Source organism: Sporosarcina sp. FA15 (assembly GCF_051550195.1).
Lineage (GTDB): Bacteria > Bacillota > Bacilli > Bacillales_A > Planococcaceae > Sporosarcina > Sporosarcina psychrophila.
Window position 1 is genome coordinate 60,172 of sequence record NZ_CP188818.1, and the last position, 57,671, is coordinate 117,842.

General features: G+C 39.0%; 56 protein-coding genes and 2 pseudogenes (2 of these 58 only partly in view). 32 read left to right on the forward strand and 26 right to left on the reverse strand.

The genetic code is table 11. The features are described 5' to 3' along the window. The 4 genes in view from ACP8HG_RS00380 to ACP8HG_RS00395 are tightly spaced (at most 15 nt apart) and all read right to left on the reverse strand, a layout consistent with a single transcriptional unit that may run on beyond the window. Nucleotides 1–868 carry the 5' portion of a hypothetical protein gene (locus ACP8HG_RS00380; RefSeq protein ID WP_187046964.1) on the reverse strand. 320 nt of this gene lie to the left of the window's left edge, so 868 of the gene's 1,188 nt are visible here — the first part of the coding sequence; its start codon is at nucleotides 866–868; its stop codon lies off the left edge, out of view. 15 nt (nucleotides 869–883) lie between these two features. Beyond that, nucleotides 884–1,714, reverse strand: coding sequence for a hypothetical protein (locus tag ACP8HG_RS00385; RefSeq protein ID WP_338653284.1), 831 nt, complete (start codon nucleotides 1,712–1,714; stop codon nucleotides 884–886). Beyond that, nucleotides 1,711–2,400, reverse strand: coding sequence for an ABC transporter ATP-binding protein (locus tag ACP8HG_RS00390; protein WP_187046966.1), 690 nt, complete (start codon nucleotides 2,398–2,400; stop codon nucleotides 1,711–1,713). Before ACP8HG_RS00390 ends, ACP8HG_RS00385 begins: the two co-directional genes overlap by 4 nt. A 14-nt stretch (nucleotides 2,401–2,414) precedes the next feature. Continuing rightward, the gene (locus tag ACP8HG_RS00395; protein ID WP_067206645.1) at nucleotides 2,415–2,786 is read right to left on the reverse strand and encodes a GntR family transcriptional regulator; all 372 of its coding nucleotides are present in this window, start codon (nucleotides 2,784–2,786) and stop codon (nucleotides 2,415–2,417) included. Nucleotides 2,787–3,531: 745 nt separating this feature from the next. On the opposite strand from ACP8HG_RS00395, the gene nhaC reads away from it, so the two are divergent. The 4 genes from nhaC to ACP8HG_RS00415 all read left to right on the forward strand — a co-directional run bounded on the left by nhaC (nucleotide 3,532) and on the right by ACP8HG_RS00415 (nucleotide 6,765). Further along, nucleotides 3,532–4,929 (forward strand): Na+/H+ antiporter NhaC, encoded by a 1,398-nt coding sequence (gene nhaC, locus ACP8HG_RS00400; protein ID WP_067206648.1) that lies wholly within the window; start codon nucleotides 3,532–3,534, stop codon nucleotides 4,927–4,929. A 426-nt stretch (nucleotides 4,930–5,355) separates the two neighbouring features. Further along, on the forward strand, nucleotides 5,356–5,721 hold the full coding sequence (locus ACP8HG_RS00405) for a hypothetical protein (protein WP_438298021.1): 366 nt from the start codon (nucleotides 5,356–5,358) through the stop codon (nucleotides 5,719–5,721). A 47-nt stretch (nucleotides 5,722–5,768) separates the two neighbouring features. Continuing rightward, nucleotides 5,769–6,179: an NUDIX hydrolase gene (locus ACP8HG_RS00410; protein WP_067206654.1), complete on the forward strand. Its 411-nt coding sequence runs from the start codon at nucleotides 5,769–5,771 to the stop codon at nucleotides 6,177–6,179. 331 nt (nucleotides 6,180–6,510) lie between these two features. After that, on the forward strand, nucleotides 6,511–6,765 hold the full coding sequence (locus tag ACP8HG_RS00415) for a GlsB/YeaQ/YmgE family stress response membrane protein (protein WP_067206657.1): 255 nt from the start codon (nucleotides 6,511–6,513) through the stop codon (nucleotides 6,763–6,765). A 537-nt stretch (nucleotides 6,766–7,302) separates the two neighbouring features. Here the strand turns inward: ACP8HG_RS00415 and ACP8HG_RS00420 are convergent. Together ACP8HG_RS00420 and ACP8HG_RS00425 are read right to left on the reverse strand one after the other, a co-directional pair. Beyond that, the gene (locus ACP8HG_RS00420; protein ID WP_187046968.1) at nucleotides 7,303–7,833 is read right to left on the reverse strand and encodes an isoprenylcysteine carboxyl methyltransferase family protein; all 531 of its coding nucleotides are present in this window, start codon (nucleotides 7,831–7,833) and stop codon (nucleotides 7,303–7,305) included. 12 nt (nucleotides 7,834–7,845) lie between these two features. After that, a complete protein-coding gene (locus tag ACP8HG_RS00425; RefSeq protein WP_438298022.1) occupies nucleotides 7,846–8,925 on the reverse strand; it encodes a type III polyketide synthase in 1,080 nt (359 codons plus the stop codon). A 132-nt stretch (nucleotides 8,926–9,057) separates the two neighbouring features. Here ACP8HG_RS00425 and ACP8HG_RS00430 point away from each other — a divergent pair, with 132 nt between their 5' ends. Then, a complete protein-coding gene (locus tag ACP8HG_RS00430; protein WP_338653269.1) occupies nucleotides 9,058–10,062 on the forward strand; it encodes an LLM class flavin-dependent oxidoreductase in 1,005 nt (334 codons plus the stop codon). A 367-nt stretch (nucleotides 10,063–10,429) separates the two neighbouring features. Here the strand turns inward: ACP8HG_RS00430 and ACP8HG_RS00435 are convergent, their stop codons facing one another. Further along, entirely contained in the window at nucleotides 10,430–10,885 is a 456-nt protein-coding gene (locus ACP8HG_RS00435; protein ID WP_438298023.1) for a GNAT family N-acetyltransferase, read from the reverse strand. Between the two features lie 570 nt (nucleotides 10,886–11,455). On the opposite strand from ACP8HG_RS00435, the gene ACP8HG_RS00440 reads away from it, so the two are divergent. The 5 genes from ACP8HG_RS00440 to ACP8HG_RS00460 all read left to right on the forward strand — a co-directional run bounded on the left by ACP8HG_RS00440 (nucleotide 11,456) and on the right by ACP8HG_RS00460 (nucleotide 14,518). Continuing rightward, nucleotides 11,456–11,983 carry an RNA polymerase sigma factor gene (locus tag ACP8HG_RS00440; protein WP_342537720.1) on the forward strand — a complete coding sequence of 176 codons (528 nt, stop codon included), beginning with the start codon at nucleotides 11,456–11,458 and terminating at the stop codon, nucleotides 11,981–11,983. Then, nucleotides 11,973–13,562 carry a DUF4179 domain-containing protein gene (locus tag ACP8HG_RS00445; RefSeq protein ID WP_438298024.1) on the forward strand — a complete coding sequence of 530 codons (1,590 nt, stop codon included), beginning with the start codon at nucleotides 11,973–11,975 and terminating at the stop codon, nucleotides 13,560–13,562. Before ACP8HG_RS00440 ends, ACP8HG_RS00445 begins: the two co-directional genes overlap by 11 nt. Before the next feature lie 9 nt (nucleotides 13,563–13,571). Then, entirely contained in the window at nucleotides 13,572–13,751 is a 180-nt protein-coding gene (locus tag ACP8HG_RS00450) for a hypothetical protein (protein WP_438298025.1), read from the forward strand. Nucleotides 13,752–14,151: 400 nt separating this feature from the next. Beyond that, nucleotides 14,152–14,307, forward strand: coding sequence for a hypothetical protein (locus ACP8HG_RS00455; protein ID WP_438298026.1), 156 nt, complete (start codon nucleotides 14,152–14,154; stop codon nucleotides 14,305–14,307). Nucleotides 14,308–14,380: 73 nt separating this feature from the next. Continuing rightward, nucleotides 14,381–14,518 (forward strand): hypothetical protein, encoded by a 138-nt coding sequence (locus tag ACP8HG_RS00460; protein ID WP_187046973.1) that lies wholly within the window; start codon nucleotides 14,381–14,383, stop codon nucleotides 14,516–14,518. 80 nt (nucleotides 14,519–14,598) lie between these two features. On the opposite strand, the gene ACP8HG_RS00465 is transcribed toward ACP8HG_RS00460, so the two are convergent. Both ACP8HG_RS00465 and ACP8HG_RS00470 read right to left on the reverse strand, forming a co-directional pair. Further along, nucleotides 14,599–15,045 (reverse strand): YaiI/YqxD family protein, encoded by a 447-nt coding sequence (locus ACP8HG_RS00465; protein ID WP_067206672.1) that lies wholly within the window; start codon nucleotides 15,043–15,045, stop codon nucleotides 14,599–14,601. Nucleotides 15,046–15,105: 60 nt separating this feature from the next. Beyond that, entirely contained in the window at nucleotides 15,106–16,431 is a 1,326-nt protein-coding gene (locus ACP8HG_RS00470) for a M20/M25/M40 family metallo-hydrolase (protein WP_438298027.1), read from the reverse strand. A 234-nt stretch (nucleotides 16,432–16,665) separates the two neighbouring features. Between ACP8HG_RS00470 and ACP8HG_RS00475 the strand changes: the two genes are divergently transcribed. Further along, nucleotides 16,666–17,169: a DinB family protein gene (locus ACP8HG_RS00475; RefSeq protein ID WP_438298028.1), complete on the forward strand. Its 504-nt coding sequence runs from the start codon at nucleotides 16,666–16,668 to the stop codon at nucleotides 17,167–17,169. A 125-nt stretch (nucleotides 17,170–17,294) separates the two neighbouring features. Here the strand turns inward: ACP8HG_RS00475 and ACP8HG_RS00480 are convergent, their stop codons facing one another. The 3 genes from ACP8HG_RS00480 to ACP8HG_RS00490 form a co-directional block, all read right to left on the reverse strand. Continuing rightward, nucleotides 17,295–17,429, reverse strand: coding sequence for a hypothetical protein (locus tag ACP8HG_RS00480; protein ID WP_438298029.1), 135 nt, complete (start codon nucleotides 17,427–17,429; stop codon nucleotides 17,295–17,297). A gap of 371 nt (nucleotides 17,430–17,800) precedes the next feature. After that, nucleotides 17,801–18,829 (reverse strand): DUF4097 family beta strand repeat-containing protein, encoded by a 1,029-nt coding sequence (locus ACP8HG_RS00485; RefSeq protein ID WP_342537726.1) that lies wholly within the window; start codon nucleotides 18,827–18,829, stop codon nucleotides 17,801–17,803. Then, a complete protein-coding gene (locus ACP8HG_RS00490) occupies nucleotides 18,822–19,145 on the reverse strand; it encodes a PadR family transcriptional regulator (RefSeq protein ID WP_340765795.1) in 324 nt (107 codons plus the stop codon). The genes ACP8HG_RS00485 and ACP8HG_RS00490 overlap by 8 nt, the downstream gene beginning before the upstream one ends. A 348-nt stretch (nucleotides 19,146–19,493) precedes the next feature. Here ACP8HG_RS00490 and ACP8HG_RS00495 point away from each other — a divergent pair, with 348 nt between their 5' ends. Further along, nucleotides 19,494–19,679 carry a gamma-type small acid-soluble spore protein gene (locus tag ACP8HG_RS00495; protein ID WP_438298030.1) on the forward strand — a complete coding sequence of 62 codons (186 nt, stop codon included), beginning with the start codon at nucleotides 19,494–19,496 and terminating at the stop codon, nucleotides 19,677–19,679. Nucleotides 19,680–19,806: 127 nt separating this feature from the next. On the opposite strand, the gene ACP8HG_RS00500 is transcribed toward ACP8HG_RS00495, so the two are convergent. Further along, on the reverse strand, nucleotides 19,807–20,481 hold the full coding sequence (locus tag ACP8HG_RS00500; RefSeq protein ID WP_340741633.1) for a DNA alkylation repair protein: 675 nt from the start codon (nucleotides 20,479–20,481) through the stop codon (nucleotides 19,807–19,809). A 463-nt stretch (nucleotides 20,482–20,944) separates the two neighbouring features. Here ACP8HG_RS00500 and ACP8HG_RS00505 point away from each other — a divergent pair. Next, nucleotides 20,945–21,477, forward strand: a pseudogene (locus ACP8HG_RS00505) (amino acid permease); the annotation flags it as partial. A 90-nt stretch (nucleotides 21,478–21,567) separates the two neighbouring features. Here the strand turns inward: ACP8HG_RS00505 and ACP8HG_RS00510 are convergent. From ACP8HG_RS00510 to ACP8HG_RS00520, 3 genes and pseudogenes are all read right to left on the reverse strand, one after another. Next, nucleotides 21,568–21,846 (reverse strand): annotated as a pseudogene (locus tag ACP8HG_RS00510) (LysE family transporter); the annotation flags it as partial. Nucleotides 21,847–21,970: 124 nt separating this feature from the next. Continuing rightward, nucleotides 21,971–23,158, reverse strand: a complete 1,188-nt coding sequence (locus ACP8HG_RS00515) for an MFS transporter (RefSeq protein ID WP_438298031.1) — start codon at nucleotides 23,156–23,158, stop codon at nucleotides 21,971–21,973. Nucleotides 23,159–23,355: 197 nt separating this feature from the next. Next, complete coding sequence (locus ACP8HG_RS00520) at nucleotides 23,356–23,982, reverse strand: LysE family transporter (RefSeq protein WP_067206695.1); 627 nt, start codon at nucleotides 23,980–23,982, stop codon at nucleotides 23,356–23,358. A 332-nt stretch (nucleotides 23,983–24,314) separates the two neighbouring features. Here ACP8HG_RS00520 and ACP8HG_RS00525 point away from each other — a divergent pair, with 332 nt between their 5' ends. Continuing rightward, nucleotides 24,315–25,700, forward strand: a complete 1,386-nt coding sequence (locus ACP8HG_RS00525) for a leucyl aminopeptidase family protein (RefSeq protein WP_438298032.1) — start codon at nucleotides 24,315–24,317, stop codon at nucleotides 25,698–25,700. Nucleotides 25,701–26,020: 320 nt separating this feature from the next. Here ACP8HG_RS00525 and ACP8HG_RS00530 read toward each other — a convergent pair whose 3' ends face one another. Beyond that, nucleotides 26,021–27,208, reverse strand: coding sequence for an ABC transporter permease (locus ACP8HG_RS00530; RefSeq protein WP_338653243.1), 1,188 nt, complete (start codon nucleotides 27,206–27,208; stop codon nucleotides 26,021–26,023). A 245-nt stretch (nucleotides 27,209–27,453) separates the two neighbouring features. On the opposite strand from ACP8HG_RS00530, the gene ACP8HG_RS00535 reads away from it, so the two are divergent. After that, nucleotides 27,454–29,001 carry a sensor domain-containing diguanylate cyclase gene (locus ACP8HG_RS00535; protein ID WP_438298033.1) on the forward strand — a complete coding sequence of 516 codons (1,548 nt, stop codon included), beginning with the start codon at nucleotides 27,454–27,456 and terminating at the stop codon, nucleotides 28,999–29,001. Nucleotides 29,002–29,069: 68 nt separating this feature from the next. On the opposite strand, the gene ACP8HG_RS00540 is transcribed toward ACP8HG_RS00535, so the two are convergent. Together ACP8HG_RS00540 and ACP8HG_RS00545 are read right to left on the reverse strand one after the other, a co-directional pair. Beyond that, the gene (locus ACP8HG_RS00540; RefSeq protein ID WP_338656919.1) at nucleotides 29,070–29,954 is read right to left on the reverse strand and encodes a TRM11 family SAM-dependent methyltransferase; all 885 of its coding nucleotides are present in this window, start codon (nucleotides 29,952–29,954) and stop codon (nucleotides 29,070–29,072) included. A gap of 74 nt (nucleotides 29,955–30,028) precedes the next feature. Continuing rightward, nucleotides 30,029–30,610 (reverse strand): branched-chain amino acid aminotransferase, encoded by a 582-nt coding sequence (locus ACP8HG_RS00545; RefSeq protein WP_338653241.1) that lies wholly within the window; start codon nucleotides 30,608–30,610, stop codon nucleotides 30,029–30,031. Between the two features lie 237 nt (nucleotides 30,611–30,847). Between ACP8HG_RS00545 and ACP8HG_RS00550 the strand changes: the two genes are divergently transcribed. Both ACP8HG_RS00550 and ACP8HG_RS00555 read left to right on the forward strand, forming a co-directional pair. Then, on the forward strand, nucleotides 30,848–31,501 hold the full coding sequence (locus ACP8HG_RS00550; RefSeq protein ID WP_067206706.1) for a DUF1232 domain-containing protein: 654 nt from the start codon (nucleotides 30,848–30,850) through the stop codon (nucleotides 31,499–31,501). A 20-nt stretch (nucleotides 31,502–31,521) separates the two neighbouring features. Then, nucleotides 31,522–32,502 (forward strand): LCP family protein, encoded by a 981-nt coding sequence (locus ACP8HG_RS00555; protein WP_438298034.1) that lies wholly within the window; start codon nucleotides 31,522–31,524, stop codon nucleotides 32,500–32,502. Nucleotides 32,503–32,552: 50 nt separating this feature from the next. Here the strand turns inward: ACP8HG_RS00555 and ACP8HG_RS00560 are convergent, their stop codons facing one another. After that, complete coding sequence (locus tag ACP8HG_RS00560; RefSeq protein ID WP_067206712.1) at nucleotides 32,553–33,455, reverse strand: cation diffusion facilitator family transporter; 903 nt, start codon at nucleotides 33,453–33,455, stop codon at nucleotides 32,553–32,555. A 728-nt stretch (nucleotides 33,456–34,183) separates the two neighbouring features. Between ACP8HG_RS00560 and ACP8HG_RS00565 the strand changes: the two genes are divergently transcribed. The 4 genes from ACP8HG_RS00565 (at nucleotide 34,184) to argH (ending at nucleotide 39,491) form a co-directional block, all read left to right on the forward strand. Beyond that, nucleotides 34,184–35,668: a spore germination protein gene (locus ACP8HG_RS00565; RefSeq protein ID WP_438298035.1), complete on the forward strand. Its 1,485-nt coding sequence runs from the start codon at nucleotides 34,184–34,186 to the stop codon at nucleotides 35,666–35,668. Nucleotides 35,669–35,671: 3 nt separating this feature from the next. Next, nucleotides 35,672–36,751 carry a GerAB/ArcD/ProY family transporter gene (locus tag ACP8HG_RS00570; RefSeq protein ID WP_187046986.1) on the forward strand — a complete coding sequence of 360 codons (1,080 nt, stop codon included), beginning with the start codon at nucleotides 35,672–35,674 and terminating at the stop codon, nucleotides 36,749–36,751. Nucleotides 36,752–36,753: 2 nt separating this feature from the next. Further along, nucleotides 36,754–37,857: a Ger(x)C family spore germination protein gene (locus tag ACP8HG_RS00575; protein WP_438298036.1), complete on the forward strand. Its 1,104-nt coding sequence runs from the start codon at nucleotides 36,754–36,756 to the stop codon at nucleotides 37,855–37,857. A 305-nt stretch (nucleotides 37,858–38,162) separates the two neighbouring features. Beyond that, nucleotides 38,163–39,491 carry an argininosuccinate lyase gene (gene argH, locus ACP8HG_RS00580; RefSeq protein ID WP_438298037.1) on the forward strand — a complete coding sequence of 443 codons (1,329 nt, stop codon included), beginning with the start codon at nucleotides 38,163–38,165 and terminating at the stop codon, nucleotides 39,489–39,491. A gap of 637 nt (nucleotides 39,492–40,128) precedes the next feature. On the opposite strand, the gene ACP8HG_RS00585 is transcribed toward argH, so the two are convergent. Then, a complete protein-coding gene (locus ACP8HG_RS00585; protein WP_187046989.1) occupies nucleotides 40,129–40,908 on the reverse strand; it encodes an enoyl-ACP reductase FabI in 780 nt (259 codons plus the stop codon). 217 nt (nucleotides 40,909–41,125) lie between these two features. Here ACP8HG_RS00585 and argC point away from each other — a divergent pair, with 217 nt between their 5' ends. The 9 genes from argC to ACP8HG_RS00630 all read left to right on the forward strand — a co-directional run bounded on the left by argC (nucleotide 41,126) and on the right by ACP8HG_RS00630 (nucleotide 50,787). Next, nucleotides 41,126–42,160: an N-acetyl-gamma-glutamyl-phosphate reductase gene (argC, locus tag ACP8HG_RS00590; RefSeq protein WP_338653233.1), complete on the forward strand. Its 1,035-nt coding sequence runs from the start codon at nucleotides 41,126–41,128 to the stop codon at nucleotides 42,158–42,160. Between the two features lie 15 nt (nucleotides 42,161–42,175). Then, nucleotides 42,176–43,402 (forward strand): bifunctional glutamate N-acetyltransferase/amino-acid acetyltransferase ArgJ, encoded by a 1,227-nt coding sequence (gene argJ, locus ACP8HG_RS00595; RefSeq protein ID WP_438298038.1) that lies wholly within the window; start codon nucleotides 42,176–42,178, stop codon nucleotides 43,400–43,402. After that, entirely contained in the window at nucleotides 43,365–44,144 is a 780-nt protein-coding gene (gene argB, locus ACP8HG_RS00600) for an acetylglutamate kinase (RefSeq protein ID WP_067206726.1), read from the forward strand. The genes argJ and argB overlap by 38 nt, the downstream gene beginning before the upstream one ends. Beyond that, a complete protein-coding gene (locus ACP8HG_RS00605) occupies nucleotides 44,123–45,292 on the forward strand; it encodes an acetylornithine transaminase (RefSeq protein ID WP_438298039.1) in 1,170 nt (389 codons plus the stop codon). The genes argB and ACP8HG_RS00605 overlap by 22 nt, the downstream gene beginning before the upstream one ends. Nucleotides 45,293–45,965: 673 nt before the next feature. Continuing rightward, nucleotides 45,966–46,913, forward strand: a complete 948-nt coding sequence (locus ACP8HG_RS00610) for a stalk domain-containing protein (protein WP_187046994.1) — start codon at nucleotides 45,966–45,968, stop codon at nucleotides 46,911–46,913. 173 nt (nucleotides 46,914–47,086) lie between these two features. Then, nucleotides 47,087–48,628 carry an S-layer homology domain-containing protein gene (locus tag ACP8HG_RS00615; RefSeq protein WP_338653227.1) on the forward strand — a complete coding sequence of 514 codons (1,542 nt, stop codon included), beginning with the start codon at nucleotides 47,087–47,089 and terminating at the stop codon, nucleotides 48,626–48,628. A 193-nt stretch (nucleotides 48,629–48,821) separates the two neighbouring features. Next, nucleotides 48,822–50,204: an S-layer homology domain-containing protein gene (locus tag ACP8HG_RS00620; protein ID WP_438298040.1), complete on the forward strand. Its 1,383-nt coding sequence runs from the start codon at nucleotides 48,822–48,824 to the stop codon at nucleotides 50,202–50,204. A gap of 156 nt (nucleotides 50,205–50,360) precedes the next feature. After that, a complete protein-coding gene (locus ACP8HG_RS00625; RefSeq protein ID WP_231885777.1) occupies nucleotides 50,361–50,669 on the forward strand; it encodes a hypothetical protein in 309 nt (102 codons plus the stop codon). Next, complete coding sequence (locus ACP8HG_RS00630; protein ID WP_255428601.1) at nucleotides 50,662–50,787, forward strand: hypothetical protein; 126 nt, start codon at nucleotides 50,662–50,664, stop codon at nucleotides 50,785–50,787. Before ACP8HG_RS00625 ends, ACP8HG_RS00630 begins: the two co-directional genes overlap by 8 nt. An 89-nt stretch (nucleotides 50,788–50,876) precedes the next feature. Here ACP8HG_RS00630 and ACP8HG_RS00635 read toward each other — a convergent pair whose 3' ends face one another. The 5 genes from ACP8HG_RS00635 to ACP8HG_RS00655 form a co-directional block, all read right to left on the reverse strand. Beyond that, complete coding sequence (locus ACP8HG_RS00635) at nucleotides 50,877–51,542, reverse strand: 3'-5' exonuclease (protein ID WP_340741651.1); 666 nt, start codon at nucleotides 51,540–51,542, stop codon at nucleotides 50,877–50,879. A 32-nt stretch (nucleotides 51,543–51,574) separates the two neighbouring features. Next, complete coding sequence (locus tag ACP8HG_RS00640) at nucleotides 51,575–53,494, reverse strand: DUF294 nucleotidyltransferase-like domain-containing protein (protein WP_438298041.1); 1,920 nt, start codon at nucleotides 53,492–53,494, stop codon at nucleotides 51,575–51,577. An 83-nt stretch (nucleotides 53,495–53,577) separates the two neighbouring features. After that, nucleotides 53,578–55,128: a solute symporter family protein gene (locus ACP8HG_RS00645; RefSeq protein ID WP_187046999.1), complete on the reverse strand. Its 1,551-nt coding sequence runs from the start codon at nucleotides 55,126–55,128 to the stop codon at nucleotides 53,578–53,580. 15 nt (nucleotides 55,129–55,143) lie between these two features. Further along, on the reverse strand, nucleotides 55,144–55,476 hold the full coding sequence (locus ACP8HG_RS00650) for a DUF485 domain-containing protein (protein WP_067206749.1): 333 nt from the start codon (nucleotides 55,474–55,476) through the stop codon (nucleotides 55,144–55,146). A gap of 546 nt (nucleotides 55,477–56,022) precedes the next feature. Next, nucleotides 56,023–56,532, reverse strand: coding sequence for a ferritin (locus tag ACP8HG_RS00655; protein ID WP_067206752.1), 510 nt, complete (start codon nucleotides 56,530–56,532; stop codon nucleotides 56,023–56,025). Between the two features lie 369 nt (nucleotides 56,533–56,901). Between ACP8HG_RS00655 and ACP8HG_RS00660 the strand changes: the two genes are divergently transcribed. Next, complete coding sequence (locus ACP8HG_RS00660; protein ID WP_338653219.1) at nucleotides 56,902–57,273, forward strand: hypothetical protein; 372 nt, start codon at nucleotides 56,902–56,904, stop codon at nucleotides 57,271–57,273. Then, nucleotides 57,257–57,671, forward strand: partial view of a DEAD/DEAH box helicase gene (locus ACP8HG_RS00665; protein WP_338653218.1) — the 5' end (the start) only. It continues 2,282 nt past the right edge of the window; the window shows 415 of its 2,697 coding nt (coding positions 1–415); it begins with the start codon at nucleotides 57,257–57,259; its stop codon lies beyond the right edge, outside the window. The genes ACP8HG_RS00660 and ACP8HG_RS00665 overlap by 17 nt, the downstream gene beginning before the upstream one ends.

The window sequence follows — 57,671 nt, forward strand, 5'->3', positions numbered from 1 at the left end:
TAGCGGATGAACCACCTATAGATCCAAGTGTTTCATCAGAAGCAACAACTTTTTTCGATTGATTAGTTTCTATATCGTAAACGATGAATTCATTCGCGACTAATTTCGGTTCACCGTCTCTATAGATTTTTTCATCTTCAAAAGCCTCAATTTTAACTAGAAGGTATTTTTGTCGCTGAATAGAATAATTATCATTTATGATTCTTAAATCAGAATAACCATTCTCTACCGTCGGAGTAGAAGCAATCGTGTCATCACTTACAAGCTTTTGCTCTTTCATATCAAATGTATAGACTCGTAATTCATCTCTAACACTACCACCTATACGAGAAGCCCGTGTAATGACCTTTAATTCACTATCTATTACTTGAACTTCCTCAACTTGCATCCAACCGTAATTTTCTTTTTCGGATACATCCAACTGGATTGACGTAATTTCGTCCGTTTTTTTAGTTAACACTTCAATATCAAAGCTAAAATCATTCATATGGGCATATGCCACTAAATTTTCGTCTTCAAAAAAAAGATGCGGGCTTAAATCCTTACTTCGCATAAAATTCCTATGTTTTTCTACCAATTCTTCAAGATAATTCGGAACACCCAATCTAGATAACTTTTGTGAAAAAGATAAATTAGTTGGTTTGATTGTTTCTTCACTTGTAACTTGTAAAGGTTGATACAGGCTGTGATTATTTCCTGAATAATCACAGTATAATACTATATTTTGCAACTCATCCTCATTGCCATTTACTTTTTCAAAATCAATTTTTATATGCTCATTTGTAGCTAAACTTGATTGTATATAAAAAGTTCCAATCACAATTAGCGTAATCAAACAAATCGAAATGATTTTCCAATAACGTTTCACTTATGTAACCTCCCATCAAACTCTTATTTTATTCTTTAGTAGAAAATTACCTATCCAAATGGCGCAAGCTAAAACGAGAAGACCTGCTACTAGTTCCAGGAAAAATAGTTCTATTGGATAAAAATAATTACTTAAGATGAACTCATTAACGAATAGGGGTGCAAAGAAGATTAAAAGGGAAGCAACACAATAGAGAACGCCATAAATAATCCCTTTAATACGGAAAGAACGTTCAAACAAAATCGCCGTAAAAACAATACACACCGCTAGCATTCCACCAGCATAATAAAGAACAAACTCTATAAAAATGCTTGGCAAAAATACGCTTAAATTGTGGAGGTTAGTAATTTCATAAATCGAAAGATCGGTACGAAACTCACTTGGTACCACCCACTGTAAAACTTGACTTTCAACTGGCAATAATACTAGTTGTAATGCAACAAGACCTAAAACGAAGAGTAAAATCGTTGTAGCCTTTGCAAAATAAATAGTAATGCGTGCTGTTGGCAACATGAGTAAACGATAACTAAATGTATTTTTTCCAAGCCAATCACGATACCAAATAAAAAAGACATAGATTATTAATACTACAACACAAAGCATAATGGGGAGCAGAAACCAAGCTGCCTGAGTAAAATTATAGAAAGAGATATTCCCATATTGTTCGATAAACTCGTCCTTCGTCATTAAATCCTTATACATTAATTCATTTGCCCGATTTAAATAGGCCCGTGATTGAACAATCACCCCAATGATTTGCGAAAGAATCGTAATGCCAAGTAAAACGAGGTAAAGCTTTAAAAATCGATTCACTTCGAAATTGACTAACTTCAAATAACGATTCATGCTTGATACACCTCTCTCATTACATCGATTACCGATTTCCCCTCTTTTTCTCTTACTTCTTCTGTATCGAATTCTTTTAAAACTACGCCGTCATCTAGTAAAACAACTTTATCAATTAAATGTTCGATATCATTAATTTCATGTGTCGTGATAATAACGCCACGATTTTCAATTAAATGACTCGTAAATACATTGGCAATTTGCTCACGGCTAAATATATCAATTCCTGAAAATGGTTCGTCCATTAAGACATAATCGACATCCATTGCCAAACCAAGTATAAGGTTCACTTTTGCGGAATTGCCTTTTGAGAGTTCAGAAATACGATCCGTTTCGTTTAGTTTGAAAAACTGGAGCAGTTCAGTGGCACGTTCCTGATTCCAACAGTTGTAAAAATCAGTCATAAATACAAAGGCGTCCCGTATTCGCATTTGCGGTAACATCGTTATTGTATCTGGTATAAAGGTGATTTTTTCATAACTCCCTTTATGAATTTTTTCACCATCAATGAGGATTTCACCTCCATTAATAGGAGTTAAAGCCATAATTGCTTTCATAATTGTTGTTTTCCCAACACCATTAATGCCAATTAGACAAGTGATTTTCCCTTTTTCAGCAGTAAAAGAAACGCCATTTAATACTTTTTTCCTGCCGAACTTTTTTGTTATATTTTTTATTTCAATCACAAAGATCCCCCCATTTAATTATTTTCCCTTTCATACGTATTCTTCACTAAATCCAAAGCCTCGTGTACAGGAACATTGATGGATCGAACCGAATGAACAAACGTATCTACAGCCTCTAAAATCAATTCTTCTCTTACTATTTTGAGCATCTGCGCATCCCTCGTAATGCGACTTGGCAAATTCCCCTCCGTAAAAATCAACCCTTGTTCCTCCATTTCTTTATACGCTCGCTGCGCCGTATTTGGATTAATTTTCAGCTGATTAGCGAGTTCCCTTCTCGATGGAATCTCCTGACCCGGTTCAAAGTAACCTGTTGCAATTTGTTCTTTAAATTGCCGAATCACTTGCACATAAACAGGATCACGATTATTGAACTTTATATCCATAAACCCAACTCCTAAAAAAACATAATGGTTTTACGCCTAACCTGTACTAAGGGGGTGATACAGTGTTGGCAAAAATAATGGACGAAACACTAGTTACGATGACTGTATTAAGTGTTTAATACTTTTGCGATAAAAGAATGCGTCTAGAAAAGCAATATTATGTATTAAAGCATTTATACAGTAATCGCAAAGAAATGCCACGTAATACATTCACCTGTCCTACAAACAATGTGTATTAATTGGTTGATACACATTACAATTTGTATTATATCCTTAATACACTTTTACTGTCAACCAATAATATCCATTTCTTCTTGTTCGAGGGTTCTTATTGAGTCCTAAATTGCGTTAGACGTTGGTTGTTATCTGAATTTCGAGAAACGTGCAACACTTAATCTTTTTGCGAAACTCCTTGACATGCCCGCTAAACGTGATAAGATTCAAATCAATTACTTTTGTACAAAAGATAATCATTAAAATTGAATATATTTGAGAGATGGTCCAGTAATCATATTGTGAGCAGCAGCAAGAGACTGAATGGTAGGTGTGAATTCAGGCAGCAATATGTATGAAGTACGCCATCCGATTTTCTCAACAACTAATGAAGTGGATGGCCAGTCCAGAACTGGTTCATCAATTAGGGTGGTAACGCGGAGAGCTTCTTCGTCCCTTTCCAAGGGATTGAAGGGGCTTTTTTGTATCCAAAAATAATACACAGTTTTAAACCATCGAGGAGGATTTCATCATGTTTCGAATAAAGGAAGTTATTTCACCCACATTTCTAGAGGCGATAACACTTATAGCAGCAATTGTAACGATAATTAGTGTTAGTATTGTTCAGTTTGGTGCAGTTCCACATTTGCCAATTTTGTTTTCAATATTACTATTAATTTGCTATGGTCTGCTCAAAAAGGTTTCGTACCGCAAACTTGAAGGTGGCCTGGTCGAAGGAGCAGGAGCGGGTATGAGTGCAGTATTCCTGTTTTTCTTCATCGGTATTTTAGTTAGTAGTTGGATCATGAGTGGGACGATACCGACGCTAATCTATACCGGGTTTAATCTAATTACACCGTCATTTTTCTTTGCAATTGTTTTTGTTGTTACTGCAATTGTTGGTGTTTCAATCGGTAGTTCGTTGACGACGGTAGCAACAGTAGGGGTAGCATTTATTGGGATGGCGACTATGCTCGATTTGTCACTGCCTATAGCGGCGGGTGCAATTGTTTCCGGAGCATTTTTTGGAGATAAGATGTCACCCCTGTCGGATACGACAAACCTGGCCTCATCCATTGTTGACGTCAATTTGTTTGAACATATTCGAAATATGGGTTGGACGACAATCCCGGCATTTATTTTATCGCTGATTATCTTCGCTTTATTATCACCAAGTGTCACATTAAGCGATGTTGATAAAATTGCCTATTTCCAAGATGGCTTGTTGGAAACAGGGATGATTCACTGGTATACGGTGATTCCTCTTGTTGTTCTCTTTGTTCTGACGATAATGAAAGTCCCGGCGTTAATGACATTGGCGTTAAGTTCCATCAGTGCGATTATCATTTCCTATTTCCATCAGAGTTTCAGTGCTCCAGAAGTGTTTAAGATTTTATTCGAAGGCTTTGTTTCAACGACAGGAATCAAAGACATTGACGAATTACTTACTCGTGGTGGCATGCAAAGTATGATGTTTACAATTGGTTTGGTGTTGTTGGCACTTAGTATGGGGGGATTGTTATTTACACTAGGAATTGTCCAATGTCTACTCGGGAAAATTGAAAGTCTTTTGAAGAAAGTTTCCTCTGTCATTGCAGCGTCTGCGTTAACGGCGATTGGGATTAATGTGTTGATTGGTGAACAGTATTTGTCGATATTATTGACAGGGCAAGCTTTCCAATCACAATATGAAAAAGTAGGGTTAGCGAATAAGAACTTGAGTAGAGTGATGGAAGATGCGGGCACGGTTGTCAATCCGTTAGTACCGTGGAGCGTTTGCGGTATTTTCATTACAGGTGTGTTGGGTGTCGCAACAGTAGACTATTTGCCATTCGCATTCTTTTGCCTGTTGTCTCCGATATTAACAGTTCTGTTTGGGTTTACTGGGAAAACATTGACGTATCTGACTGATGAAAAGGTAAAAGTGTAAAAAGCGAAGGAGCACACCTGTTAGGGAGTGCTCCTTCGCTTTTGGAAATTAATAAAACATTCAAAAGCCTATTATTTGTAGATTATGGAACCATTTGTACATGAACAACGTATAAGTAGTAGGGTTGTTCCATATTGTGGCGAATATAGGAGGTTATGTTGTATTTTAGGGCATATGAATTATGAGGCTTTATAAAAAAATGCATGGAGTTTATAAAGAGATTTTCATAAGACGATGAAGGTATTTCAGAGGCTGATAAAGCGTATTTAGATAGAATATCAATACGAAACCGCTTCGGACTAGTCGCTATGTTAATGGCGGGGTTTCATTTACACTTGGGCCTGTTTACGGTTTTCTACCTGTCATATCACTCGCTTTTTGCATGTTGACTTATAAGACTTTTGAATAAGGGGGGCAGGTATATTCATGAAAATCGGTCGATTAGTACTCTTTATAACTTTCCTTCTATTGGTAGTATCAGGCTGTCAAGAAGCTTATAAAGGAAATCCCACGCCGAAAGATTTTCTTGGAAGTAGTGATGCGGATATTTTTGTTTTAGATAGTATCGTCTACTCGAAGGCTCGAAATCTAGAATGGCTAAAAGAATTATCCTATGAATTGGGTGAGCAAGTGGGAGAAATAACAAAAAAGCCGGACAAAGCTTGGAACTTTAAAAGTGGTACATCTAATAAATTACCTGTTGGAACAAAGATATATAAAACGGATACGCCCGCATATATTGTAATAGTAGACGGTAAGGAAATACCCTATATAGGCATGTATGAAGGGTAGTTTTGGGGATTCTGTTGTAGTTAATGGACATTGGGGGGAAGTCAGAAATGAAAAGAGTAAATGTTGTCTATGCACTTATTTATAAAGAAGATGAGCAAAAAGTACTGATGGTCAATAACAAAGGTAGCGGGTGGTCTCTTCCCGGCGGTGACGTTGAAGATGGGGAAACGTTAGAGCTGGCAATTATTCGTGAAGCCCAAGAAGAAACAGGTTTGACAATTGAAGTTGACCGTATCGTGGCGGTGAATGAAGCATTTTTTAATGCAAAAGGGCATCACGCTTTATTTCTAACATTTAAAGCAACGATCGTATCCGGGGAATGCTCGATTCAAGACGAAGAAGAAATTTTAGAAATAAAGTGGGTAGATTTGCCGACAGCGAATGGCTTTATGCCTTATCATCCTGGCGGAGTAGAAAGAATGCTTAAATCATCTTCGGCTTATACAATTCAAGTGTAATGGGAGGGATGCTAGAAGATAGAATAGAATATGGGATTAGTCGATGGTGAAATGGAGTGGAAAGAGTTATGGAGAAAAGGTATATTCAAGAATTATTAAGCGTATTAGTTTATAGAGAATACGAAATTTGAACTTTTTCATTGGAGTAAGGAAAAGGAACTGATGAATATGGGGAGGAGTAACGAAATGTCATTTGTCTCTTCAATTATTCAGGGCAATTTCTAAGTATTCTATAGGCTTTATAAACATTCTAGTTGATTAAAAAAATGGATTTTTACCGTTATCATAATTAACTCATATACTAAAAATAAATAACAAGGGGATGTAATGTATGGGACTGTTATTATATTTAATTATTGGGGGAATCATCGGTTGGTTTGCAGGGTTAGTCGCAGGTAAAGATATGCCGGGTGGACTCGTAGGAAATGTGATTGCTGGTATCATTGGTGCATGGATTGGAAGTAGGTTGCTAGGGAATTGGGGTCCGAAATTAGCTGATTTTTACATTGTACCTGCCATTGTCGGAGCACTTATCATAGTGATTGTCGTTAGTTTCGTTATGAAATCCATGCGTAGGAGATATTAATCTCTTCATGATTGAAAGTTATTTGATGGCAAGGAAATAAGAAAACGCTGACTAGTTAAGCTCAGCGTTTTTTAATCGTAGCTTAGAAAATCATAAGATCACGTACTGTGGATAAGCTGCGACATAGAGATTTTACGTCCAGACTCCAGCGCCTAGAGGCTCGGGTCATAAGTCGGTCCGGCTGTGCGGCAAAGAACGCCGCTTCGCCAGCCCGTCTTATGCCTGTCGCCCCTGAACAGGCACTTGCGCTTTTGTTCTTTAGAAAAGTAGGTATCGAATGTATTTGTTAATTATATAGTCGACACTTAACAATTAGAGTGTTCTTCCAACACCGCTTTGTCGCTTGGTGATGGCCTCACGCAATAAGCCCGTCAGAAAGGGATGAACTGCATCCCTCCTTGGTCTATATTGCTCCGGTGCCTGCAGGATGCGGCGATATTGGGCTGTCTATCATTAGTGTCGCTCCTTCGCTAGATTTGTTCGTTATACGGGTGAGGTATACCGCCTAGTTAATTCTAATAAGTAGTGCCAAATATATTAGTCCAGCGAAAACTTCTCTCTATAATTCGTCGCATCCTTCAATGCTTTTTCTTCTGCGGGAATCCGCACGGATAACATCCAAACATTCAGCAATGTGAAAATGATTGCTGTTAAATAAGCACCAAACATGAGGGGAAGCACCAAGAGCTCAGTCGTCACAATTACATAATTCGGATGGCGCACCCACTTATACGGGCCTTTCTGTACAACGTCTGCACCTGGTAAGATGATGATTTTTGTATTCCAGAACTTCCCGAGCGAAGTAAGGCACCAGATCCGTGCTACTTGCGCCGTTAGAAAAATGACGAGAAGTATAATCCATATTGATGACAGTGACTTATCGAGCAGAATGACTTCTGCAAGAAGGGAAATGAAAAAGGCTATATGCATGGCAACCATAATGGGGTAGTGGGCGGCACCCGCTTCGAAAGCCCCTTGGCTGCGCATCCATTGCTCATTGCGTTTCGCAACAACAAGTTCAACAAGCCGCTGTAAGATAACGATTGAAATGACAATGGCAAATAGCATCTGCAAAACACCTCACTCCCATTTCAATAACAGCAGTTCACCACAAAATCCAGGGCCGAGTGCAGCCATTAGTCCATACTCACCGGCAGCAGGTTCACTTTCCATGAACTTCTCTAACACGTAAAGGATAGTAGGGGACGACATATTCCCATTGTGACGCAATACATCACGCGAAATATCCGTTTTGTTTTGATTAAATCCTAGGGCTGTTTCATATGCTTCAAGTATTTTTTTTCCACCAGGATGTGCGACGAAGTGTGAGATATCGTCTTTTGTTAGCCCATGATCACCGAGGAATTCATGGACGAAAGGTCCGAGCCAATTTGTTATGATAGCTGGAATGCTTTTTGAGAAAACAACATACAGTCCCGTGTTTTTCACATCCCAGCCCATAACATTTTCAGAATCGGGCATCAGTTTTGACGTGGTTGCAATAACCTTGGGCATCGCTTTTTTGACCTTCACCGAAGATTTATCCCCAGAAACCAATGCGCAAGCAATCCCATCAGAAAATAGTGAGACACCTACTAGATTACTTTTTGAATAATCGTCTTTCTGAAACGTCAAACTGCATAATTCAGCAGAGAGTACAAGGACATTTGCTTCCGGAAAGGCAAGGCAATACTCATACGCCCTGCTGATTCCAGCGGCCCCTCCAGCACAACCAAGCCCCCAAATAGGAACACGTTTCGTATCATCCCGAAAAGGAAGCCGATTCATAATACGTGCTTCAATGCTTGGTGTCGAAATCCCACTGCTTGAGATGAAGTAAATGGCGTCAATCATTGACGGTTCAATCGGTTCATCAAGCATGCCCTTCCCTTTGAGACATGACAGCACAGCTTGTACACCGAAATCGACAGTATGTTGAATGTATAAATTATTGCGCTCTTCAAAGTCATGCTCTTTTCCATACCATTCAATGGGCATACAGACATTCCGCGTTTCGATGTCGCCATTTTGAAAGACTTTTAAAAGCCTTTCAATATCATTATATTTCTCACTAAAAAGTGATCGGGTTAACTCAACTGCTTGTTGCTGTTTCACTTCATGAGGCGGTTTAAAAGTACTAACAGAAAGAATTTTTGGCATAGGCTACCTCCAGCTTCATTAATAGTACTCATTGCCTTAATATGACTTTATCAAACATTGATATTGAGCATGCCCACCATGTAAATAGGGAACTTCATGTAAAATGGAGGGAATGATGATAGGGGGGCTTTTATGTCCATAAAATTAAGCATTTTAGACCAATCGCCGATTTCCGAAGGCAGTAACGCCGTGGAATCGCTAAAACACACAGCACAACTTGCAAAAAAAGCTGAGGAATGGGGTTATACAAGGTTCTGGGTTTCTGAACACCATGACGCAACGACGCTTGCTGGGTCATCACCTGAAATACTCATCTCACATCTTGCATCTGTTACGTCTTCAATCCGTTTAGGGTCAGGTGGTGTAATGTTGCCTCATTACTCGGCTTATAAAGTAGCTGAGAACTTCAAACTTCTTGAAGCACTTTTTCCAGGACGGATTGATGCTGGGGTTGGCCGCGCACCGGGTGGAATGCCGCGTGCGACATATGCACTGCATGACGGGAACTACCGAGATGTCAATAAATTCCCTGGACAAGTGGATGACTTGCTCATGTATTTGAATGACACAATGCCAGCAGAGCACATATATCAAGGCTTGAAAGCAACGCCCATCATTGAAGAAGCACCACCAGTTTGGATGTTGGGATCAAGCCAAAGTTCCGCACTTCTCGCAGCAGAAAAAGGGTTACCGTATATGTTTGCACAGTTCATCAACGGAGAAGGAGGCCCTTCTTACGCGAATCACTATCGCAAAAGATTCCAACCTTCTGCATATTTGCAAAGGCCAAAGCAGGCAGTTGCTGTCTTCTTCGCCTGTGCAGAAACGGAAGAAGAAGCGGAGCGAATTATCTCTTCACTTGATTTGTCCATGGTCATGCTTGAACAGGGAATGCCCTCAGTTGGAACTCCTTCACCCGACAAAGCGCTTACTTATCCATATAGTCATTATGAACAGCAACGGGTTATCGAAAATCGCAAACGGATGATTGTCGGTACGCCAAAAAAGGTCCGTGCTGAGATTGAAAAAATTGCAGAAGAATATAATGCGGATGAAGTGATGCTTGTCATGATTGCTTACGATTTCCAAGATAAGCTGAAATCCTATGAATTGATTGCTAAGGAAATGTTAGTCTGAACGATTGTCTACCCTTCAACGTACGCATAACTTGTACAAAAGATGACAGAACGATGAAAAAAGCTTGTCGATAGGCTGCTGGATTTCATTCAGGGAGAGTAATGTATTTCAATTTAAGATACCAGCATAGACGAGCACTGCCTTTTGGCGGTGCTCTTATTTTGTTTTTTTGAAATCTAAGGAACTGTATAAGATAGCCCGTTAGATCTGACAAGAATAGTGAAACTGATTTGATAAAAGTAAGGAAAGAAATTTTAAAGTAAACAAAAAGAAAGAGCATGTTTTGAAAGGAATTATTCGAAACATACTCTTTCTATCTTCAATTGAAACATCGATTAGGACGGAATTTAAGATACTTATTGGTTTATTAATTGATTATATATTTGATAACAGCCATTTCTTTACCGAACCTATCACCATTATCAATAAATCCCAAACTAGAGTACAAATTATGAGCTCCCAAGTTATTTGGATGATAACCTACTACAATTTTTATTGCATTTAGCGATATAGCCATTTCTGATATCATTAGTTTAGTAGCGGCTTTACCTATACCTTTGCCTTGGAATTGCTTATCCACCATTATTCTATATACCCAATAACCATCAAGTTCCTCTTGAACAGAATTGTACATCAAAAAACCAACTACTCTTTCTTCAGCATAAATAGCATATGGCTTTAACGTAAGTTCAAACTTTGATTGAGCTATTGATATTGCATTTGGCTCAATATATTCTTGTTGTTCTTTTGATACCTCTAATTCACAACAGTCATACCAGTTTTCTGCATTTAGTTCTACAATTTTCACATTCTCTGTACTCATAATTTTCCCCTTTCAAAATTCGGGGAAACACTAAACCAATTTGTTAATTAGTCGCTATCCCCTTGTAGTCGTCAGTAATAAAAGTGATTTTGTTTGTCATAATGAACGCCTCCTCTTACTATTTCTCCCTATTAATTATCAGATAATTTGTGAGCATTTTGATTATATCATATTAATTATCATAAATATCCAAATTTCACTATTATAATGTTGAATAAATGAATACCTATATAAACTGAGCGAAGGCTACCCCTAGGGCCGTAGTGGGTTTGAAAGGAAATCTTTATTTCAACTTATATAGGACCTATAGTGGAGTTACATGACTGGTATTTTAAAACATTCAAAAAATCCTGTTTAAATAATACAGAACTTCTGATCAACCTCTATAATAAGTAATCAGACCTTATCGGGAATTCTCAAATTACACCAATGGACCTTTTATCTGTAAGTGATGCTGTTCTCCCAAAATATTGAGTGCAGGCAGCAAAGAAATTTAATTGAAATGGAACTTTTAGTAGAGCTAAATACTCTAATTGCTAAAGCAGTATGTGGGAAGGGGGCCTGACGTTTGTGGTCACATCGATTTTGGATTCTAAACGACTCAAAAAGATTAAAAAGCAAGATATGAATGCAGTGGTAGATTGGTTTGATGAAAGAAAATCCAAGTTTTATAAAATCGGTTGGTCCTATCTTAAAAATCACCACGATGTTGAAGATGTTTTTCACAATACCATTATTAAAGTGCATGACAAAATTGGACAATTAAAGGAAGATAGATATTTTGAAACTTGGGTGACCTCAATATTTATCAATGAATGTAGAGCAATTTACCGAAAAAGGAAACAAACAGAGATGAATAGTCTGCAAGAACCGTTGGATAATAACCCACTTGAAACAACGGTAGTAGTATTGGAAGAGTTAGATAAACTGGATGAAATACATAAGGAAATTATTATATTAAAGTACCTTCAAGGTTACTCCCAGAAGGAAATTGCACTTATTCTAAAACTGCCAGTAGGGACTGTGAAATCGCGATTGTATAGGGGTCTTATGATACTTAGAAAAACAATCGAAGGCGGTGAAGACCATGGATTGTAATGATGTTCAAGAGCATTTCATTGATTATTTGGAAGAAAACCTTGGAGAGTTGACAAGGAAAAAGATTGAACAGCATTTAACTGAATGTGAAAACTGCAAAAAGGACATGAAAGAATTACAGATGATTGCTGTTATCCTTGATTCTGAAAGTGATTTAATTCAGGTCCCGGACGATTTTATGCGTAATGTCAGAAATACAGTTTCTAACACTCAGGAAAGCAGGCAAAAGAAATCTAAACATCGAGCAACGATGGGAATAGTGGCAACACTTTTCTTAACGTTATTCGTAGGGACAGCTGTTGCAACGAATAGTTTTACAAGTGTAATGGATTGGTGGAAAGATTTAAGTAACAATCAAAATGAGCAGATGCAGGACTATGTTCAAAATGGTTTAGGTGAATATCTAAACTTAGAAGCAGAAAGCAATGGAGTGAAGGTAACAATAACAAGTGTAGTTGCTGATGACATACAGACGCTCATCTATTATGAAATTGAGGATCAACTGAAGGACAATAATTATATGATCAATTACAACGAAGGCCTGCAAATCACTAATCAAGATGAAATTTGGGTGAGTAAAGATGAACCTTCATACTCGCCTGTCAGTAGTTCTCTAAGCATCTATTCAGAAAGTAACCATGTGTATAGAGGCAGACTAGGTGCTGCACCGATGTCTACTGATGAGGGAACAATTCATTTGGAGCTTAGCAAGCTTGAGAAATTGAGTAATACTCCTAAAGATACAGAAGGCTCTCAAAGTATATCGATTGGCACCAATGAATTTATTGAAGGAGATTGGCGTTTTGACATTCCGGTTAAGAAACATCCAGCAATTGTACATGAATTTCAAGTTGAAACTGAAATTGATGGAAATCCGGTTATATTTGATAGACTGACGATTGCACCGACAATAACGGTATTGTCTTATCGATACCGCAATGAAAATCCAAATAGAAAGATACAATACCTGACAATTGCTAGTCTCGAAAGTAAAGGAAAGCATGTGTATGATCAACTAGGCTTGGCTGGTTCTGGTGGCGGCGGGAGTGCAGATGGCTGGAATTCAGTGGAAACAACATTTGAGTCGCTCTATTTTGAAAAACCAACAGATGTCCTTATTCACATTGGAAGTGCTTCATATTCAATAGAAGAGCAAGCGCAATTTGCCGTTGATGTTTCAAAAGAGTTGCCACAAACATTTGAGTATGGGGGAAATAAAATATCCATTAAACAAATTGAAGTTGGAGAGCGGACAAAAATTGAGATGACTGAGGAGCTAGATCCTAAGAGGGTCTACGAAAGACTCGACTATCGTTTTTATGACAAAGACGGTCGGGGGTCATCAGGTGGCACAAACGTGGATGGATATTATATTGATAAACATGGCGGGAAATATAAAATAAATGAAAATTTTCACCGTCTAAATGAACTTGAACATCCAAGATTCTTCTCTACTGAGCATCATATCGAGTTGTATAGGGATGATAAGGAGGGGGATTTTGTTCCCGCTGTGCTAGAAATGGAAGGCTATTCAGTAACTACGTTTTACGATGATATAATTGAGATTTCATTTGAATGATTGTTTTAAGTGGAGGAATCTAAGTTTGAGCTTTCTGTGTTAATTCTTCAAGAAAGTCTTGCTAAATATGTTGAATTAAAGAATCCCATTGAATCTACAGTGGCGCTCAATAAGGAGAGAGTATTAATTCGTGGTGTGGATTATAGAAGGCTTGGCGCTTTGCTGATGCCTTTGCCGCGCCTGCGCTAGGGTGTTCATTATCGAGAGAAATGTGATTTTGAAATGTATATGCCGAGATTATAAAGTGATTACTTGTTGATACTATTTATATCTAGAAAGACGTACTCCAGCTTGCAGACTGCATCACAGCTAATGAAATGCTCTTTCTCACATAGACCATCTAGCGAAGGCGCGACTTCGTGGTAGCCAGAGTGATAAGACTGAAAGTGGTCTTCTTTCTGGCTTATCACGGGAGGCATCCACAAAGCGCCGAAGCGGTATTGGTAGGAGTTCTAGTAATAGAACTTTTCGGCGGGCTCCCAAAAGCCCTTGTAAAGCGCATACGCCGTATTCATTAGTTCAACATATATAGAAATGGATAATAATATTATTTAGATAGGTTATGCTATTAATAAAGGGGGGTTTATTTGTGAACTCATTAGCGATATTGGGGATTTTACCACTATTAATATATTTAGGTATTCTAGGATTTGGTATTTATGCAGTTCTTGCTATTATAAAAACGGCGAAACAAAGGAATGAATACCTGAAAGAAATACGTGATGAAATGAGGAAAAAGATATAAATCGCCGACATTGCTTTAGACTGAGGTAACTAGAAAAAAATAATGAAAAGAGCTATTTTATGAGGGAAAAGCATTGGAATTGATTATTGGAGTGGCTCTTGTACTGATTGTGTTTTTTTCTTCAAACACAATTGAGAAAAGTTTAAAGACCATTGAAACGCAAAACAATCGAGTAATAGATCTTTTAGAAGAAATAAGGGACAAAAAATAACGATACTGACAAAAAAGAGCCCAACCGATTATGGTTTGGGCTCTCTTTCTATTTTTCATAAGACGCTTACTGGTTTTTTCTTACTTATCTACAAGTTCCGTACACAACTTTTTTAAACTTTCTTCGAACTTCAAATCACTCTCTTTTGAACGCTTTTTTGGGCCGCGTAGTCGTCCGCCAGCCATTCGAACTTTCTGGGCGGTATGGCGAGCATATAACAGCTGGTCAATATTGTCTTCCGTATAGAGTCGCCCGTTTTGGTCAATTGGATGCCCTTTTTTTGCAAGCACCATCGCGGCCAAACCATAATCTTGTGTAACGACAATATCATCTTTCTGTACACGATTTACAAGTACAAAATCAACTGCATCCGCCCCCTTAGAGACGATAATAGTCTCTGCACCATCTCGATGCATTTCGTGGGTCGTATCGCAGATAAGGATGCAGCGAAATCCGAAGGTCCCCGCTATTCGGATCGTTTCTTTCACAACCGGACACGCATCCGCGTCGATTAGAATTGTCGTCATAAAGCAGCCTCCCTTTATCTTTAGTATGCCAGATTTTATGAATAAAGAACTCGTTTTGTATTATTCTTTGGTTGAACCTGAAAAGGTTAGTTCAAAAATCGATGTACCAACAATTTTGGCGACGTTAACAAGACGGGCCTTACTTAACTTTTCAATTGTGTCCTCTGGCGTATGATACCACTCTTCCACTGGATCATAAATGAACAACGCTGCGTCGATTCCTGCATTATGAAAAGGTGTGTGATCGCTTCTATCACCGAAGTCGGTCTCGATTGGGTCACCATTTAGTGCTTCGTTCGCTTTACTTGCGACTTTTGTAACTACATTGTCTGAACCATCTATCGTTTGTATGGCTAAATCTCCAGCGTCGGCACTGCCAACCATATCCAAGTTGAACATGGCGGCAGAGCGCTTGATTTCATCTTTCGTCAAAGTACTTACATACTTTTCTGAACCGTGTAATCCTTCTTCTTCAGCACCAAAAAATAGGAATCGAATTTCTTTATTTGTTGGAATCGTTTTGAACATCCTTGCCAGTTCAAGGACAACTGCTGTACCGCTTGCATTGTCACTCGCACCGGGTGCTTTGTCGACGGAATCATAATGGGCACCAATTAGTATGATGTCATCATCCGCTTCGGAAGTGGGATGCTTAGTGGCAATCAAATTTTGTGATGCAGCCTTGTCAATACGGGCTCCTTTAATTTTAACAGCCGCGCTGACCGGGGTACCGTTTTTCACAAATTCAACAAGCTTCGTTCCTTCATCATAAGTAAGAGCTAGAGCGGGGATGAAGTCTTTGAAATGCTCTCTACCAAGCGTCCAGTTATCAATTTCCAGTTCATCAGGGAAATAGAGAAGAATAGCCTTAGCACCTGCCTCTGAAGCGGATAAAACCAGTTCATAAAAAGCAGTCTTATCAACAGCGACAAGCGCAATTTTTCCTTTTACATCAATTTTTTTGTAATCCTTTTTCAAGCCATATCCTGCATCGATCAATTGACCGTCGACATTACCCTCAACTGAATATTGAAATGGGGCAGGAGAGAGTGGGCCTGGAAAGCCTTCGACAACTAGGCCATGCGACTCCGGTATGACGTACCTTTCGAAATCAAATGGTTGAACTTCGACTTCATATCCTTCCGATTTCAATTGCGCAGTCAAAAAAGCAGCTGCCTGCATTTCCGAACTTGTGCCAGCTACTCGGGGGTTTTTCGTTAATTCACTTAATGAAGAAAAAATATTTTCAACACTTAATTCCTGGATAAATTCAGTTTGTGCTTTATCAAATCCAGGACCTTCCACGCCAGATGAACTAGCTGAACAAGCTGTCATTAGGATAGAAATTAGTAATAGGAATGGGAACAGCATTTTTTTACGGGTCATAAGATTCCTCCATTCTAATTATGGAAATTATACCATGACGATACAGTTACATTAAAATCGTGACAGGGATGGATTCACAAAGCCAGGCAAGCAACGCTACTAGAGGAAGTGAAACGGCGAGTTCTATAAATAGCAGGAGAATGCCCATGTCCTCTATTTTTATGATAATGAAGGGGAAATTACGACAGGTGACGAAAAGGTTTATAGAGTAAAGAAAAATTTGGAGGGATATATATGTTTAAAACAATCGAAGAGTTTCTTATTAACTGGGGCCATGAAAGTGAATCGACACAGAAAATCCTAAACACATTAACTGATAAGTCTCTTGATCAAGAAGTGTCAGCCGAAGACCGTACCCTTGGCCGAATCGCATGGCATATCGTTACAACGCTTGGCGAGATGATGTCACGGACAGGCCTTGATTTCGAAGCAAATCCTCACGATGCAGCTGTACCAACATCGGCTGTTGAAATTGCTGGGGCTTACCGTTCAACAAATGAAGCAATGGTTGCGGCAATCATAGAACAGTGGACTGATGAATCGTTAGCTGAATTAAAAGAGATGTATGGGGAGCAATGGGCGATCGGAACTGTGCTTGGTATATTAACAGCGCACCAAACGCATCACCGCGGTCAAATGACCGTACTCATGAGACAAGCCGGCTTGCCTGTACCGGGCGTCTATGGACCATCCCGCGAAGAGTGGGCAGCATTTGGTGGAGAAGCACCGGTCGTGTAAAGACATGAAAAAGCTGAGGACACCTGGAAATCGGTGTCCTCAGCTTTTTTTATTTGAGATTAACTAGTTAACATGGAAAACGAGCATATAGGGTTGTAGACCGAGCATATCCGTAAGCAAAACGATCATATGCCATTGCTCCCGAGCAAATCAGTAAGCAAAACGATCATATGCCATTGCTCCCCGAGCATATCTGTAAGCAAAACGATCATATGCCATTGCTCCCGAGCATATCCGTCAGCAAAACGATCATATGCCATTGCTCTCGAGCATATCCGTAAGCAAAACGATCATATGTCATTACCTCCCGAGCATATGCCATTGCTCCCGAGCAAATCCGTAAGCAAAACGATCATATGCCATTGCTCCCGAGCAAATCCGTAAGCAAAACGATCATATGCCATTGCTCCCGAGCAAATCAGTAAGCAAAACGATCATATGCCATTGCTCCCGAGCATATCCGTAAGCTAAAGGATCATATCCCATTGCCCCCGAGCATATCCGTAAGCTAAAGGATCATATCCCATTGCCCCCGAGCAAATCCGTAAGCAAAGCGATCATAAACCATTGCCACCGACCACATCAGTTCACCGAGCGAATATAAACCATCACCAACCAATCATATCCATGGTCACCCGACCGTAATCCGTCCATTATCCGACTTCAAACGAATCGTATGTTCACCAGTGCCGATGACCGTCCGTGAATTGCGTTCGCCAAATACATCGACTTTACCATGGCCCGTTTTCGTATGAATGGAGACATTTGTTGGCTTGCTAGTTGATTGAATAACAATGCTTCCGTTATCAGTTTGAAAATCAATATTTCGATCAAGGCTGTCCGTCTGAAGTGTAATACGGCCATTATCAGTACTGCCAACAATGGAACCCGTGACATGTTCGAGCTCGATTCTACCATTATCAGACTCAGCTGCAATGCTGTCCGCATCGACATGACGCATTTCAATTCGCCCGTTATCCGTTTTCGCTCGTAAATGATCGATCTGCACCTTATCGATTTCAATTCGTCCATTATCCGTTTCAGCTGTCAACGAAGTGGCAGCAATCTCTTTTAATTGGATTTTTCCATTGTCGGTATTTACACTGACTTTTTTGCAGAGTATTTTCTCAGCAGAAATCCGTCCATTATCTGTCTTCATCGCAATCGATTGATACAGCTTCATTGGAATAATCACGTTAAGGGTCACTGCTTTCATATTGAAATTGAACATGAGTAACCAGTGGCGTAAACTTTTAAGCCTGATGAACAATGTATCGCCAACGACTTCCGCAGTTAGTTTCAATTTTTCATTAGAACCAATCAATTCAACGGTCGTCATCGAACTGTCAGATGGACTGACAAATAGTGCGCCATGCTGGACGTTGATATCGACATTCAAAAACAGGTTATCTTGGATTGTAATGATTTCATTCGTTGACACGATTTCCGCCTTATTTTCCACAAATGAAGACGACTCAAGTAATTCTTCAGCAATTTTCCTAGGAGAGCCTAGGGAGGTGGCGATGTCGTTTTCTGATTTTCCATCCTCACGGCCATTCGTGAAGTATTCTTGGATATCTTGAATAATTTCATTCCGTTCCTCAGCAGGCAGTTGGTTCAATGCAGTTTCAAGTTCAACTATAAATTGGTTTTCAGTCATTCCTTACACCCTCCTCGATTAATGTATTCACGCCATCCGTGAAACTTTTCCATTCGCTTAACTGTTCATGAAGATATTCTCGGCCAGCATCCGTCAATGTGTAATACTTACGGGGAGGGCCTTCCGTTGATTCCTGCAAATAGGTCGTGAAATAACCTTCTTTTGTTAAACGACGCAACAGGGGATAAACAGATCCTTCGGAAATTGCAATTTGATCGGAAATCTTTTGCACAAGCTCATAGCCATAGCGATCTTGCTTATCAAGAAGAACAAGCACGCATAAATTCAGCACACCTTTTTTGAATTGTACATTCACTTCGCTTACACTCCTTTCACTATAGTTCAATGGACAGTACTATCTCATACAAAGTACTTGTTGACGACAATATATCATATAGTATTATTCATTGCAAGGTACTGGTTTTGTCATTTATACAAGTACTTTTCATACCCACACAATTTCCGCATATAATTTTGAGTGTTAGCCAAACTAATGTGTAAATCCGAATTGCCTCAATTGGAAAAATTGCGAGCATTTATGAGGAAGGCAAGTAACGGTGATATTCCTGGCATTTGACAATGATTTCATAGTTGGCAGGAAGAGCCTGCGTGAAAATCTTTCATTGGGGAACTATAAGGGGACAAAATAATTGGAGGTTCTCAAATGAAAAGTAATAGTCAAAATAAATTTACAGAAGCGGGTACGGACATTATGGAGGTTAAACGACAAAATGAAGAATCTGGTCTAACGTATAATGAGGTGAAAGAAATACTTGCCAAAACGGGTGGAACTGGAACCGCAATTTATAGTGATACTAATATGGAAGAGGTAAAAAAGAAAAATCTATAAAAAAGATGCCAGGTAACCGAACCGTTTTTAATGGTGTGGATACTTGGCATTTTTTTAGATGAAATAACTTCAACTTAAGGGGAGATTTTCTTGTTTTGATGGTTTACTTACACTGACAAGAGCGAAGTCACTTAAAATGCTTCAACGCCTCCCGCTTACTAAGCGGCTTTAATGGATGATCCTCCACAAATACTTTCACAAGATCTGGATCCGTCTTTGCATATTCTCGCAATGCCCAACCAATCGCTTTTTGGATGAAAAACTCCTTAGAATCTGAATGCTGTTTGATAATCTGGAATAATAGCTCGGTATCTGTCTGTTGTTTGAATTTTAATTGATGAAGAATTGCTGAACGGTTTGTCCACATATTGTCCGAAAGAGACCACTCCAACATGATTTTTTCACCATAATCGCGATCAAGTTTTACAATGTGACCTACAAAGTGAGGCGCAATTGAATCCACGCTATCCCACCATGATTTCGTTTCAATTAATTGAAGTAAAGCAGGAAAATCATCTGTCGTTAAATGCTTTTTCATTTTCTCAATCAGCGCAATTGCTGCATATTGGTACTCCCGCTTCGGCAGTTCATAAAGTTTCCACACTTCTTCAAACAGCTGCTCAGGTACAGGCAACGTATATTCGGCGAAGTGCTCTTTCAATAATTCCTTACGTCTAGGACTTTTGATACCGAGGAAAGGGAAATGATTTTTCAGATAGGCCGTCATCGGTCCAGCTAGTTCTTCATTGCGATTGGCTTCAAATAGTTCAATAATTCCTTGATGATTCCATACTGTTTTCAATGAAATTACCTCCTGACGGTGTGATTAAGAAAAGCGTATCAAAAAGAATAACTTAATGCTATATACTTGGCACTATTAATTTAGAATTCAATAGAAACTGCAATAATCTATTTGTACGACACATGAATCTAGCGACGTAGCGATATTGGAAACTGGTTCCTAGTAATAATCACAAAAAAATCACTTCCTTTCCAATTGTTAAGTGCCGAATATATAGATGATATTGAGGGATATTTCTTGAATAAATAATTTAATCGGAATGAAATAACAAAGTGCTTAATATAGAAAACAGTCCTGTGAAGCGAGTAACATTCGCATCACGGGGCTGTTGTAGTAGTGATGCTTTCTTGTGTTAAATTAAGGGAAGCTAATAATTTTAATAAGTTGAATCTATTGCATTAATAGAAGTTTTTTTATCATTTCGTTAACAAATAAATCCGCTGATTTGTGGAAGTCTATCTTTATGTGGAGGTGTAGAAATGGGGGGGCGTCGGGCGGCAAGAATGAAACAGCAAATTTTGCTTGGTGGCAATTATCCCTTATCGGAGTAGGTCGCATTATTGGTACAGGTTTTTTCCAGGCATCAAGTATTGCGATTTAAATGACAGGTCCTTCTGTTATCAGGGCTGCAAGTGCAACGTTTATCGTGTTTGAAGCACTAGCGAAAATGTCTGCAAAGGATCCGCAGCAAGGGTCATTCCGTACCTATGCCAAAAATGCATATGGACGTTGGGCCGGTTTTAGTAGTGGTTGGGTTTACTGGTGTTCGGAAATATTAATCATTGGCAGTCAGCTTAAGGCGATTTCAATCTTGTCTAGATTTTGGTTTCCTAACGTTTAGTTATGGATATTTACATCGATCTATGCCGTTTGCGGAAATTAGAAAATGTATACGCTGTAATGAAAATCGCCGCTATTTTTATGTTTATTGTGATTGCCATTTTAGCGCTGACAGGGATAATTGAGGGCAATCTAAAGGTCGGAATTCCTCAATCTGCAGTAGATTCAAAAGTGACATGAAAAAACCTGGTAATAAGGAACGTCTTCTAAGACGAACTTTTTACCGAATTTCTAAGCTAACTCAATTTTATGTAGCGAAAGTAAACCCTCAATACCCGTATATGTAAGAACAAAACAACCAAAAGACCAAAGAATTATTTTTACAAGAGGGAACTCAATAATTTGGCCAATCCCGAAATATACCATAATCATTTACAAGACATCAGCTGTTAAAGCTCCAATACCAAAAATCCAAGCATGAAAAAATCCGTTTTTAATCCCCGTGTCTAGTTGCGCCGCGTTAACAGGGCCGATTGGCGCAGCCAAGGATACACCTAAAAAGATATAGGCAACTATTGAATTCATGAAAAAGTCCTCCCTTAAAATGATATCTATGCATCTTATTCGAAGGGATTGACCTGTACAACTATCTAAAGGAGAAATTCTAATTGAAAAAGGACTTAGCAACAATCGCTGCTAGGTCCTTTTTTTACGCTATTTTATTCGTTTTTTCAATTTCTTCGACTTTGATGAACTTAAAGACAATGAACATTAGGATGAATCCCAATACACCTGCAGTAATATAGCTGACATTGAGAAAATTTTTCATAGCAAGTGACATAATAGGGGGACCAGCTGCAACACCGATAAATCTCGCTGAGCTATAAAAAGAGGAAACCGTGCCTCTTAACTCTTTTTTTATGTTTTCTGTAATAATAGCGTCGAGTGCAGGCAATAATGCACCAATAGCTATTCCAACTATACTCGTTACCGCTAACAGAAGAATCAGTTTTTTACTTGTAAACCCTACGAATATAACGCTGGCGGACATTGCGATTAAGCAAATAATCATTACTTTTTTTATGGTCTTTAGATCCCCTTTAATTTTTCGACCGGAAATAAACGAAGAAATACAAAGTAACAGAAGCGGTATGGCCAAAACAAACCCTTTTTTTATGCCCTTTATATCATGAACTTTTTCAAGGTTTTCTGATAGAAAAAATAACATACTGAATAATATCAGCATAACTAGGACTCCATTAAGGAATACGGTATACAACCATTTTCCTTCCACCTTGAATACTTTTTTTGTGTTACTTAAAAACTGCTTAAACTTTACAGGATCATCTTTTTCTTTGGGGACTTTAACAAAGAAAAAGATAAGTGCAAAAGAAATTAAACTAAGCGCTGAAATGGAGAAGAACGGCAGGAACCATAAAATAGCGGCAAATACTGAACCTAAGATGGGACTTAATACTTTTCCAAACGTGTTCGACGTTTCGATAATACCCAAACAAGAACTCATTTTTTCATCATCATCTTGATAAAGGTCACCCACAAGTGGCAAAATGATTGGCATGGCTCCAGCCGCCCCTACTCCCTGCAGGATTCTACCAACGATAATCATTGTGTATGGGTCCTCCATTTTCCATGAAGCAAACCCTGCAATCAGACCCCCGATTAAAGCGAAGATTAAACTCGGTAATATAACCATTTTCCTACCAAAACGGTCTGATAAATAGCCGGCTACTGGTATTAGAAAAATAGCCGCAACTGAATAGCTTGTAATGATCATGCTCGACTGAAATGATGTGATTCCAACCTTTTCTTCCAGTATCGGGAGCACTGGAATAAGCATGGAATTCCCTAGTGTCATGATAAGAGGAATTGAAGCCATACTTACAGTGCACCATATACTTACTTGAACCGTACTTTTTCCCATTACCACACCTCGACTAATCCTGTTTTTGACTAATAAAGGTATGGTCTCCTTGTGTGTTCATTTTATGCGTTAGATGTTTATTGTATAGTCTTTTACTAAACAGTACTATGTAAAAATGAGGGAACATACTCATCAAACCTTTTGAGGGCATATTAAAATAACGCTTGAAAAGCCTGCATGCCAAAGTAGATTCCGAAACCAATCATTATTATGGATGAAATAAGAGAGACGATTTTCAAAAGCTTGGTGGATAATAATTTACGAGCTCCGCTGGATAAAAAGGACATTATAAAATCTACTAAAATAATGCCAACCAAAATGGCGATACTATTTATAATAATTTGATATCCTGTAGAGACTCCAGCCGTATTCGCGAGTATAGAACCATATATCCCTAGCCAAAAAAGGATGGTCAGTGGATTCAACAATGACATGAAGAAACCAGATAGTATTGATTTTCTAAGTCGGACTCTTTTACCGGATTTCAAATTCATTTCAATTTTATGTAGCGATAGTAAATTTTCTATACCCGTATACAACAGTACAAAACAGCCAAAAGACCAAAGAATTATTCTCATTAAAGGCGAATCAATAAATTGACCAACGCCAAAATACACTATGAACATATACATGATGTCGGTTGTCAAAGCACCAAGACTAAAAAACCAGGCATGAAAAAAACCATTTTTAATACCCGTATTTAATAAGACGGACTTAACCGGTCCAATTGGTGCAGCCATTGATATGCCTAAAAAGATATAGGTGAATATTGAATTCATGAATAGCCCTCCACTAATATGACGTCATTTCATTTTATTCAAAGGCGATGACTTATAGGACTATTTAAAGGGGGGAATTCAAATGGAATGTTTGAGGTTGTATTCTCTGCTTTAGAAGCGTTTTTATTAACATAATATTAAGTTGCGATGGCTCCGTTCATCTGATTAAAGACAGCCTTTATATAGTGGATTTGGTTAAAAGCAATGAAAAATCTCGATTTAGTAAAGAACACTTTGCTTTGTGCTTTCCGAAAAAAGATAATTCGTTGAAGTTGGATAACTTGTGATAAACTATTTTAGAAGTCGAAATAATTTACCAGGGGGGAAATCATATGTCTAATGAAGTAAAAGTTATTTTCGCAAATGATCCAATTGTTTCTGAAAATGCTGCAATCAAACAATTCGTAGCCAATCAAAAGGCGGGGCATAGTTCTTTATTAATCGGAGAAACACATTATATTGTGGTGAAAGAGTGTAAAGAAAAAGATATGACACTAGAGAAAGTTCGCGCAACAGCAGGGAATATTGCTCGCGATGTAAGCGCTCAAAAAGCCGAAACAGCAATTGTTGAAGCAGAAGTTCTTGCGGACGCCTATACAAAGTTGGATAAAGGATCTGTGCTGACAGCATTTGCAGAAGGATGGGAACTAGGAGCGTACCAGTTTGTTACATATAAATCGGATGTCACAGCATTCCAAACTAAGCTTCATGTAGTTGGAGACGAAGCGAAACCATTCGTTGAAGCAGGGAAGATTCGTGCGGCAGCAACTGCATTCTCACGCGACTTGATGAATGAACTGTCAAACGTCTTAAATCCAGAAACATTCCCGGAAGTATTGAAAAACAACTTTGAAGGTACTGGCGTTGAAGTGAATGTGTTCGATAAAGAAAAGCTTAAGGAAATGAAGATGAACGGCGTCCTGACAGTCGCGCGTGGCAGTATCTACAAGCCTTCATTCGTTGAACTAGTTTACAAAGGTGACGCATCGAAACCGCTTGTGGCACTTGTCGGTAAAGGCGTGACATTCGATACAGGTGGCATCAGCTTGAAGAGCGGCAAAGACCTAAGTGATATGCGCATGGATATGGGGGGAGCAGCTGCTGTTTCTGGTGCACTCACATTGCTTGCGAAATCGAACGCGAAAGTGAATGTCGTGGCACTTATTCCAATTGTGGAAAACATGCCTGACAACACATCAGTTTTACCAGGAGAAGTTATTACCTACAAAAATGGATTGACGGTGCAAGTCGGCAATACCGATGCAGAAGGACGCCTCATTTTAGCAGATGCACTTATTCGTGCAGGCGAATGGAAAGCGGACTACATCGTCGATATCGCAACGCTCACAGGCGCAATCGTCAATGCACTCGGCACTGAAATCGGTGGCGTTTTCGGAGATGAAGAACTTTCTGCCCAAATGAAAAAAATCGGCGATCAAAACGGTGATTTCATCTGGCCTATGCCATTAGTTGACGCATACGAAAAGTCGCTTGACAGTGACTATGCGGACATGAACAACATCAGTTCATTAGGTGGGGCAGGATCAATTACGGCAGGCTTATTCCTTCGTCGTTTTGTACCGAAAGAAAGTAAATGGTTGCATGTTGATATGGCGGGCATGATGAGTAAAAACAGTGCTTCAGGATACTATGCAAAATCTGCGACAGGCTACGGTGCACGCCTATTGGCTGACTTTACAACATATGTTTCAAACTAAAAAAGAAAGTACTCAGTTATTATGCTGGGTACTTTCTTGTTATTTGTGAAATTGACCGTGTAGTGCTCAAATTATATAGGTACTCATACAACTAACATCTACATATTACCTCTATTTCTACCTATTATTCCTGGTAGAATGAAAGGCTGGAAACTAATCAATATAAAAAAATTAGGATTTAGTGAAATTTGGTTTTATTGCAAGAGACGTGTGCATTAGTGAATTCAGCATATGCACCTCCCAAAAGGCTCTTGTATTTTTCAGTGCGATTTACTGTACTTATACTTGTGAAGTAACTGCTGTAATTTAGAAGTAAATAGTTATTCAGGTTGTCTCATAATTCGTTTTGATGCAAAAAAGTAAACAAACCAATATATAACTAACAACTCCGAGAAAATTATTACAACCACTTTTATAAGAGGATTAGGACTAAACGAAGCCAAGTTGAAAAAAAGTAGCTGCACGATTAATAGGTTCATTAGTAGTTTTTGAAAAGACTGCTTAAGGGCCTTAATTGATACGGGATAAATACGGGAACTGTTATTTATCGAGTATTGTAAAGGAAGTAACTGGTACCCAGATAAAAATAACAGTGGAAAAGCTATAATCCAGCCATTAGCAGGAAAGAAAAAATGAATGCTAATCCCTATTAAGGTTAATCTTGCATACAAATAATAAAATTCATTATACCTAATAAACAAGTGTGAAAATAAGTATGTGTAAGAAGAAGATTGCTTATAAGTTATTACGTTCTTTATTAGCCAACCCAAGAACCTCCTGCGTTTAAACGAATGCTGAAGATGGGGGACATCAATATATAGATTAATAAATTTGTAAATCTTTAATAGGGACTTCTCTTCTTGGCTTATTAAATAGTCCCAATTAAGCCCCGTTCCTTTCTTATTAAATACATAGAACCAAATGAAGGAATTGATAATTAGTAAAGTTCCTGCAATTACCCACAGACCCGTAAACATCAAATAAATAATAGTATAAAATATTAGAAATCGAATGACTTTGTGAATTAACTTATGAAGTTTAGTAGTCATCCATTGTTCAATCCAAGTCAGCCGAATATTCAAGAGGATTAAGCCTGAAAAAGTAATAAGGACTGTAATCGAAATAATTTCAGTCTGTTTTACAAGAGGACTAATAATTATTAACATGATTAGTAGTTTGATTACATCAATAAAAGTGCTATAAAACATCGATTTTTTAAAATATGAGGATAACACTGTCTCTGCTGGCATTAAAAAGATGACATCAGCTTTTTTGACAAATGTACGAACGTCCGTCATCAAAAAAGTAAACGTAATTACTAGTGACGCTATCATTTCGGTTGGAAGAAAGGGAGGTAACCATTGAAGAAATTTCACGTAGTAATAAAGAAAAACACTACCAAAAATGATAAAGGAATAAAATACACCCATTGCAATAAGTGAAAAGTATTTTACGATTTCAACATAAAATTCCTTCAATCTTTTATCCCATATTGAATTAATTTCCATTATATCACCATGACTTTCGAATATGTACTATACTATAAGGGACATTTACTAGGCAAAGTTATCCCTATAGTATATCTTATAAAGTGAGTGTATACCATATATAGGAAGCCGTAGTCTATCCACAACCAATAAAATGGTTCCTAATCCCGTACATATTTTTTGTTAATAATCCAAGCAATTCAACAGTTCTCTAAATAACCGATATAATAATAGAAGTGAAATACAACAAAAAAGAGGTATTAAATATGATCAAAACATTACGATTCTGGATAACGCTTCTCGTATCATTTGCGATGATTGGTATTCTCAGTATCACGTTGTTATCTGGATTTTTTGTTACAAAAGAAAATTTAATAAATAACTCCCTAGAGATTAATAGAGTTTACTCAATGAAGCTGTCGCAACTAACGGAAGAAGTATTTAAAGGAATGCAAAGTAATTTGCAAGTTAAAGCGTCTGAAATGAGTGCTGAAATTGACGATGCTGAAAAGTTAACTGAAAAACTTGCGGACTTAATAAGCAGTAGTAAAAACTTTAACTCGCTCTCCGTTGTTAACAAAGATGGCGTAGTACTTGCCACCTCGCCGGAAGTGGGTATAGTAGGGAAGAAACTAGATACAGAAGGTCCCAAAGAAGCACTATATGAAAGAAAGAACCTGATCTCTACGCCTTACAGAGCTGCAACCGGCAGACTGCTTATTCTAATTTCCACCCCATTGTGGAACGAAAAAAATGAATACCTCGGTTTTTTAAGCGGCACGATTTATTTGCAGGAAGATAATATTATTCATGATATTCTTGGCGAACACTTTTCCACGGACGGTTCTTATGTGTGGGTGGTCGATAATAAAGGGATGCTGATTTACCATCCGGACCCTGAAAGAATCGGGGAAACGGTCCTTGAAAATGAAATCACACAAAAAATCCTCCTGCATAAAAGCGGTGCACAAAAAATTATGAACTCAACAGGTAAAGATTATCTTGCTGGTTACACATACATAAAGTCTAGTAAGTGGGGAGTTGTTTCGCAAACACCCTATGAAGCAAGCGTCAAACCTTTATCAGGAATGGTGTACAAAATGTTACTTTACGCGCTTCCATTTGTCATGTTTTTCTTCGTGTTGACGATTGTATTGACTGAGAGATTATCGTCACCGTTGCGCAAATTGGCGATGTTTTCGGCGAATCTGAAAGGAAATGAAAGGACAGGCGAATCGGCGGACATTCCAACATGGTATTTTGAGGCTAAGCAGTTAAATGAAACAATTCACGAATACGCAAACAGTCAGCAACAGAGGGTTGAGGATTATAAGGAACGCTCCTACACAGACCCTCTTACCGGACTAAAGAATCGCAGGTACGGAGACAAAATCACTGCAAAATGGACTATGGACAATCGACCATTTTCTATGATTATGATTGATATCGACCATTTTAAAGCTGTCAATGATCGATATGGCCATCAAATCGGAGATGAAGTGCTTAAGTTTCTATCTGGAAAAATGAGCGAAATTATACGGGGCGACGATGTCTGTATTAGATTGGGTGGGGAAGAGTTTGTAATCCTGCTAGCTGAAACGGATGTCAAGGAAGCAATGGATATCGCTGAAAGACTTCGTATAAATGTCTCGTCAACTATATGTCCAACAAATAATAATATAACAATTTCATTAGGTGTCGGTAGTTATCATAGTAATCGGGAATCAATACTAGAACTATTCAGCAGAGTAGACAAAGCATTATATCAAGCAAAAGTGGATGGAAGGAATAGAGTTGTGCTATCTGAAAATTAAATAGCCTCGATTTTGCCCGTGAAATCACAAAAGGAAAGACCTCGTTACTTTAAACGAGGTCTTTCCTTTTATTCACAGACAAGCACTTGTCTGTGAAAATGTCCTTTTTTCGCAACACAGCGATCAGTAATGACGAATCCAGCCTCTTCAAGCATGTGATCGATTGTTTCAATCGTCACTACGATGACTTTCTTCGTAAACCGGCGTGCTTCCTTCAATATTTCAAGCTGTTCTTCAGGAGTAATATGTGTAAAAAGATTATAAGGCATGTCAATAATCGCAACATCATAGTCGTCAACGACTTCTGCAATAGGACCGATTTCTACAGTGCCTTCTAGCTCAAAGTGAGCAATGTTCTTTCTTGATCCCAAAACGACACGCGGGTTAATATCTCGTCCGACGATATTAATGCCCATCGACAATGCTTCAACCAGCACCGTACCAATGCCGCAACATGGATCGATGGCTCGTACACCTTTTGGATGCGGAATCGCAATATTGGCCACTGCTCTTGCGACACGTGTACTTAATGCCGTAGAGTACATATGCGGTTTTTTCTGATGTAGGAACCAGACCGACTCACTTTCAACAAGCTTCCCAAAATACCACTTACCATCTAATAAAACAATGCCAAACGTATTTGCAGGTGGGTTCACTAAGTCGGGAGTACCATTGACACGTAGTCCAATTTCACGCTCAATTTTCCTACGCTCCGGATGCCCAATCTTTTTCGTCGTATCGAGATCCGTTGTATTCAAACTGACGACTCTAAATGTAGAGCCATCTAAATCGTATTGTTCAACTTGTCGGGAGATTTCCTCAAGATTGTCGCCTTCATACATAATGTCCAGTCGTTCTTTCATAAATGCGCTGCGACTTGGATCAATTTCAATCGAACTTCTCAACACAGTAGAAGTGACATCAAAGCCGAAAAATGATCTCATCTCTAACATGCACAAATCATGCTCATCTGTGTGCTGCGTATATGTGTAAATAAAACCTAAATCATTCAATTAATTCCCATCCTTCATTGCGCTTCATCAACGGCCTCAACCATTTTGAATATAAAGTCATACATCAGTTGATAAACCTCAACAAAAGATAAATCTTCACTAAAACCTTCAATATAATTAAGTGCAAAATTCATATCCCATAACCCGTCTTCATTTGAAAACATCACACTATATTTAGCTCCATCTCCATGTAAATGCTTGTCAAGATATGCCTTCATGTCATTCCCGAATTTCTTTTGTAATTTTAGTCCGAATAGGGCTGTATAAGTTTCGAAGACATCATCAAGTTCTAGAACGACAGCGTCGACTCTGATTACTTCAAAAGCATTTGATTCTACGTAAACGAATTCATTCATATGATTTTTTAAGTAGGAAATGCTTTCATTTAGAAAGTTCTGATCTTCCTCCCGTATCAGATTTTCCGTCTCTTTCACGCACCGCTCTATGGTACTGAATTTAAACGCTTTCTCTACAACGGTTACATCACCGGCAATCAATTGATGTTTGGCGACATATTCTTTATCCACATTAAAGAACTCGATTTTATTATCCAGCGTATTTTCAGCAATATACTTTTCCATCTGTTTTTTTAACATTTCAGATCAGCTCCTTGACTAGAGAGGAATTGAATTATACTCTGTTCCTCTTACCTACTAGTATAGCCTACATTGTTTCATTAGGCTTTTAATTTGTAACACGTATTTCCTTCAACTATTTTTAAAAAAGTGGTCGAAGAAGATGGGGTTTATTTATATTGACAAATTGTCAACACAATTATACAATTCTTCATAGCGTCTAATTCTCGGTTAGTTTCATGGAAAGGAGAATTGATAATGGCTAAAGACGTAATCAATTCGCCTCTTGGTTTGTTACTAAGGGAATTATTAAAAGAGCGTTCATTGTCAATGCGAAAACTAAGTGAACTTAGCAAAATCGATACAGCTACCATTTCACGAGTGATAAACGGTAAAAGAAAAGCGAACCTGCAACATTTAGAGCGATTTGCTGACTGTTTAGAAGTGCCTTTGGTCGATCTTGTTGAAGCAGCTGGTTACCCTATTGAACAGAAGCAGGAAGATTTTTTGTTGAAGAACCGTACATCTGCTGAAAGTATTCAGGAGGTTTTTGCATCTTCAGACGTGGCAAATCAAAATGTAACTGAAGCCGTCATCGAACAGAAGTTAGCAAAGTACCAACAGTATGTACAAACAGTAGAAGGAAAAAACGATATTCTTACTGGATTCGGAAAGAAGCTGGAAAGTGTGGGTAGCATCGGGCCACTTATTTGTCAGATGAAGGACTTATTCAAGAAGTTTCGTCTGGGGAAGGGTACACGGAGTGAACTTGCGATAATTGGAAGTGCATTATTGTATTTTATCATTCCTTTAGACGCTATCCCTGACTACCTATTTGCCATTGGTTATTTAGATGATGCGATTGCAGTACAACTTGCTTCAAATTCAATAGGAAGAACTAACATAGAATAAAGCGATAGGTGGATTTTTGAATGAAAAGAAGCGAGCGAAGAAATAAGAAACGTAAAGGACTAAGAAATTTCTTTATAGTAACTACATTGATTTTGTTAGCGGGAATCATTTACGGAGTAGTCCAATACTATAGCGGATTATCTATGGCAAACGAAGGATCACTTAAAGATGACAGCGCGTCATTTGATGAATTTGAAGGTGCGGATCCACAATTTGGTGAAATTAATGTTCTGTTATTAGGTAGTGACTCGCGGGGAAATGAAGATGCACGAGCCGATACGTTAATGATTGCTCATTATAACCAAACAACTCATCAGATGAAACTCGTATCTATTATGAGAGACACGTATGTGGATATCCCTAATCACGGAAGTCATAAGATCAATTCTGCCTTTTCACTTGGAGGTCCGGAACTTGTAAGACAAACGATTAAGCAAAATTTTGATATTGATATTCATTCCTATGCAATTGTTGACTTTACTGGATTTTCGAAAATCGTAGACGTTGTAGCTCCTAATGGGATAGAAGTTGATATTCCTTATGCCATGTCTCATGGAATTGGAATGACATTACAGCCTGGAAACCAAGTTTTAAATGGCGAACAGTTACTTGGCTATGTGCGTTTCCGCCACGATAAAAATAATGATTATGGGCGGGTGGAACGGCAGCAGGAAGCATTGTCGAAATTAAAGGATGAAGCTGTGAGCATCCACAGTTTACTAAACTTGCCTAAGTTACTCGGCGTTGTGGAGCCTTACGTTAATACAAATGTGGATAATCGAACAATCCTTACAATCGGTAAAGGTTTACTTCTTGGCAAGACTGATAAAATAGAGACGCTACGTATTCCTGTTGAACACTCTTTTGAAGAGAAGCGTGTAGCGGCAGGGGAAGTTCTAAGTATTGATTTCGAGCAAAACAAAGAGGCATTACAACAGTTTTTATCGACAGAGGACGAAGTGGTAGATGCTGAATTAGTCGAAGAGCAACCTGAAAACTAAGTAACGAACAAAAAATGGCGTACATGTCAGCTGACATGTACGCCATTTTATTATTCGTCTTCTTTATACCAAGGGTTTAAGTGAATCAAAACTTCATCTACATCTTCATTACTAGCCATGATGGTATCCTTGATTTTTCGTGAAGCATCATGCCCTTCTTGGATAGTCATTTCACCTGGTACACCTACACGCAGGTCTACAAGAATATAATGTCCATGTTCCCGAGCTCGCAAACGGTCAATCCGTTTCACTTCAGGGATTGTCATGATTAAGGCCGCGAATCCATCCAGTCTGTGCCGGCTTATATTTTTCTCCATTAGGACATCCATTGCTTCTTTTCCGATATCATAAGCAAGTTTGAGCACTAAAAACGACACAATGATACCGGCAACCGGATCACCGTAAGAGAGGAAGTGAATGTTGTACAGATCACCAACAAGTGCAAGTCCAATTCCGACAACAGCTGCTAGGGAGGCGTAAACGTCTGCCAAGTGGTCATAGGCGGTCGCAATCAACCCTTTACTATTGGTCAATTTACCAATCCGGATTGTATAGACATACAAGGCATGTTTCCATATTAGCGAAATGAATGCAGTTAGTAAGGCTATTAAACTAGCCTTTGCTGGTTCCTCAAAAAGTGCAGAAATTGCTTCATACGCAATATAAATGGCGGCTAATCCTAAAATCAGTGCAACAATGGCAGAACTGATGACTTCCGCTTTTCCATGACCATAAGGATGGTCATCATCAGCGGGACGTTTGGATATTCGCATTGAGGTCAGAGCAGCACCGCTGGCAATCACGTCGCCTGCATTATGGAAACCGTCAGCTAGAAGGACCGGACTTTGAAAGAGGAAGCCCACAACAAGTTTAATCCCTGTTAGGAGGATATTGCTTATTAAACTAATCCAAACCGCAATTATTGAAGCGCTTGAATGACTATGCTTATTCATCAATGATGACCTCCTATTGATATGTTTCCCGAGGGAAACAAAAAACCTTGACAGGCTCCTGTCAAGGTTTTTGGGTATTCGTATAATCGTTTAAGTTGAATGCATTCATAGCTATCACTCGCTAAATTAAGACGTTTTCCAATTGTAACACTGCCAGATTCAGACAGCAAGGAAAAGTGCTAGCACTTCATCAATTCTTTACCATAGGTCTTGAACAAATGAATATCTATTTAAACTGAGCAAAGGCGCCTTAGCGAATCCAATGAAATTCTTTATATCAACATCACTCGTGTTAAATAACCAATTAATAACTTAATTGACTACTAGGCGCTCGGTGTACAGTTGCTTCTGGCTCGCTTTGGATTTAACAACTTCTATACATAACAGAGCTATTTTTATGTATAGGGATGCGACAGGTACTTATTCACAATAAGATGACCGAAAAGGGTGTGGCTAGGAATGACGAAATTATTTCTAGCCACACCCTTTTCCCCGTTAATCATATCGTGAATAGTGTGCCGAAAGCGAACCGGAAATGATCCAGTGAAAATGGAAGTTTTCAAGCCTCTTCTTACCTGTTATTTATGCAAGCAAATGGTTAATCAACAGACGTGTTTCAACTTATTATAAAGGAGAAAATTATGATGTATACTACCCCCGTTTAGAATAAATTATCAAGATTTAGGAGATAGTGAAACTAACAGTATACAAAAAGGGAGGTGATCTTGATGAGCTTTTTGCAAGGAGGGGAGGATAGTCACAATAATGGAACATCCAATTCTACATCCGCTCAGAATGACAAAGTGCTCATTACGATTGCCGCTATTAAGAACGAGTTAACTGGAATAAATGATGCCGTATTTAAAGACATTCAAACACCCGATGAGCTAGTGACGATCATTTACTTTAGCTCACTTATCGAAAAGCTCACTTTGTACAGAACTGTAATTTTTCCATTGTTAGATCAAAAGGAAGACTTGCTAAAATCGGCTGATGTGCCAGAGAAAGTCAATCTTTCTGGTGTTTTATTTTCAATCACTGAAGGAAATACGATCGTATATTTTCATGAAAAAAATCTATTTATAACTGTTCATACATATAGCCCTCCCATGAGTTCAATTATTGGATCTGATACTGAATCGAGCGTCATTGGTCCGCAAGATGCCTTTACTGAATCGTTACAAACAAACCTATCACTAATAAAAAGAAGGCTTAGAAATACGGGTCTAAAAAACGAGGACTATACCATAGGAACTGAAACAAATACTAAAATTTCTGTCGTTTATATGGAGCATATTGTGAATAAGGACAATTTGGATAAAGTATTAAAAAAAATTTCTAAAATTAAACATCCGGGATTTAATGATATCTCTGTATTAAAACAACTAATGGATGATCATCCATTTTCGCCATTCCCACAATTTCATGGGACGGTTAGACCTGATGCTGCAGTAAACTATTTGTTAGACGGAAGAGTCGCTATTTTAATGAATAACAGTCAAGCACTGTTAATTTGTCCAATTTCATTTTTTGAACTATTTACTTCACCTGAAGATTATTATAACCGATGGACAACGGCCTCACTCCTTCGTGCTCTTCGTTTTTTCGGTTTTTTCTTAACGATAATATTAACGCCTACGTATATTTCAGTGCTATCTCATCATCCGGAAATGTTGCCTTTTAATGTTTTACTAAACTTACAAGAGTCTAGAGGAAAGGTTCCTTTTTCTCCTGTTCTTGAAGTGCTATTTATGGAGCTCGTTATTGAAATATTAAGAGAAGCTGGTACACGAATGCCGACAAAAATTGGTCAAACGATAGGTATTGTTGGTGGGATTGTCATTGGGACAGCAGCGGTTGAAGCAAGTCTTGTGAGTAATGTACTTATTGTTTTAGTCGCGATTTCAGCGCTGTTGTCCTTTTTACCGCCGAATTTTGTAATGAGTAACGCGAGTCGTTCGATTCGCTATTTATTTATAGTGGCTGCAGGCATGTTTGGACTATACGGTCAGATGATTGCATTTGCATGGCTTTTTCATCATTTATTAAGTCTAACTTCTTTAGGGGCTCCATATATGACGCCTATAATACCAAGGAAATGGTCAGATTACCTAAACAGTGTTGTGCGTGTGCCAACTTTGTACCGTAGACGAAAGGCGGGTATTTCAAGGGCACAGAGTACAAAAAAACCTCCTGTAGAAGGGGGGAAATGAGTAATGGATAATACTAAATTAAAAGTACTGAATAGTTACCATGTCGTGTTTCTTGTTCAAAATGTGATTGTAGGCACCACTGTCTTGTCATTGCCGAATCGAATAAGCGCAATGGGCTACAGTCAGTGGTGGATGCCCCTATTGTTTGGGATTATCGCGAATATCGCACTCATTCCGATGATATGGCTCGGTCTAAAATATACTGACGATAATTTATTCGCCATTCATGAAAAACTGCTTGGCAAATGGCTAGGGAAGAGTTTAAATGTTGTTCTGCTGGTCTATTTCATCATTGTGATAGCAGCCGTCTGCGCAAGTTACTTTCAATTAATCCAAGTTAGTGCACTTATAGACCGTACAATTACAGGCCCTCTACTCATTTTTTTACTCTTGCTCGTTTACATCGTAAGCGGCGAAATTAAATCAATCGCACGATTTTGTATCATGGCCTTTTTCTTAACAATAGGATCCGTTTACTTTTTGAAATGGGGGTTTGTTGCGGGGGATATTCGTCATATGATGCCTTTTTTTAACTTCAATAAGCAGGAGTTTTACACAGCAACTAAAAAAGGGTTACTAGCGGTTGGCGGTTTCGAATTAATATTGTTTTATTTTCCACATATCATCAATCAAAAAAAAACATTGAAACATGTTTCAATTGGAATATGGATATCCGTTTTGTTCACTTTTGCATTCACCTTCGTGAGTGTAATGTATTATTCGGATTGGCAACTTAAAAATGTTTTGTATCCCGTTTTAGGATTATTTAAAGAAGTAGAATTATCATTTCTTGAACGAATCGACGTTCTAGCCATGACGATGTGGGTGTTTCTTATTTTATCAACGACTGCTGCTTACTTGTGGGTTGCAAAGAGAGGGTTAGATTCAATTCGCTCAACATCTAAGAAGGCACATCTATATATTTTAGCAGCGCTCGTCTACGTAATTGTCCAATTTCCGTTTATGGAAGAGTTTCAAAAGCTGTTGTTTGAACGTGTTTTTTATGTTATGTATGCGCTGTTTATATGGCCAGCTGTATTATGTATAATCCACGTACTTAAACAAAAAAAGAACGAGGGATAGAGATGAGGAAAATTAATTTACGACTGCTCATTATATGTTCCGTATTCATAGCAGGTTGCACGCAAGATGGCCAGCGGGGTTCCGTGGAAGATTTAGCATTAGTCAGTAGCGTTGCCCTCGATTACGTGAATGATAAAGAAATGTGGATGACCGTATCGATACCCCAACCAATGGGCGAGTCTCCAGTACTCACGGAAGTCTATACAGTTAACACAGAGATGATACAAGAAGGGCTTGTCAAAATATCTTCTGAAGCAGACAAAATGATTATATTAAACCAGCTACGTACAGTTTTAGTTAATGAAGAGTTTGCGAAGAGTGGAAAGATGACGCAAGTAATTGAACATTTTTATAGAGATTCAACAGTTGGGAATAAAGTTCGTCTTGCAGTGGTAAAAGATAGAGCGGAAGATATTCTACAAGCCGATTACCCTGAAAATGAACATCTGGATGCTTATTTGAATGATTTGTTTCAGCCTAAACTCCATAATTCTTTTAGTCCTTTTACAACGATTCAAGAGTACATGAACACCCAAACAAGTCCGATATATCATACGATGGTTCCTTTTTTAGAAAAAAAGGGGAAATCACTTAAAATCACTAGTATCGCTTTGTTTAATAATGAAAAAATGGTTCAAACGATTACGAATCAGGAATCGTTACTAATTCAAGCGTTGAAAGGACTTCAAAAGCTTTCGCCAATTGCAGTTGAATTCAAAGAAAGTGGACAGAATCAGCAACTATTTCTTGAACAAATTAAAAATAAATTGAAAGTAAAGAGTAACAAAGATATTGAATCTCCAGAGTTGTCCATTTCACTTGAAATAGAAGGAGTGATTGTTGAATATAAGGGGAAAAGGGATCTTAGTAAAGTTGAGGACAATAAAAAGCTTGAAAAAGAAATTAGCAAACACATAAAAAAAGAAATAGAAGATTTGCTGAAAAAGTTACAGGAATTGAAAGTTGACCCAGTTGGATTTAGTGAGAATTTTAGAATGTATCACAAAGGGAAATGGACGGATGAATTAACGGAGAAAATAATAGAAACGGCAGAATACAAGGTAGATGTGGAGTTTAAAATTCTTAACGCAGGTATTATAAAGTAAATCACACATGTCTTACGGTAAATATGTTGTGATTAGTTCGTCGAAAGCGAACGGGAGATGATCCAGTGAAAATGGATCTTCCCAAGCCCTACTCACCAATATTTCATGCGAATAAATGCTTCACTAACAGAAGTGAAGAAAATTGTTCTATTGGTGATATGACAAGTGCAATGATCGGTTGCACTTTTTATAACTAATACAAATTATTGCAATACAGTCAATCTGTAATTATTGTTGCAATCATGTAGAATGATTATTATAATACATTAAAATGAATAATAATACATTCGAGAGGTTGATTATACATGAAACTTTGGGGCGGACGTTTTACAAGTCGTGCGGATGAAATAATGGAGCAATTTAATACATCATTACCTGTTGATCATAGGTTGTATAAAGAGGATATTGCAGGAAGCTTTGCGCATGTTACGATGCTGGTGCACTGTGATTTATTGACACCAGAAGAAGGCGATCTGCTTGTGGGTGGACTCGATTCCATTTTGCAAGATATCGAAACGGGTGCGATTAAAATTGAAGGCAATTATGAGGATATCCATTCATTCGTAGAAATGCATTTGACGGAACGTATTGGAGAAACAGGAAAGAAACTACATACAGCACGTAGCCGTAATGACCAAGTCGCTGTGGACATGCGCTTGTATGCAAAAGGCAAAGCGGCGCAAGTGATGGATAGTCTGCAAATGCTTATCGATTCGCTGAATACTAAAGGGGCAGCAAACAACGTAATTATGCCTGGTTATACTCATTTACAGCGTGCGCAAGTCGTAACGTTCAGCCACCATTTAGGGGCTTATGCACAAATGTTCAAAAGGGATAAAAAGCGTGTAGGCAATGCGATTGATATTTTGGATGAAAACCCATTAGGCTGCGGAGCGCTTGCAGGTACAACACATAACATCGACCGCGACGTAACGACTGCGTTATTAGGGTTTGCAAAACCAGTGGACAATTTCCTAGACGGCGTTAGTGACCGCGATTATTTACTTGAATTAATGTCGGATTTCTCAATTGTTATGATGCACTTGAGCCGATTGAGTGAAGAACTTATTTTGTGGAGCAGCCAAGAATTTAAATTCATCGATATGGCAGATGCCTATTCAACGGGAAGTAGCATTATGCCACAAAAGAAAAATCCTGATGCTGCAGAATTAATTCGCGGGAAAACGGGACGTGTCTATGGTTCCTTGTTTTCATTGTTGACGACGTTGAAAGGGTTGCCTCTTACTTACAATAAAGACATGCAGGAAGATAAAGAACAATTTTTCGACGCACTGGATACCGTAATGGACTGCCTCGAAATTATGTCGAAAATGATTGATACGTTACATGTCAATGCGGACAATATGAAAGCAGCGATTAAAGCGGGCTTCCTCAACGCGACAGAAGTTGCCGATTATTTAGTAGGCAAAGGAACAGCATTCCGTGATGCACACGAAATCGTTGGCAGATTGATTATTTATTGTGAGCAACAGAAGAAAGCAATCGAGGATTTGACAGTCGAAGAGTTGGCTAAGTTTAGCGAGCAAATTACTGATGATATATATGATTACATTGATTATGAAAATATTATTACAAAAGGGAATAAGCACTTGATGAAGCAAGTGGGGAAATAAAGGATGGGACTGTCTGAAAAAGGACAGTCCTTTTTATGTTGTGTTGCGGCATGTAAGTGGGGGGGATGCTCGGTGTGCGGAGGGATATGCTCGGTTAGGGGGAAGTGTGCTCGGTTGGCGGAATATATGCTTGGTTGGCGGGGGATATGCTTGGTTAGTGGGATATATGCTTGGTTAGCGGGGGATATGATCGGTAAGTGGGTTATATGCTTGGTAAGGGGGAAATAGGATTGGTAAGTGGGTTATATGATCGGTTAGCGGGTTATATGCTTGGTAAGTGGGATATATGCTTGGTAAGTGGGTTATATGCTTGGTAAGTGGGATATATGATCGGTAAGTGGGTTATATGCTTGGTAAGTGGGATATATGATCGGTAAGTGGGTTATATGCTTGGTAAGTGGGATATATGATTGGTAAGTGGGATATATGCTTGGTAAGTGTGGGATATGATTGGTAAGTGGAATATATGCTTGGTAAGGGGGAAATATGCTCGGGTGGCGGATTATATGATTGGTAAGCGGGTTATATGATCGGTTAGGGCGATATATGCTTGGTCCCCAGAGATATATGTTAACACTCCTCATATCGAAACAAAAAAATAGCTTGAAAGGACAATTTATCCTTTCAAGCTATTTTCTTAACCCATAATATTATAGCCAGCATCTACATAAATGATTTCACCAGTTACGCCGCGGGACAGATTGCTCAACGTAACAAGTGTCATGTCCGCTACTTCTTCTTGTGTGACGTTGCGTCTTAATGGAGCGTTTTCTTCAATTTGAGTCAAAATCGTATTGAAGGAAGCTATGCCTTTTGCAGACAGTGTGCGAATCGCACCAGCTGAGATTGCGTTGACACGGATATTTTCTTTCCCCAAGTCAAACGCCAAGTACTTCACAGATGCTTCAAGCGCTGCTTTAGCAACACCCATCACATTATAGCCATCAAGCACACGTTGCGCGCCTAAATAACTCATTGTTACGATCGAACCACCGTCTGTCATGTATGGACGTGCTTCTCTAGCAGTCGCAATGAGTGAATAAGAACTCGTATCCTGCGCAAATGCGTATCCGCTTCTCGTAGTCTCAACAAAGTCGTTTTTCAGATCTTCTGCATGCGCAAATGCAAGTGAATGGACAACTCCGTGAATTGTACCGACTTCAGCGCCAATTTTCCCAAATGCTTCATGGATACTTTCATCTTCATTTACATCACATTGCACAATCAGTTTTGCTTCAAAACCGGCTGCACTTAATAGTTTTTCAAGTTTAGCAAGTGAACGCTCTTTTCTATATGTGAAAATAACATTTGCACCGACTGCAAAAAGTGTTTTTGCGACGCCCCAAGCAATGCTTCGTTCATTTGCCACGCCCATTACAACAATGTTCTTACCTTTAATTTTAAGTAAATCGTCCATAGTAACCTCCTGAGTAGGTAATAAAATCTTATATACCTATTATTAGTACCAGATGCTAAAAGAATTATAGCACATTTGTTCAGAAGTTGTGAATAGCCATTACATAAAAATGAAAACGTATTCAAAGATACATAATTCAAACATAAATAAAAATACGGTTGACTTTATAATTATGCATACATATAATAAGAATAACTTATAAACAGGGGTGATTGTAATGAAAGTAGGAATCATTGGCGCATCAGGGTACGGTGGACTTGAGCTCATCCGGCTACTGCATAACCACCCAAAAGTCGAACAAATTGAATTATTCACTTCATCTGAAGAAGGTGTAGTTTTTTCACATAAGTATTCACATCTTATGAATATAGTCAATCAGCCACTTCAAAAAATAGAGCTAGACAGGTTAGCGGAATTCGATGTCGTATTCTCAAGTGCTCCAGCGGGTGTTGCCAGTACACTTCTTCCTCCGTTAATCGGAAAAGGACCGAAGCTTATCGATTTGTCGGGAGATTTCCGTTTAAAAGATCTGTCTCAATATGAGCAGTGGTATAAAAAAGAACCAGCACCGGCGTCAGCTGTTGAGAAGAGCGTATACGGATTGACTGAATGGAATTATGAGGCAATCCGGCAAGCGCAGTTAATTGCCAATCCGGGTTGTTACCCAACAGCGGTTCTGTTGTCGCTATTGCCATTATTGAAAGAAAATGCAATCGATGCAAGCCAGTTAATTATCGATGCAAAAAGCGGCGTATCCGGTGCTGGCAATCAGCCTAGTCAGATGACACATTTCAGCGAAACAAATGAAAATACAGCCATCTATAAATTAAATCAGCATCAGCATATTCCAGAAATTGAGCAAGCGTTGGCATTCTTTGCAAAAGAAATTCCACCTATCACATTTAGTACACATCTTGTTCCTATGACAAGAGGAATTCTGGCGACGAGTTATGCACCAGTTGTGGAGGGGGTAACAGAAGCTCACCTCATTGATTGTCTGAAAGAAGCATATGCTAATCATCCATTTGTTCGTGTTATGCAAGAAAAAGATAAGTTTGGAACCAATCAAGTATACGGCTCAAACTATTGTGATCTCCTTGTGAAAGTGGACCCGCGGACGAATCGGGCAACAATCGTTTCTGTCATCGACAACTTAGTCAAAGGGGCAGCAGGGCAAGCCATTCAAAACATGAACGTTCAATTCGGTCTCGAGGAAATAACCGGCTTGTCACTTGTCCCGGCATTCATCTAACTTAGGGGGAGTATTATGACGACAACAGTTTTAGCTCTAAAGCGCATATCGGGAAATAACATCGTGTCCCCAATTGGTTTTAAAGCCACGGGCATCCATTGTGGAATTAAACATAAGAAAAATGATTTGGCATTACTCGTTAGTGAAGTACCCGCAAATGTTGCAGGTGTATTTACAACGAATGCAATTCAAGCGGCACCGCTAATGGTTACAAAAGAAGCGATGCAGCAATCGGGGAAAATGCAGGCGATCATTGTTAATTCGGGAAATGCGAATGCGTGTACAGGCCAGCAAGGATTGAAAGATGCCCGTCTCATGCAACAAAAAGCGGCAGAGAAACTCGGTATTGCGCCTGCGTTAGTTGGAGTTGCATCGACTGGAATTATCGGTGAGATGATGCGAATGGAACCGATTGTGAAGGGAATTCAAAAACTTGAGCCAAGTTCTGAATTAGAAGGTTCGATTCTATTTTCACAAGCGATTCTAACGACAGATACCGTAACAAAAAATACAGCATACAGCACAGTGATTGATGGCAAAAAGATCACTATCGCCGGAACTGCAAAGGGATCGGGGATGATTGATCCAAATATGGCAACAATGCTTGGTTTCATCACAACGGACGCTAAGATTGAGTCAGTTCATCTACAAGCTGCTCTCAAAACGGTGACAGATTTGACGTTTAACTCGATTACAGTAGATGGCGATACATCTACAAACGATATGGTGCTCGTAATGGCAAATGGGATGGCAGGGAATAATTCATTGACGCCGGCACATCCGGACTGGGAACAATTCACGGAAGCATTGCATGCTGTTTCTCAAGACCTTGCGAAAATGATTGCGAAAGATGGAGAAGGCGCGACGAAGCTTATTGAAGTCGAAGTATCAGGAGCGATTACGGATATCGAAGCGCGTAAAATTGCTAAAACGGTGGTTGGTTCACCGCTTGTGAAGACGGCTATCTTTGGCTGTGACGCCAATTGGGGAAGAATTATCGCGGCTGTCGGCTATAGTGGAGCTACACTAGATCCGAATGCCATAAAAATTAAAATCGGTTCAACAACTGTTGTTGAAAACGGGGAGCCTGTCCCATTTTCAGAAGCGCAACTGCTGATCTATTTGAAACAACCGGAAGTGAAAATTAGTGTGGATCTTCATCAGGGAATTGGTAAGGGAGTAGCATGGGGGTGCGATTTAACATATGACTATGTCCAAATCAACGCAACGTATCGCTCGTAAACGAATGGTAATAAAGCTTGGTGGAAGTATGTTGGAAGGGTTAAATGAAGACTTTTTCAAGAATATGATACAACTGCAAAAAGCCGATAATGATGTAGTGCTTGTTCACGGAGGGGGACCTTTTATTAATAAAGAACTTGCCAGAAATAAAGTGTTATCATCCGTAGTAAACGGTATCCGTGTAACGTCGAAAGAAGCAGTGGGGATAGTTCAATCGACATTAATAGGTCAAGTGAATCCAGCCCTCGTCCATCAATTAAATAAAGGTGGCATCGATGCGATTGGCCTTAGCGGATACGATGGAAATCTCCTAACATGTAAAGTGTTGAATGAAAAACTGTACGGCTCTGTAGGAGAAATCCAGGATGTCCGCACCGAATTAATAGAAACACTTCTTAAAGATGGGCTTGTGCCAGTTATTTCGTGTATCGGTGCAACAGAAGATGGAGCTCCTCTCAACATTAATGCGGACACAGTCGCAAGTAAGATTGCTCTGGCAATAAATGCAGACAGCCTGCTTCTTGTGACGGATACTCCTGGCATTCAAATAGAAGGAAGTGTTCAACAAACGGCATCACCGACGGAAATTGTCCAGTGGATCGAAACAGGCGAAATATACGGAGGCATGTTACCGAAAGTGAAAGCTGCACTTGATTGTCTAGATGCAGGTATTCCATCGGTGCAAATTGTCGGACAGCAATTAGAAGGTACCATAATTAAATGCGAGGAGGTTTTCATTTGACTACGCTATTTCAAAATTACGCACGTCGTTCAGTTCATCTTGTAAAAGGGCGAGGTACAGTCGTGACGGATGATAAAGGAAAAGAGTACCTCGACTTCATAAGTGGAATCGCGGTCGTCAGTCTTGGTCATGCACATCCAGCGCTCGTTGAAGCAGTCAAACAGCAAAGTGAAAAACTATGGCATGTCTCAAATTTATTCGAAAGCCCCGAGCAGGAACTGTTGGCAGCTAAGCTTATAAAGGATACACCTTTCAGCCATGCTTTTTTCTGTAACAGCGGTGCTGAAGCAAATGAAGCAGCCATTAAATTAGCTCGAAAGCATACACAGAAAAACGTCATCATTACCTTCGAACAATCCTTTCATGGCCGGACATTTGGCGCCATGTCTGCAACTGGGCAAGCGAAGGTTCGTGAGGGCTTCGGTCCAATGCTAGAAACATTTCGTATCATTCCATACAATGACGAACAACAACTGGAAGCTGCAATTGACGGCGATGTAGCCGCAATTATGCTAGAAGTTATTCAAGGAGAAGGTGGCGTCAACCAAATTGACCCGGACTTTGCACAAAAAATAACAGATATCTGTAAGTCAAAAGGTATTTTACTCATTGTCGATGAAGTACAGACTGGCATTGGTCGTACGGGAACGCGATATGCCTATGAGCAGACAAACCTTGAGCCAGATATCATTACACTTGCCAAAGGATTAGGCGGTGGATTCCCGATTGGTGCCATGCTTGGATCAAGTGAGCTTTTGCCTTCATTCGGCCCAGGAACGCATGGCACGACATTTGGAGGTAATCCACTGGCCGTTGCAGTTGCACAAACAGTTGTCGATATTGTATTTAAAAAGAAGTTTCTACAAGAAGTTGAAGACAAATCGACTTACTTGATTGAAAAAGTGCAGGCATTATTGCCGCAAGACCAGTTTTCTATTCGTGGGGCGGGTCTGTTACTCGGTATTGAATGCGAAGAGGAGATTCTGCCATTCATTCAACAGGCAGAACAAGCAGGTTTACTGCTCGTTCAAGCAGGAGCTAACGTCATTCGACTATTACCACCGTTAACGGTTACATACGAAGAAATCGACCAAGCTGTGGATATTCTATCAGCAGTTCTACTCCCCGAAAAAACGGCAATAACGTAATGAACTTTTGAATTAAGGCGTTCAGTGAAGCGCTATTCAATAGACCTCAGTCTGAAGGTTAAAACAAAAGGATTCGCTAAAACTAGCGGGTCTTTTTGTATTTGAAACGAAACGTTCATACAATTGACAAGCATACCCAATGATGCAAAAAGAGCGGCCCGATCATAAATCTGGCAACCCGATCATATACCAGTCGTATCGAACATAAATCTGGTGTCCCGATCATAACCATGTCGCACCGATCATAACTCGGGCGCCCCGATCATAACCATGTCGCACCGATCATAAATCCGGTGTCCCGATCATCACCATGTCGCACCGAGCATAAATCCGATGTCCCGATCATCACCATGTCGCACCGATCATAACTCGGGCGCCCCAATCATAACCATGTCGCATCGATCATAACTCGGGTGTCCCGATTATAACCCTGTCGCACCGAGCATAACTCGGGCGCCCCAATCATAACCCTGACGCATCGATCATAAATCCGTCGTCCCGATCATAACCCTGCCATATCGATCATAAATCCCGCGTCCCGATCATAACCCCCGCGCCCCGATCATATAACCCGACCGATCATATCCCATAATGGCACCGCCAAAAAAAAATGAAACTTCTTCCATCGTCCTCCGTCTAATCCATTGAATAAGGAAAAGTGAGGAGAGATATTATGAAGAAAATCGGTACAATCGCATTGGCAGCACTATTAGCAGGAAGCGTAGTGGGTGGCTATTCAGCACAAGCACAAGAAGATACTACACAAGCCATTAGTGAAAAAGAACAAGTTACGACAAACTTTATGAAAGCTACGGGTGTCATTCAAGAAATTGAAAAAGAAGAAGAGGGAATTCGTGTAACGATTGAAAATGAAGATAAAATGATTACGATTTTGCGCATCAATGATAATTCCTTGCTATTTAATAGTGGGACGACAAAATCTTTAAAACCAGCAGACTTTAAAAAGGGTGCAACTGTTTCAGCCTATTATGATAAAAATAAACCTATGATCCTGATTTATCCGGCAACAGTGACACCTGAAATTGTCATTTTAAACGATGAAGAAGTTTTTGGTGAAGTGAAAGTCAGCCAGTTTGACAAAGAATTCTTAAGCTTGGATGGCGAGTTGAAATTGAATATCGGCAAAGATACGCCTCTTTTCAATCAACAAGGTAAAGCAATCGAATTGAAAGAGTTGAACGGTAAAGAATTGATGGTATTTTACTCAATCACAACGAGAAGCCTACCACCACAAACACCACCAACTAAAATTATTGCTTTGGATAATGCAACAGTAGAAGCACCTGAAGTTGAGCCGGAAGAAAAACCAGAAGTATCAACAGGCTTACAAGACATCATCGCTAACGACCACTACATGAAAAATGGCGTTAAGATGATTCCACTTCGTATAGTCGCTGAGCATCTTGGTTATCATGTTCTTTCTCAACCAAAAGTAAATGGTGCACTTGTTACATTAGACAACAGTTCATTCACTATTAAACGAGGCGACAACATGTATGGTTATAATAAAAGCATTCGTAAATTCGAAGTTGCACCAGAATTGAAAGGTATGAAAACATACGTTTCAGAAGACTTCTTGGAGCTACTAATCCAAAACTAACAATCGAAAAGCATGGCATATGAAAAAAAGCTTGAAACGATGGGACTGCCCTGTAAAAGGTCAGGCGTTTCAGGCTTTTTTCTATGTTATTTCATGAAGAACCACTATACAGAATGTTCAATCTCCTGTACTGTTAATATACAATCTTTCACTAGAAAAGGAGTTTATGTTTGATGAAAAAGATTATGGTATTTTTTACTGCGCTGCTTGTTATGTTCGCTACATTCGGCAATGTTTCTGCGGCACCATTATTTAAAGACGTCAATGATAAGTACGGGTCGAAAGCAGAATTAGATTTTTTGGCGGAGCGTGGTATTATCTTTGCAGACCCGGCACAAAACTTTGGGGTGAATGAAGAAATTACGCGCCTTGAAGCTTCAGCTATGATTATTAGGGCGTTAGGACTCGAAACGGTAGACCGACCCGATCCAAACTTCACCGACGTCACTCCAGAAGACGAAGGATACGACATCATTGCGACAATAACCGATGAAGGTATCGTCAATGGTAATGCTGAGGGCGAGTTCATGCCAAACAATAAGTTAACAAGGGGACAGATGGCAGCGATTTTAGTCAAGGCTTTTGAGTTGAAGGGAACAACAGAACAGACTTTCAAAGATGTCGATTCGGCATACTGGGCGTCGGATTCTATTAAAACGCTCTTCGCTAATGAAATCACAACGGGTTATCCAAACAATACATATAAGCCAACAGCATTCATTACAAAAGCGAATTTCGGTGTGTTTCTCGCACGAATACTGAACCCAGAATTTAAAAAACAGCCTGTCTGCTATAAGTCTGACGGTAAAAAGACGGCAGTTGTTGCTGTGCAGGTGACAAACTTATGGAAATCACCGAACAACAATCGTGTAGTGGACCGTCCTTCTATTTCTAATCCTACCGACATTCAAAAGTGGGCGAAAAGCATGTCTGTCAGTCAAAAATTATGGCTTGTTGGAAAAACAGATACACAAGCCCTTTATGGGCAAGAAGTTGTTATTCTAAAAAGTAGCGGAAACTGGCATGAAATTGCTGTAAAGGACCAATACACGCCTAGGAATAAAGCGGGATATCCAGGATGGGTTCCGAAATCTCATGTGACGGAAATAACGACTGATTATACGGATTGCCAACTAGCAATCGTTGATACGAATATCGCTACTCTTTATAATGAACCGAAAAAGGCCAACAAGTTCATGGATATCAGCTACACAACAATGCTTCCTGTCATTAAGGAAGAAGGGGATTGGTTACACGTTCAAACGCCTGCCAATGGTGTGAAATATTTGCGTAAGCAAGATGCAAAAGTCGTTAAAAACTTTGCTGCAATACCAAAACCGACTCAACAAGATATCGTCGATAGTGCCAAGATGTTTCTTGGACTTCCGTACATCTGGTCAGGGATATCAGGTTTTGGCTTTGACTGTTCGGGTCTTATCCATTCGGTTTACAAAAATCACGGCATCATGATTCCGCGTGATTCATTCGTCCAGGCGGTGAATGGTACACCTGTTGCAAGGAAAAGTATGCAACCGGGCGATTTACTATTTTTTGCGTACAATCAAGGCAAAGGGAAGGTCTATCACGTCGGCATGTATATCGGAAAAGGTCAAATGATCCACGCACCCAATTCAAGTAGAAACGTCGAAATTGTATCCATTGATACACACCCATACAAAGCAAACTATGCGGGCTCAAGAAGATATTTGAAATAACCACTACACTAGATTGTGAACCGATTGGGAAATTGGTTCACCGTCTTTTTTTCATGAAAACGGTCCATCTATTAAATGAAATTACTATTTATTGAACAAATGAATACCTATATAAACTGAGCGAAGGCACCTTATAAGGGAGTCTTGCTTCCAATACATATGTTATAATTTACTAGAATAAGGGGGTATTAAAATGAAGAAATTTACCATGGCACTTGTTGCATTCCTGCTAGTGTTTCCTATTATTCCTATTGCAAAAGCAGAAACAGGGCGCGATTCAAACCCATTTTCCGACTTAAAGGGACCGAATGGAGATATTATTTATTTGTATAATAAAAACATTATCGGTGGTTATCCAGATGGAACGTTCCGACCGAATGAACCCATCACGCGTGCTCAGGTCGCAGCAATGCTTGTGAAAGCGCTCGATTTTAAGCTGATTGACAAACCGACAGTGCAATTTAAAGACGTTTCCAATATATCTAAACATTATCAAACCTTGGCGACAGTCAGTGAACTTGGTATTCTTCGTGGAGAAAATGGTTATATGCGCCCCGGAGAAATCACGACAAGAGCGCAAATGGCGGCAATCTTGCGCAGAGCATTCGAGTTGCCAATGGACAATCAGCCGACATTTGTCGATGTATCGCCAGCAAATTGGGCTTTTAAGGATATCAATAGTTTAGCTAAAAACTTGATAGCAGGTGGATACCAAGATGGAACGTTCAAACCGGGAAATCCGGTAACACGTTCGCAATTTTCTTCTTTCCTAGCCCGTGCTCTTGATGACAAAATGAAACTTGCGGGTTATCGTTCTGCTGTCAGTGAAAAAGGTGTAGAAGTTGAACGGGACGGTTGGATATACACAGTGAAAACTAACAAACTTGTGAAAATTAATCAAAAGACAAAAGAGGAAATTATCTTACTGTCAGAAGATGGTTTCAGTGATTCAGATGGCTATGTAGAGCAAAAGCTTAGAAATGGATTTCCCATCATCTTGTTCAATAATCAAATCTTCACTCCTTATTGGAAAGAAGTTGATATAAAGAGCGGGTTGCCAACAGATTACGGTCTAATGGTATCATCGATAACCGGTGAGAAATTAAGCACAACTGGTGACAAGTACAACGATATTACCATGTATAACCTTCCGAATAGCAATGTTATCCGGAATGTAACACTCCATAATTTTGAAATCTACTTCACGATAGAGAAAAAGGTTCGTCAATTCGATAAAGGTTTTAATGAGGAAGTTAATACTGATGATATGTTAATCCTTTATTCAGCCGATCAAATTGGCTTTGGCATAAAGAAAGTTCATGAGTTTGATGCGCGTGTCATTTTTGACGACATAAAAGGTTCAAAAGTGAAACCTAACGTAAACCAAAATAATAAATCGATTAAATATGATTCTAGTGCCATGTATTATTTCAATAAAAAAGGTGTTTTCGCCTACAGTATGCTGAATGGTAAAACGAAAAGGTTGTCTACTATCCAAGCGCAAGATATGACTGTAATGGACACTGAAATCATAGTTGAAGATAGTAAGGGGAAAAAACACATTCTGAAAAAATGACGAAAAGCATCCTTCGGGGTGTTTTTTTTGTGGTAATAAGGAATTGAAACTCCCTTTCTAAAGGAATTCCAAACACAAACATAAAGCCTTCAACATAAGATAAACAATAAGGCACCAAAGTACGAATCACTATCCCGAAAAAGGATGTGTTTAGGCGTGTACAATAATTTCAATCAAAATCCAAATACAAAATACACGCTGGGCGATCTCTTGAAAGGGAAAGATCTTGAAATTGTAGCGGCATCACTCCTTTTGCTCGGCAAACTGAAAGTCGATTCCGTTCAACTATTTAGGGATAAACCAGTCATATCAGTTACATTGCTAGGAGAGTTTAAAAGTTTAAACGATAAAAAAGTAAATGAAATGACTGATTTTCTAGAGAAAAATGGTGATCTAACATTAGACGAGTTATTTGAGGGAATAAAAAGGCGAATGAATAAAGACAGGGGGAACGGACGTGAGTGAAAAAATCGGTTTTGACGCCGGAAGTTTTATTAATACGGTCATCTTAATCGTATTTCTTCTTCTCCTAGTTTTTGGCTCGACGAATTTAGGGGAGTTGACGGAAGTGGTAGATCTATAATAATTAATAATGTTTCTTCATCCTATAAGCACGAAAAAGGGGAAACAGGACTCCAAATAAATCAGCGGGTCCTGTTTTATTAGCTATAGCTAAAACCGAGCTGTCTTTAGACGAAGATTACTGTGTTTCAATCGCAGTAAATCCGCCAGCGTTATAATTCCTTTTTCTTCAAGATGCTTCAATAATTCAACAAATAAATGAGCTGTTGTCAGTGCATCTCCAAGTGCGCGGTGGCGTTCAAATAGTGGCGTGCCAAATAGCTGTGCGTACTCTTTGAGATCTAGTTGGTCCCAAGATGGATTTAAATAATCAATTAAATCAAGCGTATCAAAAGAAGTGGGTTCTTCGTAGGAGTATTTCACACGCTGTAATTCTTTTTTTATGACCAGCGTATCAAAGCTTACATGATGTCCAATCCACCCTCCACTCTTCGTATCCTCAATAAACTGAAAGTAGCTCTCTATAGCTTCGAGCGCAGTTGGGGCATTTTCTACATGGTATTGTTCAATAGAAGTTAACCTAGTAATATATTCAGGTATTTCACCTAATGGCTTTACAAAGGTCTGGAATACACGATTCGTTACTTCTGACTTTTCGACATGGACAGCTCCAATTTCAATGAGTCCGTCATCGGCAGCAATTGCAAACCCAGTCGTTTCAGTATCGAAGACAGTAAACGGCATATCACGCAACTTTGTATTCAGCAAAAATGATTGATCCAACTTATAATTTAATCGTTGTTTTCTCCAAAACATACATATTGCCTCCAAGCGATAGCGAAAATAGATCATAATTTTGCAAGTAGATGTGATTGCAGCGCGTGGACTGTCGTTAACATCGTTGTTATTTCATCCTGTTGCCATCTTCGCATCGATGCAAACTGAATTTCTGTGGTAATAGATTCATCTCGCAGATGTTTTTTCCAAGCCAGTTGAATTCGTGTTCTTAGTGCAATTTCATATGCATGACGTATATCATCGGCAAAGCCAGCCGATAGTTCACCTAATTGTACAAGGTCGTCTACTAATTGTAATGGTGTGCGTGTAATGATATTTTTTTGAACGCCCAGTATTTGTAGGCAATGATGCATTGGAAACAATGCGTTTTTTTTAATGTCAATGATTTCTCGGGTTCCTCTTCCTTTAAATAATGCCAAAAAGGACTGGTTTACTTGCGGTATGGGATTGTTTTGTTCCTGCTGCGCCATGTGATAAAGAAAAGTTTGTGAGGACTTCAATTGAATTTGTACCATCCGAACAAAATGATTATGTAACGATGCATCACCCATTAGAAAACGAAAAGATAAAAAGTTATAGCCAAGTAATATATCATCATTAGTCGCCTTAAGCGCCCAGTTACGTAGACGTTGCTGCCAATCGGAAACGGAACCGCGCCACTGTACCTCGCTTGACATCATTTTTCCGACGCATCTGGAATAGCCAGCTTTCTCCAAATGCTTAACAATTGCATCACCAAGCAATGAAAAATAAAACGCCACGTGCTTCTTATCATCTTCCTGTGGGTCGGTGTAGACAAGGAAGTGATCCTGGTCCGTCAACATGAATTGTTCGCCCCTAGCACCACTGCCCATCTCATACCATGCGAAGGGGACGGGCGGTGTTCCTTTACCTTGCCTTTCTAACGACTGTACAGCGAGTTTCACACAGTGTCGTGCGAGTCGGTCGTATAGTTTTGTAATAATCTCCAACGTATGAATGGTAGAGATATCATCGTTAATTAAACTAGATAACACATCGTAAATCGCGTTTTTAACGGCAGGTAAATTTTCGAAAGAAGCCTCTTCAATCGTTTTCAATACACCCATTGATCCACGATCACGCTTAAAAATAAGATTGGACAGTGTAACTATACCTACCAAACGATTATCTTCGACAACGGGTAAGTGTTTTACCCCATTCTTATAAAATGCCGAAAGGACTTCGTAATAATAATCATGACGTGAAATAGTATGCGGTTTTTTTGTCATAATATCTTTAGCTTTCAGTTCGCCGTTTGCCACTTGTGCAACGACTCTTTGGACAAGGTCTTTTTTTGTAATGATCCCGATTAGTTGCTCTTCCTGATCCACGACCATTAGCGAACTGATTGAGTTATCGACCATTATTCGTGCTATTTGCTGAACTGACGCATCTTCAGAGGCCGTAATCACAGAGGAGTTCATAAAGTCTTCGACACGACGAACATAAGGCTCGCTTTCTCCCCACTCATCTGACAACTTAACCTGCTCACCAAGGGAAGCATAGACATTTGCGAGACGAATAGACATGAGTTTCAAAATAGCGTCACGGACATCCGTGTCATCTATTCTTTCTTTTAGGACAGCATATGGAATCTGTAGACAATAGGAATCTTCTACTACTTCCAATACAAGACGATGATGATCGAGCGGCCTATTGGATTCACCTAAATAATAAGCGATATTTGAAAAACCGATTACCTCACCTTCTTGAACTTCTTCAAGGGCGAAGGATTGCCCATCATCACCAACAATGAATATCTCTGCTGTCCCTGTTAAAATGAGCAACAACCCTTCATGAGGTGTTATAAAGTAATTCACTTTTGCAGATTTCCGATAATAGGTAAGTTTGCATTCAGCCATTAGTTCAGCAAATTTTTCCTCAGTTAATCCTCTGAAAATAGGCTGGTCATGCACTTTCTTATACATTTTTTGTTGTGCACTGTTCATTATGAATTTCCTCCACCTTCATCTTTTTAGAGAAAAATCCCCCTCGTCCAGTTAAATTAGGGAGGGGGATTTTTTGCTATGAATTATCGTTCTAGCTCTCTATAACCTGTTTCTGCTTTAAATTTCACTTCGGCATAAGAAACCTCTTCAGCTTCGAATTTCTTAGATGAAACGAGTGTACCAATAATCGCTGCTAAGAATCCTGCTGGAACTGAAATTATGGCAGGGTTCGAATATGGGAAGAGTGGTTGCCCAACGAAGAACGCCGCTCCTTCTACAGGATTAATAACGCTAGGACTTAATGCAACAAGAACAAGCGCGACAATCAAACCGGTTAACATTGAAGCAACTGCGCCTGTCGTATTGAATTTTTTCCAATAGATCGTAAGAAGAATTGTCGGAACGTTCGCAGAGGCGGCGATACAGAATGCGAGTGAAACAAGAAACGCTACATTCAATTTTTCCGCACCTAGTGCTAAAATGATTGAGACAATAGCAACAGCAAGTGCAGCGAATCTTGCAGCTCTTACTTGTTGTTTCTCTGTTACTTTTCCTTTTTTTATAATTTCTGCGTAAATATCATGTGCAATAGCTGAAGCTCCTGACAAAACAAGTCCGGCAACAACTGCTAGAATCGTTGCGAACGCAACCGCTGCAACGAATGACTCAAGTGCTGATCCTCCCAACACACCCGCTAACATTGGTGCGGCCATGTTCCCAGCAGCATTCTCAGCAACAATGGCATCCACACCAACAAACTTAGCTGCACCGAATCCAAGGAAAATGGTTAAGACGTAGAATATACCAATAATCCAAACTGCATAAATAACAGAAGAACGAGCTGTTTTCGCATCTTTTACCGTGAAGAAACGCATTAAGATATGCGGTAAGCCAGCCGTACCTAAAACGAGTGCAATTAGTACAGAGATCAAACCAATCGGATCTTTATAGATTATTCCGGAATGTAAGAAGGCATCGCCATGTGGTGTTGCTGTTCTCATGGCATCAAACATCCCAATAAAGTTGAAATTAAACTTTAACAAAACGAGGAATGAAATAACAATGGTTCCTATCATAAGTAAAATCGCTTTAACAATTTGAACCCAACTTGTTGCAGTCATACCACCGAATAGTACATAGATTGTCATCATGACACCAACGATTAGAACTGCAATCCAGTAGTCAATTCCAAGAAGTAATTTAATAAGTGCACCTGCACCTACAAGCTGAGCAAGCATATAAAATAACACAATCGTAATTGTATTTAACGCTGCAGCGCCACGAACCTTTTTTGCTCCAAAACGTGCTCCAATCATGTCGGCCATTGTAAATTTCCCTAGATTACGAAGCGGCTCGGCGATTAGAAATAAAACTACTAGATAAGCAGTTAACCAACCGATACTATAGTAAAATCCATCAAATCCATTTAACGAAATTGCTCCGGCAATTCCAAGGAATGATGCAGCAGACAAGTAGTCCCCAGCAATCGCCATTCCGTTTTGCCAACCGGTTAACGATCCCCCAGCCGTGTAAAAATCACTTGCAGTTGTTGTCTGTTTAGCAGCCCAGTAAGTAATACCGAGTGTCAATCCAATCACTGCAACGAAAATTGCTATTGATATAATATTGTCCACGTGTAAGTACCCCCTTTATTTTAAAACATTTTTCTTTAGAATTTCTTCAACGTCTATATCGAAGCTTTTAGCTTTGTTCATATAGATGGATGTAAACACCCATACCATTACGAACATGCTTAATGAATAGACCCATGTCCAAGTCATCCAACCGATGGCTCGATTTTCAAGTATGGTTGTATATCCGGTGAGAATAGGTAGTGTAAAATAGGCGATAAAAAAGAAAATAATGTATGGCGTAGAAAAGATTCTTTTTCGTTTGACTAAATTTTTGAATTCAGGTGTATTGATAATTTTTTCATAGTCCAATGTTTCACTTGCTTGCTTTTTCTTCGGATTTTTACCCACGATTTCATCCCCTTTTTTTCTGAAGTGTTGAAAACTGGTAGTTTAGTAAAGTAATAAGCCTCCTTTTAGATGAATTCGCTTTCATATTTTGTAAAAAACGCACTAAATCTGTTAAAAATGTTAATCATATAATAGAAGGCTAGTTTCACATTACCAAATTTTCCGATAACTCACAAGGTATTTTTCTGAATAGTTAAAACTTAGTTTTGTCACTGCGAGAAAAGGAACTTATCAAATGGCTAGGAATTAGCGGCAAGTATAGACGATGGAACCAATTTATATATATTAAAATACAGAAACCCATTGAATTCACTACGGCGGGAGGGTGTCCCTTATAAGGCGCCTTCGCTCAGCCAATTTAAGTATCCAATGGTTCAACATTTATAAAGGGAGGTGAAGTCATAGGGTATTAGTATCCTATCAATCTGGGGGGAGAGGAAAGTGTTATGAGGTCTAAGACATGTAGGTATATCACAAAAAAAGTGTATAAAAATACCCCTCATCTTCGTCAAGGAAGAGAGGGGTAGTGAAAAAATTGGAACTTATTCATTCTCCAGATTCTGCAGAGAAGTCGCGTTGCCCAAGTTCTTTCTCATAAATATATAATGCGTTTTTATCTTCTCCGATACGCTTCAAATACTCGATATGTGTATCGAAAGATGCTTCCTCTTCAACTTGTTCGTCCAAGAACCATCTCAAAAACGAAATTGTGGCATGTTCTTTTTCTTCCCAAGCGAGGTCCGTTAATTCATAAAAGTTCTTGGTAACGCCTTTTTCTTGTAGTAAACCCGATTCAAATGTATCCAATACTGACGCGAATTCGATTTTTGGCTCTGACGTTGCGGAGAATTTAGCTTGTAACCCACGGTCATTCATATAGTTATAAATTTTCATGCCGTGAAAACGCTCTTCTTCGGCTTGTTGAAGATAATAATTGGCAAAGCCAGCATAATTATTGTGCTCGCAATAAGCAGCCATTGCCATATAAGCTTGTGCAGCGTTGAACTCATTATTCATTTGCTGATTAAGAGCATCCGCTAGTCGTTGACTAATCATCATATTGCCTCCTTTTATTGTTAAGACTATTCTTCTTTATCATAGCCTAATCTAGATTTTCATTCACGTATTTTGATTGAAAACACGGAATTTTGTCGTATTAGGAGTTTTGGCAATAGGAAAAGACGAAATTTACGGTTAGAACTTGGAACATTGTATAATAGAGGATAAAAGTGAGTGTTCGCACCGGGAAAATATATGAACAAATTAGATACTAGTTTAATAAAAAGAATATTTACGGCTTCTACATTTAATAAATGAGAAGCTTACCATAAAAGTGGTAGAGTACATGGTTTACAATTAAATAGTGCTAAGAATATATGGCGTGCAACAGTCTCAGGAAGCAAGTTGTATACTGTTCAAATAGAATTGAATGGTTACGACATTGATGATGATTGTAACTGTCCTGCGCATTATTCCTATGGAGAGTGTAAGCATGTTTGTGCTACGGTTTTGGCAATTGCCGATGAACAAAACGTTGCTACTAGTAGCAAAAAGAGTGGAACGAAAAATGCAAGATATCGGCGAGCTGAAGAGTTGATTGATTACTTTGGAGAAAGTAACAATCGTTCAGAATTGAATGCAGAAGATGAGTGCTATTTGAAAGTAGAATTTCTATTGAGGGCACATACGTTAGCTAGCTATTATAGAGAAAAAGATATTTTTGACATTCAGATGAAAATTGGAACTAAACGATTATATATCGTCAAGGATATTCGGCAGCATGTCACAAAACACTGACTTGCAGTTTGGCAAGCATTTTACGTATGATCCCGCATATCATGTGTTTCAAATGGAAGATTTGGCGATTATCCATAAATTAATGCAGTTTTATAAAACTGAAACCATCTATGATACGAGTACTTGGGGAGGTAACGGTAGGTCAGGAAAAGATATAGTCATACCTCCATACGCGGTAGATGAGTTACTTGCTACCTTGCAACATCAAAATTGTGTTTTTCAGCAAGAAGATTTCGTTTATGGACAACTGCAAATTGTAGACGAAGATCTTCCTTTCTCCTTTTCGCTTGAAAATGGCAAGTCCAAAGAATTTCAATTGAAAGTAAGCGGACATGTAGATGGGGAATATTTTAAAACCTATGGCTGGTATGCATATAAAGGGAAATTACATAAACTAT

Coding starts and splice junctions, on each gene's coding strand:
- ACP8HG_RS00385 (WP_338653284.1), bottom strand. CDS start 1,714: ATGAATCGTTATTTGAAGTTAGTCAATTTCGAAGTGAATCGATTTTTA.
- ACP8HG_RS00395 (WP_067206645.1), bottom strand. CDS start 2,786: ATGGATATAAAGTTCAATAATCGTGATCCTGTTTATGTGCAAGTGATT.
- nhaC (WP_067206648.1), top strand. CDS start 3,532: ATGTTTCGAATAAAGGAAGTTATTTCACCCACATTTCTAGAGGCGATA.
- ACP8HG_RS00405 (WP_438298021.1), top strand. CDS start 5,356: ATGAAAATCGGTCGATTAGTACTCTTTATAACTTTCCTTCTATTGGTA.
- ACP8HG_RS00410 (WP_067206654.1), top strand. CDS start 5,769: ATGAAAAGAGTAAATGTTGTCTATGCACTTATTTATAAAGAAGATGAG.
- ACP8HG_RS00415 (WP_067206657.1), top strand. CDS start 6,511: ATGGGACTGTTATTATATTTAATTATTGGGGGAATCATCGGTTGGTTT.
- ACP8HG_RS00420 (WP_187046968.1), bottom strand. CDS start 7,833: ATGCTATTTGCCATTGTCATTTCAATCGTTATCTTACAGCGGCTTGTT.
- ACP8HG_RS00425 (WP_438298022.1), bottom strand. CDS start 8,925: ATGCCAAAAATTCTTTCTGTTAGTACTTTTAAACCGCCTCATGAAGTG.
- ACP8HG_RS00430 (WP_338653269.1), top strand. CDS start 9,058: ATGTCCATAAAATTAAGCATTTTAGACCAATCGCCGATTTCCGAAGGC.
- ACP8HG_RS00435 (WP_438298023.1), bottom strand. CDS start 10,885: ATGAGTACAGAGAATGTGAAAATTGTAGAACTAAATGCAGAAAACTGG.
- ACP8HG_RS00445 (WP_438298024.1), top strand. CDS start 11,973: ATGGATTGTAATGATGTTCAAGAGCATTTCATTGATTATTTGGAAGAA.
- ACP8HG_RS00465 (WP_067206672.1), bottom strand. CDS start 15,045: ATGACGACAATTCTAATCGACGCGGATGCGTGTCCGGTTGTGAAAGAA.
- ACP8HG_RS00470 (WP_438298027.1), bottom strand. CDS start 16,431: ATGACCCGTAAAAAAATGCTGTTCCCATTCCTATTACTAATTTCTATC.
- ACP8HG_RS00475 (WP_438298028.1), top strand. CDS start 16,666: ATGTTTAAAACAATCGAAGAGTTTCTTATTAACTGGGGCCATGAAAGT.
- ACP8HG_RS00480 (WP_438298029.1), bottom strand. CDS start 17,429: ATGGCATATGATCGTTTTGCTGACGGATATGCTCGGGAGCAATGGCAT.
- ACP8HG_RS00485 (WP_342537726.1), bottom strand. CDS start 18,829: ATGACTGAAAACCAATTTATAGTTGAACTTGAAACTGCATTGAACCAA.
- ACP8HG_RS00495 (WP_438298030.1), top strand. CDS start 19,494: ATGAAAAGTAATAGTCAAAATAAATTTACAGAAGCGGGTACGGACATT.
- ACP8HG_RS00515 (WP_438298031.1), bottom strand. CDS start 23,158: ATGGCTTCAATTCCTCTTATCATGACACTAGGGAATTCCATGCTTATT.
- ACP8HG_RS00520 (WP_067206695.1), bottom strand. CDS start 23,982: ATGAATTCAATATTCACCTATATCTTTTTAGGCATATCAATGGCTGCA.
- ACP8HG_RS00525 (WP_438298032.1), top strand. CDS start 24,315: ATGTCTAATGAAGTAAAAGTTATTTTCGCAAATGATCCAATTGTTTCT.
- ACP8HG_RS00530 (WP_338653243.1), bottom strand. CDS start 27,208: ATGGAAATTAATTCAATATGGGATAAAAGATTGAAGGAATTTTATGTT.
- ACP8HG_RS00535 (WP_438298033.1), top strand. CDS start 27,454: ATGATCAAAACATTACGATTCTGGATAACGCTTCTCGTATCATTTGCG.
- ACP8HG_RS00540 (WP_338656919.1), bottom strand. CDS start 29,954: ATGTTAGAGATGAGATCATTTTTCGGCTTTGATGTCACTTCTACTGTG.
- ACP8HG_RS00545 (WP_338653241.1), bottom strand. CDS start 30,610: ATGTTAAAAAAACAGATGGAAAAGTATATTGCTGAAAATACGCTGGAT.
- ACP8HG_RS00550 (WP_067206706.1), top strand. CDS start 30,848: ATGGCTAAAGACGTAATCAATTCGCCTCTTGGTTTGTTACTAAGGGAA.
- ACP8HG_RS00555 (WP_438298034.1), top strand. CDS start 31,522: ATGAAAAGAAGCGAGCGAAGAAATAAGAAACGTAAAGGACTAAGAAAT.
- ACP8HG_RS00560 (WP_067206712.1), bottom strand. CDS start 33,455: ATGAATAAGCATAGTCATTCAAGCGCTTCAATAATTGCGGTTTGGATT.
- ACP8HG_RS00565 (WP_438298035.1), top strand. CDS start 34,184: ATGAGCTTTTTGCAAGGAGGGGAGGATAGTCACAATAATGGAACATCC.
- ACP8HG_RS00570 (WP_187046986.1), top strand. CDS start 35,672: ATGGATAATACTAAATTAAAAGTACTGAATAGTTACCATGTCGTGTTT.
- ACP8HG_RS00575 (WP_438298036.1), top strand. CDS start 36,754: ATGAGGAAAATTAATTTACGACTGCTCATTATATGTTCCGTATTCATA.
- argH (WP_438298037.1), top strand. CDS start 38,163: ATGAAACTTTGGGGCGGACGTTTTACAAGTCGTGCGGATGAAATAATG.
- ACP8HG_RS00585 (WP_187046989.1), bottom strand. CDS start 40,908: ATGGACGATTTACTTAAAATTAAAGGTAAGAACATTGTTGTAATGGGC.
- argC (WP_338653233.1), top strand. CDS start 41,126: ATGAAAGTAGGAATCATTGGCGCATCAGGGTACGGTGGACTTGAGCTC.
- argJ (WP_438298038.1), top strand. CDS start 42,176: ATGACGACAACAGTTTTAGCTCTAAAGCGCATATCGGGAAATAACATC.
- argB (WP_067206726.1), top strand. CDS start 43,365: ATGACTATGTCCAAATCAACGCAACGTATCGCTCGTAAACGAATGGTA.
- ACP8HG_RS00605 (WP_438298039.1), top strand. CDS start 44,123: ATGCGAGGAGGTTTTCATTTGACTACGCTATTTCAAAATTACGCACGT.
- ACP8HG_RS00610 (WP_187046994.1), top strand. CDS start 45,966: ATGAAGAAAATCGGTACAATCGCATTGGCAGCACTATTAGCAGGAAGC.
- ACP8HG_RS00615 (WP_338653227.1), top strand. CDS start 47,087: ATGAAAAAGATTATGGTATTTTTTACTGCGCTGCTTGTTATGTTCGCT.
- ACP8HG_RS00620 (WP_438298040.1), top strand. CDS start 48,822: ATGAAGAAATTTACCATGGCACTTGTTGCATTCCTGCTAGTGTTTCCT.
- ACP8HG_RS00635 (WP_340741651.1), bottom strand. CDS start 51,542: ATGTTTTGGAGAAAACAACGATTAAATTATAAGTTGGATCAATCATTT.
- ACP8HG_RS00640 (WP_438298041.1), bottom strand. CDS start 53,494: ATGAACAGTGCACAACAAAAAATGTATAAGAAAGTGCATGACCAGCCT.
- ACP8HG_RS00655 (WP_067206752.1), bottom strand. CDS start 56,532: ATGATTAGTCAACGACTAGCGGATGCTCTTAATCAGCAAATGAATAAT.